Annotated in this window: 54 protein-coding genes, 2 tRNA genes and 3 pseudogenes; 32 read left to right on the forward strand and 27 right to left on the reverse strand. The window is 68.1% G+C overall.

The window, feature by feature from the left end:
* Positions 1-344 precede the first annotated feature (344 nt).
* Entirely contained in the window at positions 345-551 is a 207-nt protein-coding gene (locus ACIBX3_RS27485; protein WP_397121778.1) for a hypothetical protein, read from the forward strand.
* Positions 552-735: 184 nt separating this feature from the next.
* Here the strand turns inward: ACIBX3_RS27485 and pafA are convergent, their stop codons facing one another.
* The 4 genes from pafA to ACIBX3_RS27505 all read right to left on the reverse strand — a co-directional run bounded on the left by pafA (position 736) and on the right by ACIBX3_RS27505 (position 4,563).
* Positions 736-2,094: a Pup--protein ligase gene (gene pafA, locus ACIBX3_RS27490; RefSeq protein ID WP_397121780.1), complete on the reverse strand. Its 1,359-nt coding sequence runs from the start codon at positions 2,092-2,094 to the stop codon at positions 736-738.
* Between the two features lie 100 nt (positions 2,095-2,194).
* On the reverse strand, positions 2,195-2,536 hold the full coding sequence (locus ACIBX3_RS27495) for an ArsR/SmtB family transcription factor (protein ID WP_397121782.1): 342 nt from the start codon (positions 2,534-2,536) through the stop codon (positions 2,195-2,197).
* A 415-nt stretch (positions 2,537-2,951) separates the two neighbouring features.
* Positions 2,952-3,821 (reverse strand): GNAT family N-acetyltransferase, encoded by an 870-nt coding sequence (locus ACIBX3_RS27500; protein ID WP_397121784.1) that lies wholly within the window; start codon positions 3,819-3,821, stop codon positions 2,952-2,954.
* A gap of 424 nt (positions 3,822-4,245) precedes the next feature.
* On the reverse strand, positions 4,246-4,563 hold the full coding sequence (locus ACIBX3_RS27505) for a hypothetical protein (protein WP_397121786.1): 318 nt from the start codon (positions 4,561-4,563) through the stop codon (positions 4,246-4,248).
* Between the two features lie 109 nt (positions 4,564-4,672).
* On the opposite strand from ACIBX3_RS27505, the gene ACIBX3_RS27510 reads away from it, so the two are divergent.
* The 4 genes from ACIBX3_RS27510 to chrA are packed head-to-tail and all read left to right on the forward strand — an operon-like array spanning position 4,673 to position 8,128.
* Positions 4,673-5,164, forward strand: a complete 492-nt coding sequence (locus ACIBX3_RS27510; RefSeq protein ID WP_397121788.1) for a Chromate resistance protein ChrB — start codon at positions 4,673-4,675, stop codon at positions 5,162-5,164.
* A complete protein-coding gene (locus tag ACIBX3_RS27515) occupies positions 5,161-5,592 on the forward strand; it encodes a chromate resistance protein ChrB domain-containing protein (protein ID WP_397121790.1) in 432 nt (143 codons plus the stop codon). The genes ACIBX3_RS27510 and ACIBX3_RS27515 overlap by 4 nt, the downstream gene beginning before the upstream one ends.
* Positions 5,592-6,776: an MFS transporter gene (locus ACIBX3_RS27520; protein ID WP_397121792.1), complete on the forward strand. Its 1,185-nt coding sequence runs from the start codon at positions 5,592-5,594 to the stop codon at positions 6,774-6,776. The genes ACIBX3_RS27515 and ACIBX3_RS27520 overlap by 1 nt, the downstream gene beginning before the upstream one ends.
* Positions 6,773-8,128 carry a chromate efflux transporter gene (gene chrA, locus ACIBX3_RS27525; RefSeq protein WP_397121794.1) on the forward strand — a complete coding sequence of 452 codons (1,356 nt, stop codon included), beginning with the start codon at positions 6,773-6,775 and terminating at the stop codon, positions 8,126-8,128. The genes ACIBX3_RS27520 and chrA overlap by 4 nt, the downstream gene beginning before the upstream one ends.
* A gap of 329 nt (positions 8,129-8,457) precedes the next feature.
* Here chrA and ACIBX3_RS27530 read toward each other — a convergent pair whose 3' ends face one another.
* The 5 genes from ACIBX3_RS27530 to ACIBX3_RS27550 all read right to left on the reverse strand — a co-directional run bounded on the left by ACIBX3_RS27530 (position 8,458) and on the right by ACIBX3_RS27550 (position 11,593).
* Positions 8,458-9,012 (reverse strand): EF-hand domain-containing protein, encoded by a 555-nt coding sequence (locus ACIBX3_RS27530; protein WP_397121796.1) that lies wholly within the window; start codon positions 9,010-9,012, stop codon positions 8,458-8,460.
* A 685-nt stretch (positions 9,013-9,697) separates the two neighbouring features.
* On the reverse strand, positions 9,698-10,024 hold the full coding sequence (locus ACIBX3_RS27535) for a DUF1048 domain-containing protein (RefSeq protein ID WP_397121798.1): 327 nt from the start codon (positions 10,022-10,024) through the stop codon (positions 9,698-9,700).
* Position 10,025: 1 nt separating this feature from the next.
* Complete coding sequence (locus ACIBX3_RS27540; protein ID WP_397121800.1) at positions 10,026-10,382, reverse strand: DUF1048 domain-containing protein; 357 nt, start codon at positions 10,380-10,382, stop codon at positions 10,026-10,028.
* The gene (locus ACIBX3_RS27545) at positions 10,379-10,705 is read right to left on the reverse strand and encodes a PadR family transcriptional regulator (protein ID WP_397121802.1); all 327 of its coding nucleotides are present in this window, start codon (positions 10,703-10,705) and stop codon (positions 10,379-10,381) included. Before ACIBX3_RS27545 ends, ACIBX3_RS27540 begins: the two co-directional genes overlap by 4 nt.
* Positions 10,706-11,095: 390 nt before the next feature.
* The gene (locus tag ACIBX3_RS27550; RefSeq protein WP_397121804.1) at positions 11,096-11,593 is read right to left on the reverse strand and encodes an HXXEE domain-containing protein; all 498 of its coding nucleotides are present in this window, start codon (positions 11,591-11,593) and stop codon (positions 11,096-11,098) included.
* Between the two features lie 81 nt (positions 11,594-11,674).
* On the opposite strand from ACIBX3_RS27550, the gene ACIBX3_RS27555 reads away from it, so the two are divergent.
* Entirely contained in the window at positions 11,675-12,286 is a 612-nt protein-coding gene (locus ACIBX3_RS27555; protein WP_397121806.1) for a TetR/AcrR family transcriptional regulator, read from the forward strand.
* Here ACIBX3_RS27555 and ACIBX3_RS27560 read toward each other — a convergent pair.
* Together ACIBX3_RS27560 and ACIBX3_RS27565 are read right to left on the reverse strand one after the other, a co-directional pair.
* Positions 12,264-12,707, reverse strand: coding sequence for an aminotransferase class V-fold PLP-dependent enzyme (locus tag ACIBX3_RS27560; RefSeq protein ID WP_397121808.1), 444 nt, complete (start codon positions 12,705-12,707; stop codon positions 12,264-12,266). The genes ACIBX3_RS27555 and ACIBX3_RS27560 overlap by 23 nt on opposite strands.
* Before the next feature lie 176 nt (positions 12,708-12,883).
* On the reverse strand, positions 12,884-14,284 hold the full coding sequence (locus tag ACIBX3_RS27565; RefSeq protein ID WP_397121809.1) for an FKBP-type peptidyl-prolyl cis-trans isomerase: 1,401 nt from the start codon (positions 14,282-14,284) through the stop codon (positions 12,884-12,886).
* On the opposite strand from ACIBX3_RS27565, the gene ACIBX3_RS27570 reads away from it, so the two are divergent.
* Positions 14,276-14,437: a hypothetical protein gene (locus tag ACIBX3_RS27570; protein ID WP_397121811.1), complete on the forward strand. Its 162-nt coding sequence runs from the start codon at positions 14,276-14,278 to the stop codon at positions 14,435-14,437. The genes ACIBX3_RS27565 and ACIBX3_RS27570 overlap by 9 nt on opposite strands.
* A 328-nt stretch (positions 14,438-14,765) precedes the next feature.
* On the opposite strand, the gene ACIBX3_RS27575 is transcribed toward ACIBX3_RS27570, so the two are convergent.
* The 3 genes from ACIBX3_RS27575 to ACIBX3_RS27585 are packed head-to-tail and all read right to left on the reverse strand — an operon-like array spanning position 14,766 to position 16,636.
* Entirely contained in the window at positions 14,766-15,077 is a 312-nt protein-coding gene (locus tag ACIBX3_RS27575) for an EthD family reductase (protein WP_397121813.1), read from the reverse strand.
* The gene (locus ACIBX3_RS27580) at positions 15,074-15,631 is read right to left on the reverse strand and encodes a dihydrofolate reductase family protein (RefSeq protein WP_397121814.1); all 558 of its coding nucleotides are present in this window, start codon (positions 15,629-15,631) and stop codon (positions 15,074-15,076) included. Before ACIBX3_RS27580 ends, ACIBX3_RS27575 begins: the two co-directional genes overlap by 4 nt.
* Positions 15,632-15,688: 57 nt before the next feature.
* Complete coding sequence (locus ACIBX3_RS27585; RefSeq protein WP_397121816.1) at positions 15,689-16,636, reverse strand: sigma-70 family RNA polymerase sigma factor; 948 nt, start codon at positions 16,634-16,636, stop codon at positions 15,689-15,691.
* Between the two features lie 342 nt (positions 16,637-16,978).
* On the opposite strand from ACIBX3_RS27585, the gene ACIBX3_RS27590 reads away from it, so the two are divergent.
* Positions 16,979-17,131 (forward strand): hypothetical protein, encoded by a 153-nt coding sequence (locus ACIBX3_RS27590; protein WP_397121817.1) that lies wholly within the window; start codon positions 16,979-16,981, stop codon positions 17,129-17,131.
* A gap of 165 nt (positions 17,132-17,296) precedes the next feature.
* Positions 17,297-17,551 (forward strand): annotated as a pseudogene (locus tag ACIBX3_RS27595) (ester cyclase); the annotation flags it as partial.
* 143 nt (positions 17,552-17,694) lie between these two features.
* Here ACIBX3_RS27595 and ACIBX3_RS27600 read toward each other — a convergent pair.
* Entirely contained in the window at positions 17,695-18,144 is a 450-nt protein-coding gene (locus ACIBX3_RS27600; protein WP_397121818.1) for a DNA-binding protein, read from the reverse strand.
* Between the two features lie 80 nt (positions 18,145-18,224).
* Here ACIBX3_RS27600 and ACIBX3_RS27605 point away from each other — a divergent pair, with 80 nt between their 5' ends.
* Positions 18,225-18,584 (forward strand): hypothetical protein, encoded by a 360-nt coding sequence (locus ACIBX3_RS27605; RefSeq protein WP_397121820.1) that lies wholly within the window; start codon positions 18,225-18,227, stop codon positions 18,582-18,584.
* A gap of 94 nt (positions 18,585-18,678) precedes the next feature.
* On the opposite strand, the gene ACIBX3_RS27610 is transcribed toward ACIBX3_RS27605, so the two are convergent.
* Positions 18,679-19,386: an alpha/beta fold hydrolase gene (locus ACIBX3_RS27610; RefSeq protein ID WP_397121821.1), complete on the reverse strand. Its 708-nt coding sequence runs from the start codon at positions 19,384-19,386 to the stop codon at positions 18,679-18,681.
* A gap of 111 nt (positions 19,387-19,497) precedes the next feature.
* On the opposite strand from ACIBX3_RS27610, the gene ACIBX3_RS27615 reads away from it, so the two are divergent.
* The 7 genes and pseudogenes from ACIBX3_RS27615 to ACIBX3_RS27645 all read left to right on the forward strand — a co-directional run.
* Positions 19,498-20,415, forward strand: coding sequence for a helix-turn-helix transcriptional regulator (locus ACIBX3_RS27615; protein WP_397121823.1), 918 nt, complete (start codon positions 19,498-19,500; stop codon positions 20,413-20,415).
* Between the two features lie 341 nt (positions 20,416-20,756).
* Positions 20,757-21,215, forward strand: coding sequence for a VOC family protein (locus ACIBX3_RS27620; protein ID WP_397121825.1), 459 nt, complete (start codon positions 20,757-20,759; stop codon positions 21,213-21,215).
* A 259-nt stretch (positions 21,216-21,474) separates the two neighbouring features.
* On the forward strand, positions 21,475-22,005 hold the full coding sequence (locus ACIBX3_RS27625) for a PadR family transcriptional regulator (RefSeq protein ID WP_397121826.1): 531 nt from the start codon (positions 21,475-21,477) through the stop codon (positions 22,003-22,005).
* Between the two features lie 95 nt (positions 22,006-22,100).
* Positions 22,101-23,117: an alpha/beta hydrolase gene (locus tag ACIBX3_RS27630; protein WP_397121828.1), complete on the forward strand. Its 1,017-nt coding sequence runs from the start codon at positions 22,101-22,103 to the stop codon at positions 23,115-23,117.
* On the forward strand, positions 23,114-23,560 hold the full coding sequence (locus ACIBX3_RS27635; RefSeq protein ID WP_397121830.1) for a nitroreductase family deazaflavin-dependent oxidoreductase: 447 nt from the start codon (positions 23,114-23,116) through the stop codon (positions 23,558-23,560). Before ACIBX3_RS27630 ends, ACIBX3_RS27635 begins: the two co-directional genes overlap by 4 nt.
* A gap of 510 nt (positions 23,561-24,070) precedes the next feature.
* Positions 24,071-24,751, forward strand: a complete 681-nt coding sequence (locus tag ACIBX3_RS27640; protein ID WP_397121831.1) for a DUF2637 domain-containing protein — start codon at positions 24,071-24,073, stop codon at positions 24,749-24,751.
* A gap of 571 nt (positions 24,752-25,322) precedes the next feature.
* A pseudogene (locus tag ACIBX3_RS27645) lies at positions 25,323-26,231 on the forward strand (IS630 family transposase); the annotation flags it as partial.
* Between the two features lie 372 nt (positions 26,232-26,603).
* On the opposite strand, the gene ACIBX3_RS27650 reads toward ACIBX3_RS27645, so the two are convergent.
* From ACIBX3_RS27650 to ACIBX3_RS27680, 7 genes are all read right to left on the reverse strand, one after another.
* The gene (locus ACIBX3_RS27650) at positions 26,604-29,195 is read right to left on the reverse strand and encodes a DEAD/DEAH box helicase (protein ID WP_397121833.1); all 2,592 of its coding nucleotides are present in this window, start codon (positions 29,193-29,195) and stop codon (positions 26,604-26,606) included.
* Positions 29,196-29,394: 199 nt separating this feature from the next.
* The gene (locus ACIBX3_RS27655; RefSeq protein ID WP_397122545.1) at positions 29,395-29,976 is read right to left on the reverse strand and encodes a BTAD domain-containing putative transcriptional regulator; all 582 of its coding nucleotides are present in this window, start codon (positions 29,974-29,976) and stop codon (positions 29,395-29,397) included.
* Between the two features lie 724 nt (positions 29,977-30,700).
* The gene (locus tag ACIBX3_RS27660) at positions 30,701-31,936 is read right to left on the reverse strand and encodes a serine hydrolase domain-containing protein (RefSeq protein WP_397121835.1); all 1,236 of its coding nucleotides are present in this window, start codon (positions 31,934-31,936) and stop codon (positions 30,701-30,703) included.
* Between the two features lie 346 nt (positions 31,937-32,282).
* Positions 32,283-33,821 carry a serine hydrolase domain-containing protein gene (locus tag ACIBX3_RS27665; protein WP_397121837.1) on the reverse strand — a complete coding sequence of 513 codons (1,539 nt, stop codon included), beginning with the start codon at positions 33,819-33,821 and terminating at the stop codon, positions 32,283-32,285.
* Positions 33,822-34,115: 294 nt separating this feature from the next.
* A complete protein-coding gene (locus ACIBX3_RS27670) occupies positions 34,116-34,496 on the reverse strand; it encodes a VOC family protein (RefSeq protein WP_397121839.1) in 381 nt (126 codons plus the stop codon).
* A gap of 137 nt (positions 34,497-34,633) precedes the next feature.
* On the reverse strand, positions 34,634-35,521 hold the full coding sequence (locus ACIBX3_RS27675) for a LysR family transcriptional regulator (protein WP_397121841.1): 888 nt from the start codon (positions 35,519-35,521) through the stop codon (positions 34,634-34,636).
* A gap of 353 nt (positions 35,522-35,874) precedes the next feature.
* Positions 35,875-36,321: a nuclear transport factor 2 family protein gene (locus ACIBX3_RS27680; RefSeq protein WP_397121843.1), complete on the reverse strand. Its 447-nt coding sequence runs from the start codon at positions 36,319-36,321 to the stop codon at positions 35,875-35,877.
* A 414-nt stretch (positions 36,322-36,735) separates the two neighbouring features.
* Between ACIBX3_RS27680 and ACIBX3_RS27685 the strand changes: the two are divergent.
* A pseudogene (locus ACIBX3_RS27685) lies at positions 36,736-36,795 on the forward strand (hypothetical protein); the annotation flags it as partial.
* Positions 36,796-37,311: 516 nt separating this feature from the next.
* On the opposite strand, the gene ACIBX3_RS27690 reads toward ACIBX3_RS27685, so the two are convergent.
* Positions 37,312-37,397 (reverse strand) — tRNA-Leu (locus ACIBX3_RS27690).
* A gap of 340 nt (positions 37,398-37,737) precedes the next feature.
* Between ACIBX3_RS27690 and ACIBX3_RS27695 the strand changes: the two genes are divergently transcribed.
* Positions 37,738-38,394: a hypothetical protein gene (locus ACIBX3_RS27695; protein ID WP_397121845.1), complete on the forward strand. Its 657-nt coding sequence runs from the start codon at positions 37,738-37,740 to the stop codon at positions 38,392-38,394.
* Between the two features lie 225 nt (positions 38,395-38,619).
* Positions 38,620-40,569, forward strand: a complete 1,950-nt coding sequence (locus tag ACIBX3_RS27700; protein WP_397121847.1) for a chaplin family protein — start codon at positions 38,620-38,622, stop codon at positions 40,567-40,569.
* Between the two features lie 166 nt (positions 40,570-40,735).
* Here the strand turns inward: ACIBX3_RS27700 and ACIBX3_RS27705 are convergent, their stop codons facing one another.
* Positions 40,736-40,903, reverse strand: coding sequence for a DUF5703 family protein (locus tag ACIBX3_RS27705; protein WP_371248993.1), 168 nt, complete (start codon positions 40,901-40,903; stop codon positions 40,736-40,738).
* 209 nt (positions 40,904-41,112) lie between these two features.
* Between ACIBX3_RS27705 and topA the strand changes: the two genes are divergently transcribed.
* The 10 genes from topA to ACIBX3_RS27755 all read left to right on the forward strand — a co-directional run bounded on the left by topA (position 41,113) and on the right by ACIBX3_RS27755 (position 52,864).
* The gene (gene topA / locus ACIBX3_RS27710; RefSeq protein ID WP_397121849.1) at positions 41,113-43,797 is read left to right on the forward strand and encodes a type I DNA topoisomerase; all 2,685 of its coding nucleotides are present in this window, start codon (positions 41,113-41,115) and stop codon (positions 43,795-43,797) included.
* A 62-nt stretch (positions 43,798-43,859) separates the two neighbouring features.
* Positions 43,860-45,137 carry a metallophosphoesterase gene (locus tag ACIBX3_RS27715; RefSeq protein WP_397121851.1) on the forward strand — a complete coding sequence of 426 codons (1,278 nt, stop codon included), beginning with the start codon at positions 43,860-43,862 and terminating at the stop codon, positions 45,135-45,137.
* A 67-nt stretch (positions 45,138-45,204) separates the two neighbouring features.
* Positions 45,205-45,753 (forward strand): helix-turn-helix transcriptional regulator, encoded by a 549-nt coding sequence (locus tag ACIBX3_RS27720; protein ID WP_397121853.1) that lies wholly within the window; start codon positions 45,205-45,207, stop codon positions 45,751-45,753.
* A gap of 142 nt (positions 45,754-45,895) precedes the next feature.
* On the forward strand, positions 45,896-47,941 hold the full coding sequence (gene tmk / locus ACIBX3_RS27725; RefSeq protein WP_397121855.1) for a dTMP kinase: 2,046 nt from the start codon (positions 45,896-45,898) through the stop codon (positions 47,939-47,941).
* A 9-nt stretch (positions 47,942-47,950) separates the two neighbouring features.
* The gene (locus tag ACIBX3_RS27730) at positions 47,951-49,123 is read left to right on the forward strand and encodes a DNA polymerase III subunit delta' (protein ID WP_397121857.1); all 1,173 of its coding nucleotides are present in this window, start codon (positions 47,951-47,953) and stop codon (positions 49,121-49,123) included.
* A 46-nt stretch (positions 49,124-49,169) separates the two neighbouring features.
* Positions 49,170-50,144, forward strand: coding sequence for a permease-like cell division protein FtsX (locus ACIBX3_RS27735; protein ID WP_397121859.1), 975 nt, complete (start codon positions 49,170-49,172; stop codon positions 50,142-50,144).
* A 33-nt stretch (positions 50,145-50,177) separates the two neighbouring features.
* Positions 50,178-50,747, forward strand: a complete 570-nt coding sequence (locus ACIBX3_RS27740; protein ID WP_397121861.1) for a SigE family RNA polymerase sigma factor — start codon at positions 50,178-50,180, stop codon at positions 50,745-50,747.
* On the forward strand, positions 50,744-51,745 hold the full coding sequence (locus tag ACIBX3_RS27745) for a permease-like cell division protein FtsX (RefSeq protein WP_397121863.1): 1,002 nt from the start codon (positions 50,744-50,746) through the stop codon (positions 51,743-51,745). The genes ACIBX3_RS27740 and ACIBX3_RS27745 overlap by 4 nt, the downstream gene beginning before the upstream one ends.
* A gap of 111 nt (positions 51,746-51,856) precedes the next feature.
* Positions 51,857-52,702, forward strand: coding sequence for a stage 0 sporulation family protein (locus tag ACIBX3_RS27750; RefSeq protein ID WP_397121865.1), 846 nt, complete (start codon positions 51,857-51,859; stop codon positions 52,700-52,702).
* 88 nt (positions 52,703-52,790) lie between these two features.
* Positions 52,791-52,864: transfer RNA gene (locus ACIBX3_RS27755), tRNA-Thr, on the forward strand.
* Positions 52,865-53,091: 227 nt separating this feature from the next.
* On the opposite strand, the gene ACIBX3_RS27760 is transcribed toward ACIBX3_RS27755, so the two are convergent.
* The gene (locus ACIBX3_RS27760) at positions 53,092-53,496 is read right to left on the reverse strand and encodes a hypothetical protein (protein WP_397121867.1); all 405 of its coding nucleotides are present in this window, start codon (positions 53,494-53,496) and stop codon (positions 53,092-53,094) included.
* Between the two features lie 63 nt (positions 53,497-53,559).
* Here ACIBX3_RS27760 and ACIBX3_RS27765 point away from each other — a divergent pair, with 63 nt between their 5' ends.
* Both ACIBX3_RS27765 and ACIBX3_RS27770 read left to right on the forward strand, forming a co-directional pair.
* The gene (locus ACIBX3_RS27765) at positions 53,560-53,703 is read left to right on the forward strand and encodes a hypothetical protein (protein WP_397121869.1); all 144 of its coding nucleotides are present in this window, start codon (positions 53,560-53,562) and stop codon (positions 53,701-53,703) included.
* A 414-nt stretch (positions 53,704-54,117) separates the two neighbouring features.
* Entirely contained in the window at positions 54,118-54,450 is a 333-nt protein-coding gene (locus ACIBX3_RS27770) for a DUF4326 domain-containing protein (RefSeq protein ID WP_397121871.1), read from the forward strand.
* 13 nt (positions 54,451-54,463) lie between these two features.
* Here the strand turns inward: ACIBX3_RS27770 and ACIBX3_RS27775 are convergent, their stop codons facing one another.
* A complete protein-coding gene (locus tag ACIBX3_RS27775) occupies positions 54,464-55,366 on the reverse strand; it encodes an LLM class flavin-dependent oxidoreductase (RefSeq protein WP_397121873.1) in 903 nt (300 codons plus the stop codon).
* Positions 55,367-55,400: the final 34 nt, after the last annotated feature.

Genomic DNA, 55,400 nt, shown 5'->3' on the forward strand with positions numbered 1-55,400 from the left:
AGCCGGCCACCTGACAATCCCGGACACGATCACCACGGCGCAGAGCGCCGCGGTGATGCTGCCGCGCCCAAGTTAGGGTTCTGTTTTCGGGCCAGCCAACTCATTGATTTCGTCGGCCATCGGGGAGTGCCGCAGTACTCGCCGTCGTGTCCGGTAGACCATGTCCTGTCCCTTGCTTCGTTCCGCCACGGCCATGTCCTCAACGCCGGTAAAAGCCTTCCATCTTCGTCTCCGCCCTGCTGATCACAGGCTGGCGGGTGAACACCTCCGCCAACGCCCGAGCGGACACCGCTCGGGCGAACCTCGGGTAGGCGGTCCGATCGATCGACGCCACCGCGCCTAACATGCCTGAAGAGATCATCTCGCTTGGCCTGCGAGAGAGGCCAAGAACCCCAGATAACCCCTGCGCCTTCCGAGCGGCCGACGCCAGCCTCGACAAGATTCTTCAGAGGCACGACACCGACCCTGAGCGTTCGTTCCATGATCTCTGCGGTTTGTCGAGCCCGAACCGCAGTGCTGGCATGTATCCGCGTTATGAGGAAGCCCTCTGATTCGTCGGGTCGTTCGCCGCCGACCGCGGCGGTGTAGCGGCCGACGAGCAGGGGAGTGGCGGCCCGGTCGAGGTGATCGACGAGCCAGGTGAAAGCGTGACCGCCCCCGTGAACCCGCGCAATCTGGTGCCCGTACAGACGCAGAGTGGCGTGGCCATTGACGCGATGCCGGCCGGCCGCTCGGTCACATGCTGGCAATGAGCTTGTCCACCCGCTCGTCGACGCTGCGGAACGGGTCCTTGCACAGGACGGTGCGCTGGGCCTGGTCGTTCAGCTTGAGGTGCACCCAGTCGACGGTGAAGTCGCGGCGCTTCTCCTGCGCCTTGCGGATGAACTCACCGCGCAGCCGCGCCCGGGTGGTCTGCGGCGGCACCGACTTCGCCTCGAAGATCTTGATGTCGGACGCCACCCGCTCCACCATCCCGCGCTTCTGCAGCAGGTAGAACAGGCCCCGCTTGCGGTGCACGTCGTGGTAGGCGAGGTCGAGCTGCGCCACCCGCGGCGACGACAGCGGCAGGTCGTACTTCTTCCGGTAGCGCTCGATGAGCTGGTATTTCGTCACCCAGTCGATCTCCCGCGAGACCAGGTCGAGATCGCCGGTGTCGACCGCGCGCAGCGTGCGCTCCCACAGCTCCAGCACCCGGTGCGCGATGGCGTCGCCGCCGCGCCGGTCGACGAAGTCCTTCGCCTTCGACAGGTACTCCTGCTGGATCTCCAGGCTCGAGGCCTCGCGCCCGTTGGCCAGCCGGACCCGGCGGCGGCCGGTCATGTCGTGAGAGACCTCGCGGATGGCCCGGATCGGGTTCTCCAGCGACAGGTCGCGCATCACCGTGCCCGCCTCGAACATGCGCAGCACCAGATCGGTCGCGCCGACCTTGAGCAGCATCGTGGTCTCGCTCATGTTGGAGTCGCCGACGATCACGTGCAGGCGGCGGAACCGCTCGGCGTCACCGTGCGGCTCGTCCCGGGTGTTGATGATCGGCCGGGACCGGGTGGTGGCCGACGACACGCCCTCCCAGATGTGCTCGGCGCGCTGCGAGACGCAGTAGACCGCGCCGCGCGGCGTCTGCAGCACCTTGCCCGCCCCGCAGATGATCTGCCGGGTCACCAGGAACGGGATCAGCACGTCCGCCAGCCGCCCGAACTCACCGTGCCGGCCCACACAGTAGTTCTCGTGACAGCCGTAGGAGTTGCCGGCCGAGTCCGTGTTGTTCTTGAACAGGTAGATGTCGCCGGCGATGCCCTCCTCGCGCAGCCGCTTCTCGGCGTCGACGAGCAGGCCTTCCAGGATGCGCTCCCCCGCCTTGTCATGCGTGACCAGCTCGATCACGTTGTCGCACTCGGGCGTGGCGTACTCGGGATGGCTGCCCACGTCCAGGTACAGACGCGCGCCGTTGCGCATGAACACGTTGCTCGACCGGCCCCAGGACACGACCCGCCGGAACAGGTAGCGGGCCACCTCGTCGGGGGACAGCCTGCGCTGTCCCCGGAACGTGCACGTGACGCCGTACTCGTTCTCCAGGCCGAAGATGCGACGATCCATTGCCTCACGCTACTCCCCCATCACGGTCTCGCCCAGGTGGTCGGTGAGGACCTGGTGGTCGGCGTCGCGCCGGCGCGTCCCGTCCTGTTGCTGCCATTGGTCACTCCTCCTGCCTTGCCTGCTGGAGGTCCTGCACGTACGCGTCCAGCCGGTCGAAGCTCTCGTTCCAGAACCGCTCGAACCCGCCGGTCCACTCGTGGACCGGTCGCAGCCCGCGGGCGTCAAGGCCGTACAGGCGCTGCTTGCCTGCCTTGCGGTCCCGCACCAGCCCGACCTCCCGGAGCACCCGCAGATGTTTGGACGTCGCCGGCTGGGTCATCCCCAGCTCCTGGGCCAACTCGGTCACCGGCCGCTCACCCGCCCGCAGCAGCACCAGGATCTCCCGGCGCTGCGGTTCGGCGATCGCGTTGAAGACGTCCGACGTCGTCGCTGCTCGTGCCATGCGTGCCATCATATGCCTATATCGGCATGCGTAAAGCTGGAGGAATCAGGCGGGTCTTGTCAGATGACGATCGTGACCCTTGTCAGCGGCTGCCTGTCGGCTTCTTCGGCGAACCATTCCTGTGGGTTCCCTCCAGCCCATGGACCGCCGCCGTCATCGTCGCGGTCGTGGCCCGGCCGGCGGCATCATGTACCTCACCTCAGGCCTGGACGCGCTGGGTGTCCTCCTGGTTCTTGATCCACTTCTCCGTTCAGCGCGTGCAGGCAGAGCCGTGGCTCTGGGTGGCCTCGGGTGCTGGTCATATCCGGCCGAAATTCCGCTTCTGTCTGGCCGCTGTTCTCGGAAGCGCTGAGCTGGCCGTACACCGCGGAGGGAATCTCCGGCCGGATATGACCACGACCCCTCACCGAAAGCCTCAGGAAGCGTTGCGGTACAGGTCCCGTCTCTCGGGCAACTGCTCGAGGCCGGCCGACTGGTAGGTGGCGACGGCGCCGACGTTGGAGCTCGGCGTGCACACGTCCACGCTGGACGAACCCAGTTCCTGGAGTGCGCGCGCCGCGGCGACCGTGATCGCTTTGCCGTAACCGTGACGGCGGTGTGCCCGGTGCACCCCCATCGGCTCGATCAGCCCGGGCTTTCCTTCACCCGCCGACCACACCGTCGCGGCCGCCACCGCCTCGCCCTGCTCATTGCGAACGACCAGGCACCGTGCGTCGACATACGGCGCACCTGCCGCCATCGCGTGCCAGCGCTCGTCGGTGAACGTCGACCCGTCGAACGACGCCCGCAGGACCGCGGCCCACTCGTGCGCCTGTTCCGGCCCGATCACCTCGACGCGAACGCCGGGATCCGGCACAGGCGCGCCGAGGTCACGCCGAAGTGGCGTCCACGGCTGGCCAAGCTCCCAGCCGTCCTTGAACAACAGGTCATGGACCAGCGCACTCATCGGCGCCTCGACGTACACCTCGCCCTCGAGCAGCACACCACGCTCAGGCGCCGATACGTCCTCGACCACCTGCTGCGCCAACTCCTCGTCCCGCAAGGCCTGCGGCGCGAACGCCAACCGCAGCAACTCCGCACCATCCAGCAGCCCGACCGCCAGGACCTCCCCAGCCCGGCTCCAGGTCCGCGTAGCCTCCGCCGTCCGCTCCGCACCGAACCGCCAGAACCACCCCACATCCCCCGGATGCAACTGCACGGGCCCTCCGTCGTACTGCCACTCCCCCAGCACCCGCACCACGTCACCGAGCCGGCCAACCCCCGGCTTGCCCATCTTGATCGCCATCCCTCAATCACACACCACCCCGCCGACCCTCCGCACCCGAATTTCCCGCCGGCAGTCGGTAATCGGTGTCGGCGAAGACTCGCAGGTCAACCCGCGATCAGGAGCTGGCCAAGTTGATTCTCGGTTTGAACCGGATGCTGCGCGGGTGGGCGAACAATTCCGGCATGGGGGACACGGGCAGTCCCAGCGCTACTGATGCACGCCACCCCCGGGGCGGTCGTCACCGCGACCTCCCGCCGAGGAGCCACGTTCCACAGGTAGTGATCAGGTTGTACAGCTGCATGCTTTGGTCCCTCAATGTCGTGAGGGGAGAGGCAGATCATCACTGCCGACCTGGACATTTCTCCCCAACAAGGGGCGGGACAACCTCGTGGCCCCCGTCGCGGCGTGGGGCCGCCCACGTAAGCGTGCTGCCGTGAATAAATCAGGCCACGGCCGCTGCCGTCGGCCGGGCGCTCACCGACGCCGGGGCCGCGGTGAAGTCGTCGGCCTCGATCAGCCGCGGCCAGGCCGTCAGGGAGGGCCACATGGGGGGCCGTTGAGTCGTCGCCGAGGTGCTCTTCCTGGCCTTGACCAGTTGCGTGGCGCCGCCGTGCCGACGCTTGTGCTCGGTGCTCGGTGCCGGGCTGGGCAACCTGTTCATGAACGCGCCGTTGCCCTTGCGGATCTCCGTGCTCGCCGCCGGGATCTGGGTGGCGCTCGTCCTCCTCGGCGCGGTCCTCGCCACCGATGCGGCTGCCACGCGTGCGTCCCGTCCCACGGTGCGGGAGGCTCGCGTACCTTTGATGCTCCGCCTGGACTCGTCGCTGCAACCATGGTTACAGTAACGATGGTTGCGTGAGGAGGTTCGCATGGATCCGATGGCGGGGACGGCAGGGCAGTGGGTACTGCTGGCGTACCGCGTCCCGCGCCAGCCGTCGACGTTGCGGATCACGATCTGGCGCAAGTTGGACCGGCTCGGCGTGGCGCGGCTGGGCGACGGGCTGGTGGCGCTGCCCGCCGACGCGCGTACGCGCGAGCAGTTGGAGTGGATCGCCGAGGAGATCGGTGAGGTGGGCGGCAGCTCGACCATCTGGCTGGCCGCGGCCGGCAACGTGGCGCAGGAGAAGGTCATCGCGGCGGAGATGCGGCGGGCTCGGGCGGCCGAGTACCGGACCGTCATCGAGCAGGCCGAGGCGGCGACGCAGGCGCGACCCGGCGAGCGCGGCCGGGCGGTCAAGCGGCTGCAGGCCGAGCTGCGCAGAATCGGGCGTCGCGACTATTTCCCGCCCGCCGAGCGGGAGGCCGCGCAGCGGGCCGTACGTGCTTTGGCTCAGGCGATCGTGGGGGAGGGGGCCGGATGAAGTGGGTCACGCGTGCTGGGGTGCACATCGATCGGGCGGCGTGCGCCTGGCTGATCCGCCGCCACATCGACCCTGAGCCCGAATTCGTGTTCGTCGACGACCCGGCTCTGGTGCCTGCCGATGCGACAGCGTTCGACATGCGTGGGGTGGAGCTGTCCCACCACGGTGATGACTGCAGCTTCGAGACGATCCTGCGCCGGTACGAGCTCCACGATCCGGTGTTGTGGAAGCTGGCCGAGATCGTGCACGAGGCCGACATCGATGACGAGCGGTTCGACGCACCCGAGGCGCGTGGGCTGGACGTGGTTCTGCGAGGGCTGTCGATGACCTGTGACGACGCCCGGGTGCTGGAGATCACCGGGCCGGTGTTCGACGGGTTGTACGAATTCCACCGGCGTGCGCTGTTGCTGGGGCGAGAGCCGGCGTGATGCGGGATGCCGCAAGCGCTGTGCCCGTCCTGCTGGCTGCGCAGGCGCTCCGCGGGCTGGGGTATGGCGTCGCGGCGGTCCAGTTGGGTGCGATCTTGCGGATGGAGGGACTGTCGTCGGCCGACGTGGGGCTTGTGCTGGCGGCCGTCCTGGTCGGCACGCTCGCCTCAAGCCTGGTCTTGGCGCGGTGGAGTGATCGTGTTGGCCGTCGCCGGGCGTATGCGGCTCTGTACGGTGCGCTGGCCTGCTGCGGGATGGCCATCGCGTTCGGGGCGCCGTTGTGGCTGCTGGCGGTGGTGGCCATGACGGGGGCGTTGTCGGTCGAGGTGATCGAGTCGGGGCCGTTCACCACGCTGGAGCAGGTCATGCTGGCCAGTACGGGCCGTCCGCAGCGCCAGGTGGTGCGGGGATTCGGGGTGTACAACGCCGTCGCGGCGGTCGCCGGGACAGTCGGTGCGCTGCTTGGTGCTCTCCCGGCGGACCGGCGGCTGCTCGGTGGCGTCCTCATCGTGGCTGGGACGGTCGGCGCGGTGCTGGCCGCCCGCCTGCCTGATGCTGTCGAGGCGCCGGCGGCGCCGGGCCTGCCGCGTCCTCGGATGCTCGCCCGTTCGCGTGGTCCGGTGGCCCGGCTGGCCGCGTTGTTCGCGGTGGACAGCCTCGCCGGGGGATTCGTGATGCAGGCCTACATCGGCTACTGGCTGAGCATCCGCTACGGCGCCACCACGCAGACGATCGGGATCGCCTTTGCCGCACTGGGGGTGCTTCAGACCGCCTCCCTGCTGGCGGCGCCGGTGGTGGCGGGGAGGATCGGGCTGCTGCGGACGATGGTGTTCACGCACCTGCCGTCGAACCTGCTGCTGGCCGCCGTCCCGTTCGCGCCTGCTCTGCCTTGGGCCATCGTGTTGCTGCTGGCGCGGGCTTGCCTGTCGCAGATGGACGTGCCGACCCGGCAGGCGTACGTGATGGCCCTGGTCCCGGCGGAGGAACGGACCGCGGCGGCCGCTGTCACCAACATCGCCCGTTATCTCACGCGTCCTGCCGGACCAGCGCTGGCTGGGCTGCTGCTTCCGCTCGGGCCGGCGCTCCCGTTCTTGATCGCCGGGATTGTCAAGACCGGTTACGACCTGACCTTGTGGCGAATCTTCCGGTCCGTCCGACTGCCTGCTGAACAGAGGTCTGTATGAGCATCGATGTACGTCAAGATGTGATCCCGTTTCGGGAGGCCGTGCGCGCCTGGTTCCTCATCTCGTTGCAGACGTTCGGCGGGCCGGCCGGGCAGATCGCGGTCATGCAGCGCACCCTCGTGGAGGAGAAGCGGTGGATCGGCCAGCAGCGCTTCAACCACGCGTTGAACTATTGCATGCTCCTGCCTGGGCCCGAGGCGCAGCAGTTGGCGATCTATGTCGGCTGGCTGCTGAACGGCACTCGGGGCGGGTTGGTGGCGGGCGCGCTGTTCGTCCTGCCGGGCATGCTGGCGCTCCTGGTCCTGTCGGCGGTCTACATCCTGTGGCAGGACACCACGGTGGTGACCGCGCTGTTCGCCGGGATCGCCCCGGCGGTGCTGGCCATCGTCGCCCAGGCCGTCATGCGGGTTGCCAAGCGGTCCTTGACCCATCCGGTGTTCGTCGCCTTCGCGGTGGCCGCCTTCGCGGCGCTCGCGCTGTTCGGCGTGCCGTTCCCGGTGGTCATCGTCGTTGCCGCGCTCGTCGGCTGGACCGTGCACAGGCTGGCTCCGCACATGCTCAAGAGCGGAAACGGGCATGGTGGCGACGGCGGGCCCGCTCCGCTGATCTCTGATGACGCGCTCCACCACGCCCAGCCGAGTTGGCGGTCCGCGGGGAAGATCCTCGGGGTCGGGCTGGCCGCGTGGTGGCTGCCGGTGGCCGCCGTCGCCTTGTTCTTGGGCACCGACAGCGTCTTCACCACCCAGGGCCTGTTCTTCTCCGGCACAGCGCTCGTCACCTTCGGCGGCGCCTATGCCGTGCTGGCGTTCGTCGCCCAGCGGGCGGTCGAGACGTATGCCTGGCTGACGCCGGGAGAGATGGTCCGCGGCCTGGCCCTGGCCGAGACCACCCCCGGCCCGCTCATCATGGTCGTGCAGTTCGTCGCGTTCCTGGGCGCCTACCGCGATCCCGGGGTTCTCACTCCGTGGGCCGGCGCGCTGCTGGGAGCGCTGCTGACGACGTGGGTGACCTTCGTGCCGTGCTTCCTTTTCATCTTCCTCGGTGCCCCGTACGTGGAGCGGCTGCGCCACAACTCGGCGCTCAGCGCCGCGCTCACCGGCATCACCGCCTCCGTGGTCGGGGTCATCGCCAACCTGGCGCTCTACTTCGCGGAGCACACGCTCTTCGCCAGGACCTTCACCTGGGCCTGGGGGCCGTTCGAGGTCCAGCTTCCCGAAGTGGGCACGGTGAGCCCGAGCGCCCTGGTGATCACCGTTCTTGCGCTGGTCATGACGTTCATCCTGAAATGGCCGATGCTGCGCATTCTGGGCATCTGTGCCCTGCTGGGCATGGGCACGGTACTGCTTCCGTGACGGATTCAGTGTCTGGGCGGCCGTCGGGATTGACTCTTGCTGCCACTTGCCCATGAACACCGGCGCAGGCTACCTGGGCACACCGACAGGAAATCAGGAGATGAGGCGGCTTCGGCGTGAGCCGGCAACGCACGATCCCTGGAGTCGATGGAAGCAGCCGACCTGTCAGGAAGACGACCACACCCGCGACGAGCACCAGCGCGGCCAGGAGCAGGTCGATAAAGCTCGTCGCGCCGCCACCGCCGATGGAGTCGACCGCTGCGGGGTGCCGCGCAGATGGCCGGCCTGCCGCGCGGCAGGCCGGCTCAGCTCAGTCGCATGGGCGACATTCAGCGGACGCTGGTCTCGCCCACCATCCAGGTGCCGGGCTGGCTCAGGTCCGCGCTGGTCAGCAGGGCACGTGCGCCCGCCACGAACTCCTCACGGGAAATCACACCATCCCCGTCGGTGTCCAGATGGTCGAAGGCTACTCGCGTGACGTCGGCCTGCATGTTCACCGCCCCGTAGATACGCTCGAACTCCTCCCGCGAGATGCGGCCGTCGCCGTCGCTGTCGGAGCTGTCGAAGACGGCGTGGCACACCCCGTCGACGGTCCGGAGATATCCCGGGTCGGCAGCCGTGCCCGAACGGATCGCCGCGACGAACTCCGCTTGGCTCACCCTTCCGTCTCCGTCGCTGTCCGCGCCCTGGCGGATCTGCTCCCACCAGGCGGCGTAGGCCCGCTGCATCGCGGTGTGGTGTGCGGACTGCGCTTCGAGCGAGTAGGCGGCGCACAGTTGATCGGCTTTCGCGGTGAAGTCGGTGACGGTGATGTGGCCATCGCCGTCGGTGTCGAGCACGGTGAACACGCCGATGAGGTTCGCCTCGAGCAATTCCTGGGACATGCGTAAGCCTCCGCGAGCTACGGTCAGGGGGATCCGTGCACGGCGTGTCCACGCCCAGGAGGAGCGGGACAGCTGTCCCACGTCGATCTTTGCCCCGACCCACCTTATGGTGATTGACTAACTGCATAGCGTAGTATTAGCAGGTCAGTGCAGTACTAACGGCAGCGATACAGCCGTATGACCCTGAGCTGCCGCGCAGGCGACCGATGTCATCCAGCTTCATGAACGGGGCGGATCCCCGAGCGGCACCGCTCCCTGATCCTGCTCGTCGCCATGGTCACTGAAGCCGCGCCAGCCGCCTCGGCCGGACATCTTCCGTGGCCTGATCTTCTGTGGTGTCTGTGAACGACCTCCGGGTAGCTCCGAACAGACTCCTCGGCGAGCTCCACAGGGTCCCCCCGGACGACTTCGCGGATCGGCTCCCGTTCACCGCGCTCCGCTGTGGCGGGCGCGGCGGTCGCCGACCCGCAGCGCCGGCGCGAGCTCGTCCCAGGTGATGCCGGCGTCGTGGCAGGTCGCCTCGGGGATGCGGGCTGGGCCGGCAGGGTCGAGATGCCATTCCAGATGGTTGCGTTCGATGACGATCGCGCCCGGGATCTCACCGTCGGTCTGTCGACGGTCAGGGGCCCGATGTTCTCCTTCGGCTCACCCACCGAAGAACTCCGCCAGCACCGATCGACGGGTGTTACTTCCCGGCCGTGCCGGGTTTCCCGCTGATGGACTCCTGATAGATGTCCGCGTAGGTGCGCGAGTCCTTGATCAGGTCGTCGCAGAAGGCCGCGACGTCGTTGCCGACGAGTTCCAGGACTCCCTTGCCGGCCGCGACGCCCTCCTCGAAGAAATCGAGGATCCCTGAGAGCAGAGACCCGTCAAGCAAGTCGATCGGTCCGACCTTGAAGAGATATTTCTGAATCTCCTTGTAGACGATCCGGTAGTCCGGCGGGAGCGCCTTGACCCGGGCCATGTGCGCCCGCCACTGCTTCTTGCCCTCGATGATGTCCTGGATGCCCACGTCAGCCTCCTAGCCGGCCCAATTTCCTTGCGACGTTCCTGTTCAACTGATCGCGCCACCGGTCGCGATAGCTCCGGGCCCCTTCTCCGCCGGCCAGCGCCGCGCAGAAGCCCGCGATGTCGTCACCCAGCACCTCGTGAATGCTCTGCCCATCGGCCGCTGTCTCTTCGAGCAGCCCCAGAGCACCGTCGAGAATCGGCATCAGGTTTCGACCTGTGAAGTCCCCGTAGGGAAAAAGATGACCTATGATCTCTCCCCACGCCGCCCGGTAGTCGGCCGGCAATGCCTCGGCCCGGGCTTCGAACGCCTTCCATTCCCTGGTGAGATCGCTGCCTGTGATGGTCTCCCAGAAGTTCATCTCCCGCCCTCCTTGAGCTTGTCGATCCGTGATGTGATGTACTCCCATTTCGCCCAGAACGTTGCGAGTTCCTCGCGCCCCGCGTCGTTGAGCGCATAGAACTTGCGCGGTGGGCCCAGCCCGGACGGTCGTTTCGTCACCTGGACGAGCCTCTTCTTCTCCAGCCGCAGCAGGATGGTGTAAACGGTCCCCTCGACGACGTCGGCGAAGCCGAGTTCGTTCAGCCGACGGGTGATGGCGTACCCGTAGGTCTCCTCGCTGCCGATGATTTCGAGCACGCAGCCCTCAAGCGTGCCCTTCAGCATCTCCGTCAGGTCGTCCATCGTGGGTCCTCTTCGGTTCTCCTGGTACTTTGTAGTACCGAGTACCACTACACGGTACCACAGAGTAGTGAACCAATGCCTGGAGGAGCAGTTCACCGGGTCCCTGATCCAGACCGGCTTGTCACGTATGACCGCTCGGGGGCTCACCTGCCTGTACACCGGGCCTGCACGGGGGTGGGACAAAGGGGAAGACGACGACCGTGTGGCTGCCGGGACGAGTGGCTGGTAGGCGGAGTCCTCGCCGCAGAACGAGTAAATCACCGTGCTGTCGAGCTCTGTTGGGATGGGCAGGAGACGGAGCCCTTTGATGATGTCGAGGCTCCGTCTACCGGCGACTGTTCAGATCCGCCAGATAATCGCTGCCGGGCGGCTCGCTTCAATCCTGAATGCTCACAGGAACAGAAACCCTATGGCCAGCGCGGCGACGACCGTTCCGATGACTCCGCCGAGGAAGACCTCTTTCATGGTGGCTCGATCCTCTCGCCGCACCCATGAGAAGAAGTAGACGGAGCTCGGCAGTGCCACTACCGAGGCGATCACCACTCCCGGGGCATATTCGCCGAAGGCCACCCAGGTGCTCAAATGGAACACCGCGTTGACGCAGAACTGCCATTGGAACGCGATGGCCATCACCACCCATCCTCCGTGCCGTTCGGCGACCATCGCCCGCCATGAGCACAACAGGACCAGCAGCATCAGCGGGATGTGGTAGGCGACGAACTCGTTGGTCGTCTCAGGGCCGAAGTGCCGCGTCGCCCAAGCGGCGAAGCCGGGCAGTTCCTCCAGCGTATGCAGGACGAACACGACGAACGGCAGCAGGAACAGCACGCTCCGCTTGAGGGGCGCGCCCGGGTCGCTCGGTGCGGGCTTCACGACAGGAGTCGTCATCTCATACCTCCTAGGGGTGTACGAACACCGGCTAGAATATGAGGAATTCCTCGGTTTTTGTACTCGCCTTTGGAGCCCGTGATGCCACGTCGGAGATCGGCCCTTCAGCCCAGGAAAACACCTCAGCAGCAACGGGCGTGGCGTACTCGCGAACGGATCCTCCAAGCGGCGGCTCACGTTTTCGCCGAGCACGGCTACGCGTCGGGCACCACCGATCGCATCGCCGAGGAGGCGGGACTGTCGATCGGCTCGCTGTATCAGTACTTTCCGAACAAGGACGCGATCCTCCTCACGCTGGCGCTGGCCCACGTGGATGACGCGGCCCGGGTCGTCCAGGAGCAACTGGAAAACGCGCGGCACCTGGAGGAGTGGTTGCCGCGGCTCACCCATGCCCTGGCCGCGCTCCACGCGAGTAACCCGCGGGTCCATCGGGTGCTCTTCGAGGAGGCACCCCGGTCGCCGGAGCTGCTGCGGCGCTTCCACGAGACCGAGGAACAGGCGGTCGCCGCGGTCGCGGCGCTGCTGCTCGCCGACGAGACCGTCACCGTGAGCCAACCGGAGGGCGCGGCGCGTTTCGTCGTCGCGACGATCGAGTCCCTCATCCACCGGTTCGCCGGCCGCAACCCGCCGATGAAGCCGGCGGAACTGGCCGACGAGATCGTTCTGATCGTTACCCGATACCTTCGCGGGTGATGCCGCTCAGTTCGTCGCGGAGGAGTATGAGTTCTTCCTCGGAGTTGTGGTGGCGGACCGACGCGCGGACGAGTTCGGGGAGGTCGCGGTATTCCCCGTTCTCGAATCTGCGGGCGCCGGGTTGGATCTCGAAGCGGTCGGGTGCGGTCGATTGGGCGGAGCGCAGGTCGAGCAAGGGCGGATCAAGCTGGCCGAGTACGGCCCGCCGGACGTACAGGAGTCCTGTTCCGCGGGGGCCGGAGAACTTTGCGTCCCGTCGTGGACAGCACGTCGCAGCGGATCTGCTGGACGTCGACGGAATCCGGTCCACTGACTGGCAGGCGTCGAGCAGGAACAGCACGCCCGCCTCGGCCGCGATCTTGCCGACTTCGGCGGCCGGATTGACGAGGCCGTCGTTGGTGGGGATGTGCGTGATGGACAAGGGCTGAAGGCCTCGACGACAGGCATGCCAGCCTGCAGCCGGGGCCACCGTACGCAGGCGCGGAAGGACGGCCCGAGCTGCTCGGTGAACAGGTGACGTAGCCGGCTGGGGGACAGCCCGCCCACCGCGGCGACCTCCGCCAGGGCGATGGGTCCTTGCTCGGCAAGGGGGGTGTTTCAGTACGCCCCGAGGATGTCGACGACGAAGACGACGGTGTCGTCCTCCTTGATCTCCGCCTTCGGGGGGTTCTTGCCGTACCCGTCCTTGGGCGGGATGACCAGCAGCACCCGGCTGCCGACCTTCTTGCCGGTCAGCCCCTTGACGAAGCCGGGAATCGCGCCGGTCAGTGACGACATCGGTGCCACTTCCCCTCTGCTCCAGGAGGAGTCGAAGGCCTTTCCGTTCCGCCAGACCTGCCCCTGATAATGGGTGATCAGCATCTGGTCGGCGCGGATGGGCGGGCCGTCGCCTTCGATCAGGGCCTGCGCCCGCAGGTTGCCAGGCGGGTCCGACTTCGGGATCGTCACTACCGGGGGCGCACCCGTGCTGCCTGCCGTGACCTGGGGGAGTGCCGGGTCGGCCGGGCGTGCCTGTCCTCGCGCCGAAGCGGTCTTCGGATAGGTGGCGAGCAGGTCGACGACGTAGACGAGCGTGTCGGTGCCTGTCACCCCGGTCTCCGAATCGCCGCTCGCGCCGTAGCCGTCCTTGGGGGGAATCGACAGCAGCACCCGGCTGCCGGTCTTCTTGCCGATGAGTCCCTTGTTCAGGCCGGGGATGAGTTCGCCGATCTGCATCACCGCCCGCTTGCCCCCGTCATGGCTGTTGTCGAGTTGCCGGTGGGAGTCTCCCGTCCAGGCGTAGCTGGCGAACTGGACGACGGCCAGGTCGCCGTGGGCCGCCGCCGCGCCGTTGCCCGCGATCACGGTCTTGATCATGAGCTTCTCGTCTGGCTGCCCGCCTTTGGCGAAGGTGACCTGCGGCTGCTCGCCGAAGGCCCCGGCGACCGTCAGAGTGTCCTGCCAGGGGCGCAGGTAGAGCACGATCCCGGTGGCGATCAGCAGCAGGGTCGCGACCGCACCCGCCAACACGATCAGGCGTATCGAGCGAGTGTAAGCCGTGTCGGTGGTCGGCCGCCCGGGCTTGCCTTGCAGGCGAGGGGAGGACACGACATCGGCGAGATGCCCCATCAGGCATGCTCCCTTCCGGCACATGGCTGGATCGGGCTTTCCCTGTCTTCGGGAGGTACGCACCTCCGGCGGCGGGGGTTCATCCGGCGAGGTGGACGGATGGAGCAGGAACCCGTAGCCAACCCGCGGCCGGTCCCCGTCGTCCTCCTGCACCCCGACCAGGCCGGACAGCAGGTCGTCCGCCGGAGCGGCCCGCTTGGCGGCGATCAGGTCGGTCATGTAGCCGACCAGTTCCCTGGTCCCCGACGCCACCCGGCCCAGGTCGCCGGCGCCCATGTACACGGCCACCTCGGCTCGCGCCCGCCGCACGACGACCCGCGTGCTACGAGACGACGCGCCGCCCGAGACGGACGAGCGCGAGCCCACCCAGGCCTGGGTCGGATGGACCAACTCGCCGCCATGGCGCGGGACGCCGGCATCATGGTCGCCATCGACATCGTCGGGTCGCCCCCGGACCTGTCCACGCCCGTGGACCACACCGCGTACCGGATCCTCCAGGAATCGATCACCAACGTGATCCGCCGCGCCACGGCCACCAGGTGACCATCCGCATCGCCGACCGGGGCGACCACCTACACGTGCAGGTCACCGACGACGGCCGCGGGCGGCACGGCTCGCCCGCCGGACGGACCGGTGGGCGAGGAATCGTAGGCATGCGCGCACGCGCCACCCTGTTCGGCGGCCGGCCGCCGAACCCGGGTGGGCCGCCCTGCTCACCCCGGTCGACCGGCGCGGCTTGACCCCGCTGTTCTGGCTGCACGTCCGTCCCTACGGTGAGGTGCGTCTCGACCTGAGCGCCCTCTTGAGCATTGGCACTCTTGGCTCGCTCGGCGGTGAGTGACGGACGAGCCGAACCGCTGATGTGCCTACCTCATGCTTCGCCCACGGTGAAGATCATGCTGCGTACCGGGGCGAGTTCCTGAAGGTATGTCGCGTCGGCTGCGGTGGCGTGGCCTTCGGGTGAGGCGAACGCGGCGTGCGACTCCTCCAAGGTGTCCCATTCCAGCTCGGCGATCAGATAGCAGGGCGCACCGCCGCGTACGGCCGCCGGGTCACGGCCGATCACGTATCGGCGCAGTCCCGGTAGCCGGCGCGCGAGCGGGACGTGGACCTCGCGGTAGTGCCGATCGAACGCCGCGGGGTCGGCTGGGGTCTCGTACAGGGCCAGGAAACGAACGGTCATCGTGCCTCCCGCCTGTACCGGGTCAGGACGGCGGCGCCGGCCGGTTCGGCCGACACGCACTCCAGGTAAGCGGGTGGCCCACCGGCGGGGAAAAGCCGATCGCCGGTGCCGAGGATGGTGGGGAAGGTCAGCAGCCGGTATTCGTCGATCAGGTCCTCGGCCATCAGCGCATGGACGACGCTCAGGCTTCCGGTGATGATCACATCCCGCTGCTCGCGCTTGACGGCGTCGATGAGGTCGCCGTCGATGACCTGCGAGTTGGCCCAGGCTGAGGTGTCGATCAGCGTGCGGGAGGCGACCAGTTTCGGCACGGCGTTCATCCGCGAGGAGAACGGATCGTCGCGTCCCGGCCAGAGCCGCGAGAACAGCTGCCAAGTGCTGCGTCCCAGCAGCATGACGCCGTCGTCGAGGACGCTGCCGAGCCGGAACTTGTCCCCGGCGACCGTTTCGGGCCCGTGCCGGAACGCCCAGCCCCCGGCCGGTGTGCCGGCGGAGCCGTCCGGGTCGGACACGATTCCGTCCAGGGTGATGAACTCGATGACTATGACGCTCACGATGGGTGTCCCTTTCGTTCGATGCTCACCCGTACCTACCGGTGGCATCAGCCGGACTCATCGCAACCCGTCGAACGTGTTGAAAAGAATTTCCTGGGACAGGCCGAACGCCTCGAACACGCCGGGATCGGCGAAGACCACATTGCGCGCGATCCGGCCACCGGTGACCGTGAAGACCTGGAGCGTGTGCAGGCGATGCCCGCCACCGGGCTCAGGGGCGTACGCGGCCAGCGCGGGCTGGCCGTTGGCGGTGAGGCGCCTGAGGCCCCAGCCGGTCCCGCGCATGTCGAACACGCGACGCATGAACAGGCCGTAGTCGTGGCTGCCCCGGTACCACAGCGGCACGGGCGGCATCTCCAGGACGGCGTCGTCGGTGAGGAGCCGCACGAGTGCGGGAACGTCGGCCGTCTCGAACGCCCGCATGTACCGCTCGATCACCTCGCGTACCTTCGGGTCGTCCGGCTCGCTGACCTCGCTGACGTCCGTGGCCTCGCCCGCTTCGGCGAGGGCGGCGCGGGCCCGCTGCAGGGCGCTGTTGACGGCCGGGACCGTGGTGCCGAGCTGGACGGCCACCTCGGCGGCGCTGAATTCCAGTACCTCGCGCAGCACGAGCACGGCCCGCTGTCGCGGCGGCAACGTCTGCATCGCCGCCACCAGCGCGAGCCGCATGTCGGCCCGTACCCCCACCTCGGCCCGGGCGTCGGGAAACGGCTGAAGCCAGGGAATGTCGAAGGCCGGTGCGAGCGGCGCCTCGGGATCATCGCTGGGCGCGCCCAGCCCGGACGGCAACGGCCGCCGCGCGCGGCCCTCCAGAGCGGTCAGGCAGACGTTGGTCGCGATCCGATACAGCCAGGTCCGCAACGACGCGCGGGTGGTGTCGTACCGATTCCGGGCCTTCCACGCCCGCAGCATCGTCTCCTGTACATGGTCCTCAGCCTCGTGGAATGAGCCCGCCATCCGATAGCAGTACGCCACCAACTCGGCTCGATACGACTCAAAATCCACCGCCCCATCATGGCGCACGCGACATCGCAACACGTCTGCGGGAGTTGAGAATCGTTCGATTCTCAACTCTTCCGAAGTGGTCCGGCCGACCGCCGACGACCGTCTTGGCGCCGAACCCGCCGTCCTCACCGGAGAGCTCACCAAGGCCCTGGACTACCTGCGGCCCCGACACCCTGGTCGTCTCCTCGCTCGACCGGCTCGCTCCTTGCAGGACCTCATTACGATCGTCGCCGATCTGCGCAGCCCTCGCCGAGTTCATCCGTGAGCTGATCTTGGAGGGTTGCCCACGAGGGCCTGGCCGTTGCCCGCGCCCGCGGTCAGCGCCTGGGCCGTCCACCCGCGATGACCCCCGAACAGGTCCGGCACGCTCACGCGTTGCTCACCCAGCCCGACGCCACCGTGTCCTCGATCGACGGGTTCGCCAAGGCTCACCAAAGCGGCATGGAGGTGGGGAAGAGCCCGCGCGGACAGATCTCGCTGGTGACGGCGCACTGAAATGACCTTCATCGTGCTGGACACGGAGCGGACCGATCAGCTGGTCAGCACGGGCGAGCGGGTGGCAGGTGGAGAAGGTCGAGGCACCTCCGGCCCGTACAGCGTGATCCAGGCGGTGACCTGGCCGCCGAGAACGCCCATGACCTGGCGGCCACCCTCGCGACGCTGTCACCCGCGTGCGTCTTCCACGACACCGCGCTGGGCCGCGTCCATCACGGACATGACGGCGCCGCGGAGTACTACCGCATGTGGTGGAGCGCCTTCGACGTCACAGTCAGCCGGGAAGAGCTGCACTGGACCACCGATGGCGCGGCCGTGGCGGAGACCAGGTTCCGCGGCAGGCACGTCGGGGACTTCCTCGGCATCACGGCCACCGGTCGGCAGATCGACGTCCCCATTGCGATCTTCGTCGGTTTCCAGGACGACCTGATGAGCGGCGAACGCTTCTACTGGGATCGGCCCACCGTGCTCAGCCAACTCGACGCCGACTCTCACCATGTCGGCCTTGCCAACCCAGACAACCATCGCCGCAGGTCTGTCGCCCGTCCGCGGTTGAAGACGTCCTACTCCGGGCCTTCCAAACCGGTATCAGTGCGGTCGGCGAGGCGTTCGCAGCGCTGCCTGGCGGCCTGCGCGGTGCCCAGTCCAAGCCCGAAGGCGATCTCCTGCCAGGTCATGCCTCGACCTCGCGCCATCTGCAGGAGGCCGGCTTCCAGCGCGTCCAGTTCGCCGCGGACCAGGGGGACGAGGCTCAACGCCGCGGTGATGTCAGCATGATCCACCTCCGGCTCGCCGTCATCCAGCTTTGCGGCACCGCTGAGCAGGAACGACACGAGCCTGACGGCCTCGTGCGGTCCGACGGCCGATGGATGAGCTTGCCGGCGGCGCTGTTCATCGGTGGCCGCATGCCGCTCGGCGATCCGGAACAAGGACGCGTGGACGCGTTGCATGCGCGCTTGTTCTGGATCCGGCCGCGTGAAGGGGTCGGGGTGGTGATCGGAACGCGGGGACATGCGAGCCACGATGCCGTAAGAAGCAAATCGATGTCAACTATATGTTTTAAACAATCTGTTTACACGCGGACGCTTGTGTGGTGGCGCCGTCGGTGACGTCATCGGCGCCCGTGACGGTGACGAGCACGGACTTCACCACCGCAACGGCGCCGTTCGAGACATTCGAGACCGTCCCCAGGTCCGATGTGTGCAACTGCTCGGGTGCCGCGACCGCCACCACGGGCAACGGGATGTTCACCCCGGGGCAGACGGGTTGCGCCGCGCCACCTCTGGCGACCGGGCAGCCGCTCGGGATCGCGCGTACTGCGTTCACTCACACGGGCGGCACCGGCACCAACTCCGCGACCTGGAATCCCTTGACCGCGGTGAATACCGGGCTGGAAGGCATCGCCACTGAAATGCCGGGGCACGATCACCCACACGGTGACGTGATCGCCTAGGACCGCGTGACGGTGATCACCGTCGGGTGCTGGTGTGATGACCAGGCAGGCCCCGTTCTCCGTCGGCAGGAGCACCAGGCCCAGCCATAAATCGTCAGAGCAACGCGGCTAGATCCGCTGGTCGCGAGAACATCGGCCAGTGGCCAGTCGGCAGCTCGACAAAGGTCCATTCGGGTGTACCGAGCGGGGCGAACGCCGGGTTCCCCGAAGCGATCAGCTCGCGGATCACCGCCACCGGCATCGTCGAGGCGACCATGGTCTTCGGCGTCGCCGGGATCTGCTGCGGCCGCCGAACCGACTGGGCGACCGCGCCCCACGGCTGCGGCGTCGCCTTCGCGCGGATCTGCGCCCAATGCTCCTTGGTCAGTCCCGCGAACTTCCCCTCCCCCTGCTCGAAGGAGGGCGCCTCGAGCGCATGACCGTCCCCCACCTGAGCGCGCCAGGCCTTCTGAGTGTCCTCGTCATTGAAGTCGATCACCGCCATGCCGGACGGCAGCGGCGCGGTGTCGACGTAGACGACCCGGCTGAGCCGCTTGGGATGCCGGTCGGCGACCGCGGTCACCGGGACACTCGCCCCGCTGTGCCCGACCAGGACAACCTCCTCCAATCCGTCCATCGCCGCGAGGATGTCGACGACATGGGTCTCCACGCCGACCTCCGGCGACAGCTCCCCAGCCCTCTCCGCCAGCCCCGTCAGAGTGACCGCCCGCACCTGGTGTCCGGCGGCGCGCAGCTTCTGCGCCACCTGGTCCCAAGCCCAGGCGCCGAGCCAGAAGCCGGGAACCAGCACGTAGTTCGCCATCTCATCGTCCTTCCAGTGAGCCGATGTCGCTACGCTAAAGCCGATAGCGGACAGAATCCGCCCGGATTAAGTGGGTGACCTGTGTCATATCCGGCGACTCGGATGCTGGCGATGCTCGAACTGCTCCAGGCGCACCACGGGCTGGGCGGCCGGGACCTGGCGCAGCGGCTCGGTGTGGACGAGAGGACCGTCCGGCGCTACGCCGCCCGACTCGCCGAACTGGGCATCCCGGTCGCCGCCGAGCGCGGCCGCTACGGCGGCTATCAGCTGATGCCCGGCTACAAGCTGCCACCGCTGATGCTCACCGACGACGAGGCCACCGCCGTGGTTCTCGGCCTGCTCGCCGGACGCCGCCTAGGCCTTGCCGCCGAGGCCACCGAAGCCGCCTTGGCCAAGATCCGGCGGGTGCTGCCAACCATGCTGCGAGAACAGGTCGGCGCACTGGAGGAGACCTTGGACTTCACCCTCGCCGAACGGGCGGCGCCAACGCCCGCGAGCCGGGCCGTGCTGACCCTGGCCGCCGCGATCCGTGACCGCCGCCGGGTCACACTGCGCTACTGCTCCTGGAAAGGCGCCCAGACCGAACGCGAACTGGACGGCCACGGCCTGGTCTTCCATTCCGGCCGCTGGTACGTGACCGGCCACGACCACCGTTCCGGCGAGATCCGCACCTTCCGCGTCGACCGGATCTCCTCCGTCGTCCCGGGGACGGCTTCCTATGAGATCCCCGCGGAGTCCGACCCGGTGCGGCAGGTCACCGCGTCGCTGGCCCAGGTACCGTATGCGCACATTGTCGAGGTTATTCTGCACGTTCCCCTCGCCGAGGCGTCCCGCCGCATTCCGCCGTCGATGGCCACGCTCACCGAAACATCGGACGGAGTCCTGCTGCGGACGCGTGCCGAGTCCCTGGACGGCATGGCCACCATGCTCGCCGGGCTCGGCTTCCCGTTCACGATCTTGTCGCCGCAGGAACTGCGCACTGCCGTCCGGCGCCTGGCCGAGTGCCTGCTGGAACAGACGTTGGAATGAACGCTCCCTGCGACCGGCCGCCGGGAGCCCACCGTGCAGATGATGGTGATGATCCGCCTCGGCGCAGAAACGCTCTTCGCGCACTCCGCAACCGTGCGAACATCGCTGCGGTCGACGCTGACCAGCAACTACCTCAGCCCGCGGCCCGTTTCTGTCAGTGTGGCACCCCCAGTGAACCCAAATACTCCTCGGCCCGCGCGCCTGCCTGCAAGGCGCAGGTGCGTGCGCGGCTGCGGCCAGGTGATCGAGGTGCTGGTGCCAACCGACTGACCGGCTCAGGAGCGTCCGGGTCGTGACTCGTCCGGACCGTGAGCCAACAACTGTCGGATGGGTCCGGCAGGATGGCTGCCGTGGTTTCTTATCAACTGGTCATTGACTGTGCGGCACCCGAGCGGATGGCCCGGTTCTGGGCGGGCGCGCTGCGGTACACGGTGGAGCCTCCGCCGGGTGGATTCGACACGTGGCGGGATTACTGGCGCAGTCTCGGAGTGCCGGAGGACGAGCTGGGCGAGGGTGACTGCAGCGACAGCATCGTCGATCCCGAGGGGTACGGGCCGAGGATCTGGTTTCAGCAAGTGCCTGAGGGCAAGGTGGTCAAGAACCGGTTCCACCTGGATGTGAAGGTGGGCGGCAAGCGGGAGGACGTACCGCTGGAGACCCGGAAAGCGCGGGTGGATGCCGAGGTGGAGCGGCTTGTCCAGGCGGGGGCGTCCGTTGTGCGGGTGCTGTCGCAGCCCGGGGTTGATCACTATGCGGTGGCGATGGTGGATCCCGAGGGAAACGAGTTCGACGTGGTCTAGCGCCGTTTCCGCACGTCATCATGGCTATCCCGGGTCTCCGCATCCGCCGCCACTTCGGCTTAGGTCCTTTTTGGAAGGCCCAGAGCTCCCATGGCTCCGGCGAACCGCCCCTTAAGTGAGGCCGGCTGTGGTGATGACGCGGGCGACAAGTAGCGGTATGGGCTGCCTCGCCCGTCGCCTTCTCGCCTCCACGGGCACGACAGCTAGCCTGTGCGGCAGGGCTTTGGCGGGTGCCGGGCCCCGGTGAGTGAGGGAGACGATGTCGGCGACGCGACTGCTGGTCCTTGGCGTGGTGCGGCTGCACGGTCAGGCACACGGCTATCTGGTGAACGCCGAACTGGAGTCGTGGGAGGCCGGGCAATGGGCAGGGCTCAGGTCGGGCTCGATCTACCACGCGCTGCGTCAGCTGGCCAAGGAAGGGCTGCTGGACACCAGCGAGGTGCACGAATGGCCGGGCCGCGTCGATTACGCCATCAATGAGAAGGGTGAGGCGGAGTTCCTCGGGCTACTCAGAAGCGCCCTGCGCGTTCCCGATCGGCGTCCGGAACTGCTCAACGCAGCCCTCGTGCTCCTGCCCGCGCTGCCCGAGGAGGAGGTGATCGCGTTGCTCAAGGAACGGGTGCGCGCTCTGGAGGACGAGCGGGCGCAGATCATGGACACGGCACAGGCGGGGAAGCGCTCGGGAAACGTGACAGAGCTGGTCGCCCTGCGTGCGGCGCGGGCCGCGAGCGAGGCGGCGTGGATCGGCGACCTGATCCTGCGGCTGGAGCGCGGCGAGGAACCGGCCTAAGCGACCGGAGACCGGTTTGACGGTACGAGGGTGGATGAGCCATAGTTCGATACCCAAATTTGGTTAACCAAATTTGGGTATCTCGAAGGAGTCTCATGCGCATCACGACAGCCGCCCTTCTCGCGCTCGTCTCGATCCCCGCAACCTCGATCCCGGTGGCGGCGAGCGCCGCCTCCGCCTGCCGGACAGTCAGCGCCAAGGTGGCGATGACCTCCAGCGGACCCGCCGACCAGCGCGTCGCCGGCACTCTGTGCCTGCCGCGCGGTCATGCCGCCACCGTTCAGCTGCTCATTCCCGGCGGCTTCTATGGCCAGGCCTACTGGCGGATGCGCGGCGATCGGCAGCGCCCCTCCTACGTGGAGACGATGACCGCCGCCGGGTACGCCACGCTGGCCATTGACCGTCTCGGTACCGGGGCGAGCTCCTACCCGCCGAGCGCCCGCTTCGGGCAGGACACCCACCAGATCGTCATCCGCCGGCTCATCCGGCAGTTGCGCGAGGGCCGTCTAGGCGGGGGCCGGTTCGCCAAGGTCGTGCTGGTCGGCCACTCGCTGGGCTCGACCCTCGCCCGCACTGTGGCCGCCGCGCATCCAGCGGAGGTGGGCGGCGTCATCCTGACAGGCGAGTCGAGCGTGCCGAACGAGGCCGCTTTCGAGCAGGTGAGCGCGGGCATCCACCGTGCCGCCGACGACCCCCTCTTCGCCGGGCACGGGCTCGACGACGGCTACCTCACCACCCGGCCCGGCCTGCGAGCCACCTGGTTCTACCACGGGCCCGCCGCCGACTCCAAGGTCATCGCCGCCGACGAGGCCACCAAGACGACGGACGTCTTCCCGCCCGGCGATTCCTACACCCCGCCCTCGATCAACAAGCGCATCCAGGCCCCCGTACTGATCGTCAACGGCGAGCACGACAAGCTGCTGGCCGGAGCCCGCTCCTCCTCCGCCGCGCTGCACGCCCAGGAGGCCCCCTTCTACAGTCCCCGCGCCAAGCTGGAGACCGTCGTGGTCCCCGGCACCGGGCACGTGCTCAACGGCCACCGCACCGCGCCCCGCTGGTTCGCCCAGGCACGCGAGTGGGCCGACCGCCACGTGGGCGGAGCGGCCCGATGAGCCAAGAGCCGATCGACAGCCCGACCGGGTGGGTGGCCAGGCACGTCAAGAGCTACGCCGAGTCCGGCGGCACTCGCGGCCACCTCTTTCACGGCGCCCCCACGCTGCTGATCACGACGATCGGCCGCCGCTCAGGACTCCCCCGGCGCACCGCCCTCATCTACGGCCGCGACGGCGACCGCTACCTCATCGTCGCCTCCAACGGCGGCGCCGCCGACCATCCGCTCTGGTTCCACAACCTGCTCGCTCAGCCACAGGTCAAGGTACAGGTCGGGGCCGAGGTCTTCGATGCGGTGGCCCGCCTGGCGGCCGAGCACGAGCGGCTCCGCCTGTGGGAGACGATGACCGGCATATGGCCGCGCTACACCGGCTACCAGCGAGCGACGTCAAGACAGATCCCGATCGTGATCATCGAGCGGGCGGCGATGCCAGACCTCGGCTGACGATGATCTGTAGCTACGCTCCATGCACAGCTCGCTGACCGTACGCACGAGGTTAGACATGGCCTTGGCCAGTCTGGAGATCGCTGGCTATGTCTCGAATGAAACGATCTCGGGTCGTACCGGGCACGGGTGGACGCGGGAAGCGATACCGCGGTCGTGGCCGGGTGGATCGCCGAGACAGAGGTCAAGCGAAAGGTCGAGACAGATGCGCTTGGACCAGGTGATCGGCAGCATGCCAAGACGACTCACAGAGAAGGCGATCGCCACCATGATCCGGATGCTCGGCGACACGAGGAAGGTGCTTCGTAGCGCAGATCCTCAAGACAAGGCTGAGGCGTATGGCCGACTGGGCCTTCGCCTGACCTACGATCCTGGCGACAAAACAGTGATCGCCCAAGCAGAGCTTGGACGATCATGCACCAAAATGTGTCCGAGGGGGACACACTCGATACGTACATGCCGTTCACGGCCTCCGCCCGACTCGTTCTTCCTGGTGGGGAGGGCTGAGCGGTGGATTCCGATATTCGTGTGGTGCGTAGCATCCAGCGTACGACCATCGCGGGCGTCACGCTATTGGCCGTGATCGCGGCGGTCGTCTCCTTCCGCCACATGCATGAACTCTGCCTGCGTCATGGAGAAGACCACTTGGCGGCGGTACTGATCCCGCTCGCCGTCGACGGCACGATCGTCGTCGCCTCGATGTCCATCCTGCTGGCCAACCGGTACGGCTCCCGCGGCGGCCTGCTGGCCTGGACCCTGCTCGTGGTCGGCAGCCTTGCCAGCCTCGGAGCCAACATCGCCGTCGCCGAGCCCAGCCTGATCGGGCGCATCATCGCGGCGTGGCCGAGTGCCGCCTTGATCGGCAGCTACGAGCTCTTGATGTCTCAAATTCGCCGAGCTTCTGCCGAGGGACCTGCTGCTGAGCAGGTCGATACGACGGAGACGAACGAACCGGTTCATGACGATGACCACGATTCCTCAGGGTCGCCGGATCATGATGGCTGCGGAGCGGAAGACCTACTTCGAACGGCCTGGCAGTGGGCCTTGGCGCATCGCCTGCCCGATGGGGCTCTTCCATCGGGCAGGGTCATCGCTGAGCAGTTCGCGCGGAGTGCTCGATGGGGTCGCTGGATCAAGCGGATAGGTCTCGAGGGAAGGCTCGCGGAGCATGATCATTCCGCTGTCGTATGACTCGGTGAGTCACCAAGAGGTACGTCTCTCGATCATGCCATGACGGCGGCTGTTGCTACGGTGCAGGAAGCAGAGCGTCGTGAACTCCTTCGCGATTGAGGGATCGATCAATCTCCTGACGTGCGCTTCTGCACGACTGGTGGACTGCTGCAAAATGGCGTTATCTGTAGGTTGTGCACAGTGCCTGACCTGTGGCTTTACCTTGGGGGGTCACTCATCACCCCTGGAGGGATCGCAACTAAGCCAGCAAGCAGCCCTCGCCGGCGGCGTCCAGCGTGGGTCACTCATCACCCTGGAGGGATCGCAGACGCTCAACCAGCCCACGGGGTACCAGGCGGTCACCCGGTGGATCACCAGCCACCCCGACCGGCTCACCTCTGACGACCAGGCCAGACTCACCGACTTACGAGCTCGCAGTTCCCGCCTGGGGTGAGCAGGTCGGAGCGTCCGGTCGCCTTGGTCAGCAGATCCAGCAGACTGCCGCCGTTGGTTCTGACCGAAGACGAACAGGTGACCTTGCAGGGATGGGCAGCTCGGCGGACAACGGCACAGGGCTTGGGCCTTACGGGCGCGGATCATTCTGGAGTGTGCACGGGGCGACTCCAACCTCGCCGTCGCCGAGCGCATGGGGATTGCCCGCGGCACGGTCACCAAATGGCGGGCCAGGTTCCTGGCCGCACGACTGGACGGGCTGGGTGATGAGCCCCGGCCCGGTGTCCCGCGAACCATCACCGATGCTCGGGTCGAGGCCGTGGTCGTCACAACGCTGGAGACCATCCCAGAGGGAGAGACCCACTGGTCCAAGCGGCAACTCGCCTCCCAGGTGGGGATCTCCGCCACGAGCGTCGGCCGGATCTGGAAGGCGTTTGGCCTACAACCCTGGAAGACCGAGACGTTCAAGATCTCCCCCGATCCCTTCCTGATCGACAAGATCCGCGACGTTGTCGGCCTCTACTTGGCACCACCCGTCAACGCGGTGGTGTTCAGCGTGGATGAGAAACCCCAGATCCAGGCGTTGGAGCGAACCGCACCCGTCCTGCCGATGCTGCCCGGAACCCCCGAGCGGCGTAGCTTCGACTACGTCCGGCACGGCACCGTCGACCTCTTCGCCGCGCTTAACATCGCCACAGGCGAAGTGCTCGGCAAGGTCACCGCCCAGCACACCGCCACCGACTTCCGCGACTTCCTCGCCGACATCGACGCCGCCGTCCTGGACGTCCACGTCATCTGCGACAACCTGGCAGCCCACAAGGCCCCGATCGTCCAGCGGTGGATCGTGGCCCATCCCCGGTTCACCCTGCACTTCACCCCGACCTACTCATCCTGGATCAACCAAGTCGGGCGCGAATCCTTCGGCTTGCCACAGGTTGTTGATCTGACGTACCGGAATGTTCGTGACCAGTTCGCGCAGGGCGATGCGCGTTGCTGGGCTGAGCAGTTCGCGTCGGGAGCTCATGTGGTGCCTTACTTTCGGCGTTGAAGAGGGTCGCGGCCGGCGACGTGGGCGGCCACGGCGTCGACGCTGGGCCGGGCGTAGCGCTCCAGGGAGCGTACGGAGGCGTGCCGGGACCGAGCGAGCAGGGTGGGGGTGTTGGTGCCATCCTCGGCTTCGTGAGTCAGTGCCGAGTGGCGCAGCTGATGCAGCGTCCACCCACCGCGCGCTTCGAGCTCGGCCGGGTCGATGATGCCGCGGTGGGCCAGCGGCCGGGTGAGGGTCTCGAACAGTTCGGCGGCTCGCCGGTAGACAGGCGGGCGCGGCCCTGAGCAGCCGGGGCAGCAGCCGGGCGGTGGCCGTCGCCCAGGGCACGTACTCGATGGCGCCCGCCCTTGGAGCGGACGCGGGCGCGGCGCATCAGGCGGGTGTCCCCAAATTGGTGACGGGGTGTTCGGTGAGGCGGTCGCGGATTTGGCTGGGGAGGATGCCGTGCTGGGCGAAGACGGTGGCGACGAGCTGCGGGAATCGGGTCGCGTCCTGGCCGGTTCGTTTGCCGATGAGGTCGGTCCAGGCGTGGTCGACCTCGCGGGCGAGGGCGAGGATGGTGTCGGGGTGGACGAGGTGGGAGTGCTCGGCAGCGCCGATTGCGCCGGTCGGGTCGACGGCCAGTCTCGGTGAGATGATCGCGGTGATGCTGCCGGCCGGGATGCCGTTGTGGTCGCGGTCGGCAGCCAGCAGCTTGAGCTGGTCGTTGACCTGGCGGATGTCGTTGTGCGGCACCATGCCTTCGGGCTTTTTGTGCTCGCTCTTGGCCTCGAGCGCGAACCACATGTGGTTGCCCCAGCACCAGTTGGAGTCCGAGCGGCCGCTGCCCTGGGGCTTGCTGGCCTCGGCGCCGAGGAAGAACCCGAGCTCGGTCAGCGCGGGCTCGTACCGCTCGTGGGAGACCTCGGCGAGGCCGGCGACCATGGTGTTGAGCCGCTTGCCGAGCTTTCCGGGCGGTTGGTTGAGGATCTGGCCGGCTGCGGCGGCGACGGCGACGTCGTCCTGGGGCGGCATGTCGGTCGGGGGCGCGTCGGGCAGAGACGGCAGGGCCCGAACCCAGGCGCCCGGTGCGGTGCGGTCAGCGTTGAACACCAACTGGTGGCCGGTGGCCAGCAGTGACTGGTTACCTTCGGCCGCAGCCCGGTAGGCCCACATCCCGGCGAGCAGGATCCAGAACGCCCGGTAGCCGACGGTGGCGTCGCCGCCCTGGGACAGCAGGTTCGCGACCCGGTTGGCCTGCGAGCTGGCCTCGGACCATTTGCTGTGCCCAGCCAGGGCGCACGCCTCGATCTCGGCGGCCGCTGAGGCGGCCAGGGCCTCGCTCCCGGCCGGGGGCGTGCGCTGGAAGGAGGCACGGAGTGTATTGAGGGTCGGGACGGCCTGCTCGCGCCAGACGGGAGAGGTCTCCTGGTCGAGGAACGCCTGGACGTTCTCCAGGACGTCGCCGGTAGTGGTCTGTCTGCTGTTTTCCATCCCGAACCGGATCTCGGCCTGCAGGTCGGGTGACAGGGCCGACTGGATCTCCGGGCGGAGCAGGTAGCGGGTCAGCTCCTGGCCGCGGACGATGACGAGCGCCCAGTCGTTCGCGGCGCGGGTGCAGCGGCCCAGCCCCTGAACCACGCGGGTGCGGACACGCTCGTTGAGGGCGGCGCCGGCGCGGACCTGGACGGATAGGAACCGCTCCTGGAGGTTGTCGCGGTCGGGGACACTCTCGATGACGACGAGCCTGCACGCCTCGTGCGGCAGGTCGAGGCCGTCGTAGCGGCTGGCCAGCGCGCACACCCCGCGGGGGAGCGCGGAGAACGCCTCCATGCCGTTCTTCACATCATCCTTGGTGAGCACGGGCCAGCCGGGCTGGGCAATGGCATCTGCGGTGGCCAGCGCAGTCGCCGCGTCCGGAGCCAGGACCAGGGCTTTGCCCGCCCGCCGGGTGATCTCCTCGGTCAGGGCGTCGGCATCGTCTTGGGAGACGAGATCGGGAAACACCAGGAACCGCTGGCCGGAGCGGGGCTCGGGCAGCGCGATGCGCACGATTCCGGAACGGCCGAAGGACCGCTCCAGGTCACCGGCGTCGCCGAGCGTCGCCGACAGGTAGATGCGCTGGCGGGCGTCGGTGAAGGCCCGGTTTTCCTGCGTGGGAGGGACAAGCGGCCGGATCTGGATGCTGGAGTGAGTGAGGTAGACGAGGCAGGACGCCAGCACCTTGCTGATCATCGCGTAGCGGAACATCCAGGGCCGGCTCAAGCCGGACAGAACGGCGGCGAGCCGCTCGGCCATCCCATCGTGCTGGGCCGGGATCACCAGTTCGACGCTCTCGCGGGTACCAGCCTCGGCGTCGGCCTTCCGCAGCCGCCGCAGCGACAGCTCGTTCAGTCCGGGCGCCAGGATGTCGAGGAGTTCGTCGAACAGCTCGGTGTCAGAGAACTCGTCACCGGTCCGGCTGACCTTCACACAGTACTGCTCGGCCACGTACTGCTCGCCGTTGTGGGCGTCGTCGAAGACCAGCAGGTCCGGGTGCGGGTCAAGCTTGGGCGAGCTGTTGAAGATGGTGCTGTAGGTGGTGATGGCGATGGCCTCGCCGGCGTCATAGCGGATCCGATCGGCCAGCAGCCACTTCCTGTGGTCGCCAGTGAGGACCACCGCCGGGACTCCTTCCCGGGCTGCGGTCGCGGCGACTTGGCGGGCAAGTTGGTCGGTCGGGCAGGCGTAGGCGACACGTACGCCCTTCGTCTGCCGCCACCACTCACTGATCACCAGCGCTGGGATGGTCTTGCCCGTTCCGGTCGGCAGCTCTAAGGCGATGTCCCGCGCGCCGAGATGCTTGGGATCGGCATACCAGCGCAGCAGGTCGCCTTGGTGAGTCAGTAGGCCTGGGACGGCTTCCGGGGTCCGCGGAAGATCACGGTAGAGCGCCTCCGGTGTCTCATAAGACGCCTTCTCCACCCCGACTCGCTTGAACGCCACCACAACCGCCCTCAGGAGTGCACCGTGAACCACGCAGATCCTAGCGTTCGCACGGCCGGTCGAGCAGCTCAGTTGTCGGCCATTTTGGACGTCTGTCCAAGGTGGCGAAGTAGGCCATCCCGGGCGGCCGAATCGCCTCGATGCCGTCGGCGTCGGCCCGCATAGGATCTTAGACCGGGCAGGTGTCCGCCCCGGGGGCTCAGGTATCGATATCGGCGTTGTAGATGTGCATGTCACGCTCGGCGTGGTGGTAGGTGACCTTCGGACTTTCGCCGTGAAAGATCCATTGCGTGCCGATCTGTTGCGGGTCCGGCCCGGCTGGGGATGGCCGGGCGGCGCCATCGGGGACCTGCTCGGTATCGGTATCAGGGTGGGATGGGGTGACCTGGGGGAAAGCGCACACATTGTCCGCTGCCGGAGATCCGGGGCTGGTGCCGGCGGTCGGCTCGTCCGGGGCGGTGGAGTGCGAGGTCATGAGGGCTCCAGTGGGTGGGGGCGGGGGGATGTCGAGGGCGAGGTCGCGGTCGCGGATCTGCCGGTATAGGCGGGTCAGTTCGTTGCCGGGGTGGACGCCGATTTCCTCGGCGAGCCGATCGTAGGCGGCCACTGCCTCGTGTGGCTGGCCGGCGCGGCCGCAGGCGCGCATCAGCACAGCGGTGGCACCTTCGTTGCAGGGCTGGGCGCGGGTCAGGGCCCGTGCCTGGGGAATGAGAGCGGCGTGTTGGCCCAGGGCCAGTTCGGTCTCCAGGTACGTCTGACCAGCTGATACGGAGGTGCGGATTTCGACAGCGGAACGCGGATCCTACACCGGCGCCGGGCACGTCAGAGCCGGTCAGCGGAGTGCGATGGTTATCTTGGGTTGTTGACCTCTTTCCGCAGGTCAAGACGGGATAATTTTGTCCGGCACGTCAGGCACGTTGACCGGCTTTCACAGCTGCGCACCAGGCGGCGCGGACACTCACGGCGTCTGGGTCCGGTCCGCCCTCGCGGCTCTGCAGATGAACGAGACCCTGGCCGCCACATCGCAGCGCGCGGCGGAGGTCCTCGGGCCGCGACCCCGGCCGGCGCCCGCTTCGGCGTCGCCGCCGAGTTCCTGCTCCTCGTGAACGCGAGCCTCGGACAGGTCATGGAGCAATGGCAGCAGAACCAGGCGACTGCCAACGCCGGGCACCGGTCATCTCTCGCGGCTTTCGGCGGGGGCCCAGGAAGGGATCCCCTACGAGGACGCCCTCCGCCATCGTTCTCTCCTGCGCGACATGCCATGTACGTGATAAGGGCCTGTTATCACGTACATGAGCGATCATGGCGGCTCGGCGACCAGGAGAACCCTTCGCCGGGCAGGTGCGCGACTCCGGCACGTTATCCGGTACATCACTCGGACCGGTACAGCGCTCGCCGCCGGGCGGCCGGTATGAGCGCGGCGCCGAACCTTACCGACAAGCCAAGGCGTCCGGGTCCAAGGTGTCCGGCCCGTCGACTGAGCCGGCGGAGTCGGCTTGGCCTCGTCAATCCGCGGTCTGCCCGCCGCAGAACACCTCCTGGACGAGACTGTCCACCAGCTTCTTGTAGTCCTTTGCCGGGCCCCTTGTGGCCTCGTCCACCCAGGTCACCGAGGCGGTCAGGGTCTTGCTGCCGTCGGGTGAGCTGTACATGAACGCCCCGTAGCCGTGCGGGGGGCTGCCGTTGTGCTGGAAGACGGTGCCGCAGTCCGGGCCCAGGTCCTGCACGAACAGCCCGAGGCCGTAGCCCATCTTCGGGTGCGGCTCGCGCATCTCGGCCAGCAGCTTGGCCGGCAGGAGCTTGCCGCCGTTCAGCGCGGAGATGAACGTGTGCAGATCCTGGGTGGTCGAGATCAGGTCACCGGCGCCGGCCAGCAGGGACAGGTTCTGGCGCGAGATGTCGACCACCTTCTGCCGGCCGGCGTCCTCATACCGGTAGTAGCCGTGGGCGTGCGGCCCGGGCAGCTGTGTCCGGTTGCCCGCCACCATGGTGCCCCGCATCTTGAGCGGCCGCAGGATCCGCCGCTGCATCTCCTCGGCGTACGAGCGGCCGGTGACCTTCTCGATCAGCAGCAGAGCCAGCGTGTAGTTGGTGTTGGTGTAATTCTGGTCCATCCCCGGCGCGAACCGCGCCGGCTTGGACAACGCCAGCCGTACCAGCTCTTCGGGCCGGTAGCTGCGGAACCGGTTGTCCAGCCAATCCCTGCCCGCGGCGGAGATCCCCGGCTCCCACTTCCCGTTGGAGTCGAAGTCACCGGTGTAGTTGAACAACCCGCTGGTGTGCTGCAGCAGCATCCGCACCGTGATCCGCCGGTCCAGCCCGAACTCGGGCAGGTAGCCGGCCACCGGCGCGTCCAGCCCGATCTTGCCCTCGGCCGCCAGCTGCAGCACCACGGTCGCGGTGACGGTCTTGCTGATGCTGCCCGCCCAGAACGACCCGTTCGTCGGCGGCTTCGCGCTCTGGCCCAGCTTGCGCACCCCGGCGCTGCCGACCCACTCGCCCTGCTCATCGTGCACGCGCACCTGCACCCCGGCGAAACCGGCATCGACGAACGCCTGCGTGGCCTTCTGCAGCTCCGGACGGTCCTGCCGGGCAGCGGCCTTCAGCACGGTCACGCTGCGGTCCACGGTGCCCATGGCGGGGGTGGCCGTCCCGGCCAGCAGCGCGGCCGCCAGCGCCGTGACCGCCACGCGCCGCAAGACCTTGGTCTGCCTGATCTCTGGTGGGGATTGGGTTTTCATGATTCCTGTCTTTCGGTGTCGCGCTCAGGCGAACAGCTCGCCGAGCAATTCGGGATCGATGAGGATGGGGCCCGGATGGAGGGCGGGCGAATGCGTGCCCATCAGCTCGCCTATCAGGAAGTCCAGGCGCGCTTGCGGACGTCATGCGGACAGTCGATGAGTTGGTGCCCGGCCGGCTACGACGATCAGCTCGACATCCTTGTCAGCGGCGATGAGTCGGTCGACCAGCCGCAGCGTGTAGTCCGGGCGAACCTGGTCGCCCGCGCCGGCGGGCGTCGGCCAGGGCGAGCGAGCCGGCTTGGCCCGTACAGGTCCACGGTGCTCAGCCCTGACTACTGGGCCGGATCTACAGAGCCGACCCGGCCTGCCCGCCGCCGAACACCTCCTCGACGAGGCTCTGCGTCGCCTTCTGGAACGCCTCTCCCATGGACAGTGCGGCGTCGTCCACGTAGTTCAGCGAGGCGGTCAGGGTCTTGCCGCCGTCGGGCGTGCTGTACATCAGCCCCGCGTGGCCGGTGATGCCGCCGTTGTGGGTGATGACGGTGCCGCCGGCCTGCGTGTCCTGCACGAACACCCCCAGGCCGTAGCCGGCCTTCGGCTCCGGCGTGCACATCTCGGCCAGCAGCTCGGCCGGCAGCAGCCTGCCGCGCACCAGCGCGGAGATGAACGTGTGCAGGTCCTGGGTGGTGGAGATCATGTCGCCGCCGGTGGAGATCCAGGACGGGTTCTGGCGGGTGACGTCGACCACCTTCTCCTGGCCGTCCTCCTCATACCGGTAGTAGGCGTGGGCGTGCGGCGCGGGAACGTCCGTCGAGGTGTCAGGCGCCACCGTGCCCGACAGCCCGAGCGGCCCCAGGATCAGCCGCTGCATCTCCTCGCCGAGCGAGCGGCCGGTGATCTTCTCGACCAGCAGCCGGGCCAGCACGTAGTTGGTGTTGGAGTAGCTCCAGTCGGTCCCCGGCTCAAACCGCGCCGGCTTGGACAGCGCCAGCCGGACCAGCTCTTCGGGACGGTACGTCTTGAACCGGTCCTCCACCCACTCCCGGCCCTGGTAGACGATCCCCGGCACGTACTCGGGGTAGTAATCGCCGGTGAAGTTGAACACCCCGCTGGTGTGCTGCAGCAGCATCCGCACGGTGATCCGCCGGTCCAGCCCGAACTCGGGCAGGTAGTCATCCACCGGAGTGTCCAGTCCGATCTTGCCCTCGGCCACCAGCTGCAGCACCACGGTCGCGGTGAAGGTCTTGGTGTTGCTGCCGATCCGGAAGTGCCCGTTCGCCGGCGGCTTGGCGGTGTCGCCCAGCTCGCGCACCCCGGCGGTGCCGACCCACTCGCCTTGCTCATCGTGCACGCGCAGCGTCACCCCGACGAAACCGGAATCGACCATCTCCTGGATGAGCTTCTGCAACTCTGGGCGATCCGGCCCGGGAGCGGCTGGCGGCACGGCCACGCTGCTGTCCGGGGTGGCCACCCCTGGCTTGGTCGAAGCGACGTGGAGGGCCTTGGTGATCTTGCGGGCCATCTCGGCCATGGTGGGGCTGGGCTCGCCCTTCTGCGGCCGGGTGGCTGCTTCGACGGCGACGATGATGGTGCGGCGGAAGTTGTCGGCCTCTGCCGGAACCTGCTCGTTGAGCAGGCTCATGGCCGCGGTCAGGGCCGGGAGCACCTGGTCGGCGAGTGCGGCGGTGGACTTGCCGTTCAGGCCCTTGGGGGCCTTGGCGAGCACGTGCCCGACCAGGCCGGTCGCGGAGGTCAGGGCGATGGAGCCTTCGGTGGCGACCTTGTGGGCCGAGCCGGCGGCACCGGCGGCGGACATCAGCGAGACGGCGCCCCACGCGGCGGTGCGCAGGGTGAGCTTGTCCTGCTCATTAAGGGTGACGGACATGATTGCATGCTCCTTTTAACCAATGAAATATTCACTTCAACGAACCGATGGTGGATGCGGTCCTGCTGATGCCCGAGGCACCTGGATTGCTCAGGTCGGCTCGCCCGAGAAGCTCGCACCCAGCTTCGAGGCCGTGATCGCTGAACCGTTCATGGCATCCACCATCGCTGGCTGCCCTGATACCGGACCGTCGCCGTCCTGACGCGGCCGCTGACACAGTCCCTGACACGACACGCATAGTCGGTGATGATGCCGGTGACGGTGAACGACATGACCAGGTCGGCCGGTCCGGGGTCAGCCCGTAATCGGGGAGATCCACTCGGTGAGCTGGATCTCCACGCCGTTGGGGTCGGTGAGCTGCATCAGCAGCTCACCCCATGGCTCCCGCCGGAGCGGGATGGTGATGGTGGCGCCTTCACTGCGTAGCCGTTCGTACTCGGCGGCGAGGCCGGTGACCGCGAACACCACGATCACCTCTGCCAGTTCCTGTCCCGGTTGCCACCGCTCAAGGTCGCGCTCCACCAGGACCAGATCGAAGGCCCCATCGTCACGGCCCAGCGCGATGAACTCCTCGCCGACCAGGATTTCGCGGAAGCCGAGATGGCTGGTGAAGAACCGGCTGGAAGCGGCCGGGTCGGCGACGGTCAGGGATACTGCGGAAGAGACGATGTTCACGTCCCAGCACCAGCAAAGGACATATCCCCATTCACCTCCCGACGGGCGTGCTCTTTGGATGGATCAAGCATCACGCCGGGCAGTGCTGCGGATCAACGGCGACTATCGCAACGGTCGTTAACCCATGGTTGACGGTCTCAGCCGGTCAGCGGTCCCAGGTCGCGCACCACGCGGGCGAAGGCGCGGATGAGGTCGTTCTCCGCGTCGCTGCGCCACACCATCCCGTACGGCAGCGCCTCCATGTCCGTGACAGGCAGATAGACGATGGAGGGGCGGGGGAAGTACCAGGTCACGTGGACCGGGAAGAGGGAGACCGCATTCCCCATGGCCGTATGCAGGAAGATGTCCTCGATGGTGCCCACGAGCTCCGTCCGGTCGATCGACCGGCCCTTCGGAGTGAGCTCCGGAATGTAGCCGTCGAACCAGTAACCAGGCACCGGCTCGATAACGACATGCTGATAGTCGCTGACCGCCTCCAGGGAGGCCGTGGACCGCTTGGCAAGAGCGTTGTCTGCAGCCAAGGCCAGCACCCTCGGCTCGGCGAAGAGCAGGGGACCCACGGTCAGGTCGGGCTCCTCCACGGGTAGCCAGGTGACCAGGATGTCGGCCTCCCCATTACGCAGCTGGGCGAACGGATCCGCATAACCCGACATCCGCAGGCGCAGCTCCCACTGTGGGTGGCGGGAGCGGAAGGTCTCCCAGTACCGGCGCAGCTCCTGGACGTTGACGGGAAACAGGCTGACCCGGAGCGTGCCGGTCTTGCCCCTGGCCGCCAGCCGGGCCCGCTCCAGGCTCTGCGTCAACCCCTGATGCAGCTGGCGCAGGTCGTCGCGGAGCTGCTCACCCACCGGTGTGAGCCGTACATTGCGGCTGTCCCGGGCGAAGAGCTCGACGCCGATGACCCGTTCCTGCTTCTTGAGCGCCTTGCTGACCGCCGCCACGGAGACGTGCAGCCGCTCCGCCGCGCGGCCGAAGTGCAGCTCCTCGGCAAGGGTCAGAAAGATCTCAATGTCGCGCAGCTCCACACGACCCCTCTCCGTCGATCCCACCATCGAGACCGTTCATTCGGGGCGCAAGTATGACATGTCGGCCCTATTAGAGCGGTTGCCGCGAGTATGACGCGAATCGGCCGCCTCGCACACGTTGCGTCTGCTGCGCGCGCACCGGATCGTCGCCGTCCGCCGTTCCGGCCGGATGGCCTACTAACGCCTGGAGGACCCGCACGTGCGGATGCTGCTCGATGTGGCGCTCGCCCATACCCAGCACACCGAAGTCCTGTCCCCGAACGCGCCGGGACCGTCTGATGGGCGCCGGACACAGACACGGGCATGGATAGGCGAGCGCCCATGCCGAGGCCGCTACTCTGGATGAACAAGGCTTACTGATCGTCGGTTCTCTTGCAGCACGCGTCCCCGAACACCATGTGATGCCCCTTGGCGGTGTCCATGTACTCGCGCACCCGGTGGATCAATCCGTCCCGCAGTTGGAAGATGAAGCAGTAGTCGTTGCGGTAGGCGTTGCCGCCTGCCAGCGTGGCCTGCATGGTTTCCTCCACCACGACCACATCGCCGTCGGCGTGAAACCCGCGGAAATCTACCACCACATCGGCGACGAACATGCGCGGGAAGTCGATGGTGAGAAAGTGGACGATGGCGTCCCTGCCCACCATATGGTGCGTCGCGCCGAGCGCTACGGCGGTCGCGTTGCCGGGCGGGGCCAGCCATTCCGCGTCCTGAGTGAAGAAGCTTGCGATCAAGTCCTTGTCCCGGGTCGAGAATGATCGCCATGCCCGCTTCACCAGCTCGCGGTTCCGTTCAGAGGCCATGTCGGGCAGCGTAGGCCACCTCCCAGCAAGGGACCGGCCATATTCGGACATGGTCATCGGACTTAGGGCCAACCCAGGGCAATGATCATTAGGGCCAGCATGGCGGCCCGCCGATACGACAGCCGGGCACGGCCGGTGACCGGACAGACGTCACGGGTGGGAGTACGGGCCGACGCACGCCGATCGGTGAGGAACATCGGCCGGCGCGTTCCGCCCTTGAGCAGGCGCGGCAGCAACCAGTGGGTGTGGTCGGACACGGTCGTTCACGAGCCGATCATCGACACGGAGATTTTCGAGAAGGCACAGGCATTGCTGTCCGCCAACGGTCGGCCAGCGGCCCAGCGCAAGCCGCGCAGCACTCGACGCTCGTATGTCCTTCGTGGCCTGCTGCACTGCGGTGTGTGCACCCGCCGGATGGAAGGCACCTGGAACAACGACCGCACCCACTACCGATGCAAGTTCCCCACCGAATACGCGCTCGCCAACAAGATCGAGCATCCCCGCACCGTCTACGTCCGCGAGGACCACATCCTCGCCGAGCTGGACCCGTGGATCGGCCAGATCTTCGCTCCGGCCGCGCTGGAACAGACCATCCAAGCTCTGCTGGATGCTCAGAACAACGAGATGGATCTCGCCGCCGTCGAGAGTGCCCGGAAGACGATCGACGACTGCGACAAGCGGATGACCCGCTACCGGGCGACCCTGGACGCGGGTGGCGATCCTCAAGAGGTCGGCAGATGGATGGCGGAGACCCGAGCCGAACGGATGCAGGCCGAGGGTCGGCTACGGGCGATCAACAGGAAGCGTGAGATCACAGAGAAGGAGATCAGGGAGATGATCCCGAAGATGGCGGAGCTGCCCAAGATCCTTGGAAGCGCCGACCCGGCCGACAGGAACGACCTCTACACGCAGATGGGCCTCAACCTCGTCTATGACCCCTCGGAGAGGGTTGTCACAGTCGAAGCGAGGCCCAGCATGTACCAGAGTGCGTGTCCGAGGGGGGACTTGAACCCCCATGCCCATCACTGGGCACTAGCACCTCAAGCTAGCGCGTCTGCCTATTCCGCCACCCGGACTTGGTGCCTGCACGCGAGACCGTCATCCCGCGTCGGCTCAGTAAGGTTAGCAAACTCTGCGGAGTGCGTCATACCAAGAATCCGGTCCTTCTTCGAAGACGGCTCCGCACGCCCGGATTGGGGTGGGTGAGGGCGCTTAACGGGCGTCCCGTGGTGCGGCCTCCGGAAGGTTGGGGCGGTTGGGGTGGGTTTGGGAATGGGGGGCTTGGCGAATTCGTGGGTCTCTCGTGAAAAGGCCTTGCGGCAACCTTGGGTGCTGCTACGGTTACGGACCGTTGAGGGGTGAGTCCACGGACCGGTCCCACGATGTGGGGCCGGTTCTGGAGTTTCGGGAGGTCACGTGGCACGCGCGGCGGTACGGCAGTCGAGGGCGAAGTCCCTCGCCGCGTGCCGTCTGCCCGTGACCGTCCCGGGACAGAACGAGACCACCGATCGGGTTGACCGGATGGCGCGGTTCGCGGCCGGTGCCCGTCGGTTCGTCGTGCGAGCAGTCGCCATCGGTGGCCTGGTGGCCGCCGGGTGGCTGCTCGCTGTTCTGTTCGGCATGCTCACCGCTGCTCCGGCGGCCGCGGACGCCACCGCGGCGACAGGAGCCTCCGCGGGCGCCGTCGCGGCGGCGGCCGACTCCACTCAGGCCCAGGCACTGGGCGACTCCGTTCAGGCGTTCGCGAACCACGCGGACGCGCCCCATGCCCTTGTGGGCACCGGTCACGTCTCGGCGTCGGACAATGCCGAGGCCATGGCCGGGCGCACGGTCGACGGGCTCAACAGCCAGCGGGATCCTGGCCTGCCATCACCGTCCACCGCCGGAAAGATCCTGGACACCAATGGCTTGGTGCCCAACGGCGGCGGCAGCGGCCCGTTCGGGCCGGCTGCGGGGGACATCGCGAGGTCCGTCTTCGACCCGCGACTGCAGGTGCTGCGCGCTCCCATCGCGTACGTGCTTCCCCCCGTCGTCCGCACAGCGGCGGACGATCCCTCTTTCTCTCCTGACTGATCCCCGCCCGGAGTCCGGTCGGTCCATCACCTCCCCTTCTCGGGGGACGACCGGTCATTCCCAGAAACAGCGGCGGAGCGTGGCCTGATCCCCTCCGCCGGCGGGTGACACGTCAGTTCAACCGGTTCGCGAATCCGAGGTCTCCGCTGTGCGTGAACCTCACCTGGCCTCGGGCTGCCCGCGATCCGTTCAGGTATCCCCCCAGAACCACTAGGAGCATTCATCATGCGTACGTGGGCCAAGGCATCGACTCCTGCCGCCCTTCTCGCAGTGGCGGTCATGTCGTTCGCCGGCAGCGGCACCGCCCTCGCCGACACCTCGGGCAACGCGTCCTCCGGCGGCGGCAACCAGGTCGACCTGCCGATCTCCCTGCCCATCGACATCAGCGGCAACTCCGTCGCGACGGCCGGCTCGGCGGAGGCCTCCTCGCAGGGCGGCGCCGAGGTTGTGACCAACGGCAGGACCGGCATCTCCGACAGGACCTCGGGCAACGCCTCCGTAGGGGGCGGCAACCAGATCAACGCGCCGATCAGCGCCCCGGTCAACTCCTGTGGCAGCGCGGTCGCGGTGTTCGGCAAGTCTGACGCCGGCTGCAAGGGCGGCGCCACGGTTCGCAACCAGGGCAAGGGCGGCAACCGCACTTCCGGCGACGCGAGCGTGCTCGGCGGCAACCAGCACACCGCGCCCATCTCCGCCCCGCTGAACACCTGTGGCAACGCGGTGGCGATCTTCGGCGACGCCACGGCCGGCTGCAAGGGCGGCGCGAACGTCTTCAACACCGGCGCGGGCGCCGGCGGCAACCGCACCTCGGGCGCCGGGAGCGTCCTGGGCGGCAACCAGTCCGTCCGGCCGGTCAGCGCGCCGGTCAACATCTGCGGGAACGCGGTGGCCGTGTTCGGGCGGGCGTTCTCCGGCTGCAAGGGTGGCTCGTCCGTCGACAACGGCCGCAAGCGGGCCTACCAGAGCCGCCACGTGCACGCGGGCTCGACGGGCAACGACACCGACGGACGCTTCGGGGCGGGCAGCGGCAACCAGGTGGTGGCCCCGGTCAGCCTGCCGGTCAACGTCTGCGGCAACGCGACCGGCAACGCCTCCGCGGGATGCGACGGCGGCGCCACGGTACGCAACTCCGGCGCCGGCGGCAACCGCACTTCCGGCCAGGCGGGTGTCGGGTCGGGCAATCAGGCGGTCGCGCCGATCGCCGCGCCGGTCAATGTCTGCGGGAACGCGACGGCCTCGCTGGGGCACGCGTTCGCGGGCTGCAAGGGCGGCGCGTCGGTCAAGAACGGCGGCTCGCGCGGGGGCGGCAACCACACCTCCGGCCAGGCGGGCGTCGGGTCGGGCAATCAGGCGGTCGCGCCGATCGCCGCGCCGGTCAACGTCTGCGGCAACGCCGCGGCCGCCCTGGGCGACGCCGCGGCCGGGTGCCTCGGAGGGGCGCACGTCGGCAAGCCTGGTTACGACCGTCCGCACGGCTACCACCGATTCGCCCACGCCAGGGAGAAGGTCGCGGCCGCCAAGGGCGGACTGCTGCCCATGCTGCCCGCGGCACCGGCCCTGGCGGGCCTGCAGGGCGTCCCGGCCCTGGGTGCCCTCCAGAACGCTCCGGCCGTCGGAGCGCTGCAGGAGGCCGCCGGCGGCCGGCTGGAGAGCATGTCCGGCGTCACCAAGCAGGTGCAGGACGTCTCCGGCGTGACCAAGCAGGTCCAGGACCTCACCGGCGTCACCCAGCTCGAAGCCGTGTCCGGCCTCACCGAGAAGGCCCAGGGCGCGGGCGCGACCGCGCTGCCGCTGGTCGAGGACGCAGCCAAGACGTTCGGCCTGCCGGAGCTGCCCGAGCTGCCCGGCCTGCCCACCCAGGCGCAGGCCCCGGCCAAGCCGGCCAAGACCGCCATGTCCGGCCGCGCCGACCGCGGTGGCCGCACCGCCGGCCGCCCGTCCTCCCCGCTCAGCCCCGCGACCGACCTGATCGGCTCCGCACCGGCCGGCGGCGCCGTGACCTCGGTCACCCGCGGCCTGCCCGTCGGTGGTGTCGGCCTGATGAGCGCCGAGCAGCCGGCCGGTGTCACCGGGATGAACTCGAGCTCGCTGCTCGCGCTGGTGCTCGGCGCCATGTTCGCCGCCTCGGCGACGCTGTTCGCGTCGGCCCGCCGGATCCGGTTCGGCCGTAAGTAAGGAATCCGCTGAGTTCTGGTTCGGCCGTAACACGGGAATCGGAGCGCACGAACACAGACACGGCAACTGCTCACAGCCCGTGAGCAGTCGGCGATAGATGCTTTGCCCGTTCCGGGGGCGCGGCCCGGGACGGGCAAAGCCATGTCCGCGTTCGGAGCGTGTCGGCTCAGAGCGTGCTGCGTACCCGAATGATCTTGCGGCGTAGCCGTACGTGACGGCTGCCGTCGGGGTGGACGCGGACGCGCGCGAGCTCCCACTGGCCGTACTCTGCGTGTTCGGTCAGCAGCTGACGTGCTGCTTCGCGAGTGAGGTCGCGCGGAATGAAGATATCCATGTAGGAGTAGTCGAGCACAACGATTAGTCTCCAGGGTGAGTCAGGGCGCCATGCCGCTCGATGGGCCTTATTCTGCGTGCTCGTGGGTGGACCCGGAAGGTTGTGGGTAGCCCGGGGGGAAGGAAATTTCCGCGAGTCGGGTTACCTTTCAGTCTGTGCCGACTCCCGGCAGGGGGATTTTGCAAGCGAACAGCGAGGTAGGAAGCAGCGTGCCAGCCAAGAACGGCAGCGCCGGCGGAACACGCCTGGTGATCGTCGAATCGCCGGCCAAGGCGAAGACGATCGCCGGGTACCTCGGGCGCGGCTACATCGTCGAATCGAGCATCGGCCATATCCGGGACTTGCCGGAGAGGGCCGATGACATCCCCGAGAAGTACAAGGGCGCCCCATGGGCGCGTCTCGGTGTGAATGTCGAGCACGACTTCGAGCCGCTGTACGTCGTCAACCCCGACAAGCGGTCGCAGGTCGCCAAGTTGCGGCAGCTGCTGAAGGACGCTGACGAGCTCTACCTGGCCACCGACGAGGACCGCGAGGGGGAGGCCATCGCCTGGCACCTGCGCGAGGTCCTCAAGCCCAAGGTGCCCGTGCACCGCATGGTGTTCCACGAGATCACCCCGCAGGCCATCCAGGACGCCGTGGCCAACCCGCGCGACCTCAACCTCCGCCTCGTGGACGCCCAGGAGACCCGGCGCATCCTCGACCGGCTCTACGGCTACGAGGTCAGCCCCGTGCTGTGGAAGAAGGTCAAGCCCCGCCTGTCGGCCGGCCGGGTCCAGTCGGTCGCGACGCGGCTGGTGGTGGAGCGCGAGCGGGAGCGCATGGCGTTCACGTCGGCCCACTACTGGGACCTGCAGGCGCTGTTCGACACCGGCAGGTCCGAGGAGCGGCCGCGCGACTTCACGGCCACGCTGACGGTGGTCGACGGCAAGCGGGTGGCTCAGGGCCGCGACTTCGCCAGCACCGGTCAGCTCAAGACCGCAGGCGTGCTGCACCTGTCCGAGGAGGCCGCGGGAGCGCTGGCGGGCCGGCTCCGGGGGTCGTCGTTCGCGGTCAAGTCGGTCGAGCGCAAACCGTACACGCGCAAGCCGTACGCGCCGTTCCGGACGACCACATTGCAGCAGGAGGCCAGCCGGAAGCTGGGGTTCTCCGCGAAGTACACGATGCAGGTGGCCCAGCGGCTCTACGAGAACGGCTTCATCACCTACATGCGTACCGACAGCATCACGTTGTCGGAGACGGCGGTTGCGGCCGCGCGGTCGCAGGCGATCAGGCTGTACGGCCGCGAATACGTCCCGGACAAGCCCCGCGTCTACAGCAGCAAGGTCAAGAGCGCCCAGGAGGCGCACGAGGCGATCCGGCCCTCGGGCGAGGAGTTCCGCACGCCGGGCGAGACCGGGCTGACGGGTGACCAGTTCCGGCTGTACGAGCTGATCTGGCAGCGCACCGTGGCCTCGCAGATGAAGGACGCGGTCGGCGAGTCGGTCACCGTGAAGGTGGGCGGCAGGTCGTCGTCCGGCGAGGACGTCGAGTTCAGCGCGTCCGGGCGGACGATCACGTTCTACGGGTTCCTCAAGGCGTACGTGGAAGGGGCCGACGACCCGTCGACCGACCGCGACGACTCCGAGAAGCGCCTGCCGAACCTGGCCGAGGGCGACGGGCTCAGCGTGACCAGGCTCGACGTGGCCGGGCACTCGACCAAGCCGCCCGCGCGCTACACCGAGGCGTCGCTGGTCAAGGAGCTGGAGGACCGGGAGATCGGGCGGCCGTCGACGTACGCCTCGATCATCGGGACCATCCTGGACCGCGGCTACGTGTTCAAGAAGGGGACGGCGCTGGTGCCGTCGTTCCTGGCGTTCGCGGTGGTCAACCTGCTGGAGCAGCATTTCGGCAACCTGGTCGACTACGACTTCACGGCCGAGATGGAGAAGGTGCTCGACGACATCGCCAACGACCGGGCGGAGCGCGTGCCGGAGTTGCAGCGTTTCTACTACGGTTCCGACGGCGACGAGGGCCTGAAGGAGATGGTCACCGACCTCGGTGACATCGACGCCAAGGAGATCAGCTCGTTCCCGATCAAGGGGACGGACATCGTCCTGCGGGTCGGACGGTACGGCCCTTACCTGGACCGGGACGGCGCGCGGGTCAACGTGCCCGAGGACATGACGCCCGACGAGCTGACGGCGGACAAGGCCGAGGAGCTGTTCTCGCGGCCCACGGGCGACCGGCAGCTGGGACACGATCCGGTGACCGGGCACATGATCGTGGCCAAGGACGGCCGTTATGGCCCGTACGTGACGGAGATCCTGCCCGAGCCGGCCGAGGACGAGGCGCCGAAGCGGCGGACGAGAAAGGCCGATGCGCCGAAGCCCCGTACGAGCTCGCTGTTCAAGACCATGTCGCTGGACACCATCACGCTGGAGGACGCGCTCAGGCTGCTGTCGATCCCCAGGGTCGTGGGTGAGCTGGAGGGCGAGGAGGTCGTCGCGCTCAACGGGAAGTTCGGCCCGTACCTGAAGAAGGGGACGGACTCGCGTTCGCTGGCCTCCGAGGATCAGCTGTTCACGGTCACGATCGAGCAGGCCAAGGAGCTGTTCGCGCAGCCCAAGCAGCGCGGGCGGCGGGCCACGGCGGCGGCGCCTCTGCGCGAGCTGGGCGATGACCCCACCTCCAAGAAGCCCGTTGTGGTGAAGGAGGGGCGGTTCGGGCCGTACGTGACCGACGGTGAGACGAACGCCTCACTGCGCAAGGGCGACACGGTCGAGGACATCACGATCGAGCGGGCCGCCGAGTTGCTGGCCGAGCGGCGGGAGCGGGCGCCCGCGCCGAAGAAGACCACCGCCAGGAAGGCCCCGGCGAAGAAGGCTCCCGCGAAGAAGCCGGCGTCCAAGTCATAGGGCGCACCCCTGTTGGTGCTCCGGTGGCCGCTGCACGCGGCCGCCGGACGTAGCATCGATACGTGGTGGTCCTGATCTTCGTCGGCTTGATCCTGCTGGCGCACTATTACCTGTGGTACCGGCTGGTGCGCTCGACCACCGGTCCCGGCCGCCTGCGCAAGGCGCTGACCTGGAGCTTGGTGGGTCTGGTCGTGCTGGTCGTGGCCACGTTCGTCAGCACGCGGGCGGAGCTCGGGCACTGGCTGGCCTGGCCGGGTTACCTCTGGCTGGCGTTGATGTTCTACCTGCTCGTGTTCCTCGCCGTGCTGGAGATCCCGCGCGCCGTGGCCGCCGTGTTCCTGCGCCGGGTGGAGCGGAGGCGGTCGCCGGAGGCCGAGCCTGAGCCCGAGCCGGTCGCGGTTCTGGCGGGCGCGTCGGTGCAGGCCGAGGAGGGGGCCGGCGTCGGGGACGCCGAGGAAGGGCAAGCCGGCGTCGAGCGCGCCGGGCCGGTGAAGACCGAGGTCGCACCCATGAGCAGGCGGCTTTTTCTCGGGCGGACCACCGCGGCCGTCGCCGGGGTGAGCGCGATGGGCGCGGTCGGTTTCGGCGTGACGACCGCCCTGGGCGATCCCGTGATCGAGCGGGTCGACGTCAGGCTGCCGAAGCTGGACCAGCGGCTCGCCGGGCTGCGGTTCGCCGTGGTGAGCGACATCCACCTGGGACCGCTCACGGGCAAGGCCCACACCGAGCGCATCGTCCGCATGATCAACGGGCTCGAGGCCGACGTGGTGGCGATCGTGGGCGACCTGGTGGACGGATCGGTCGCACAGCTGGGCCCGCTGGCGGAGCCGCTCAAGAACCTCGAGTCCCGTTACGGGGCATATTTCGTGACCGGCAACCACGAGTATTTCGCTCCTGGCGGGTTCGCCGAGTGGATTGAGGAGCTCGGGCAGCTCGGCGTACGCTCCCTGCGCAACGAGCGTGTGGAGATCAAGCACCAGGGGGCCGTGCTCGACCTGGCCGGCGTGAACGACCTCAACGGCGCGTCCGCCGGCGACGGTCCCGATTTCGACAAGGCGCTCGGCGGCCGCGACACCAGCCGGTCCACGGTGCTGCTCGCACACCAGCCGGTCTTGGTGGACCAGGCGGCGCGCCATGGCGTCGATCTGCAGCTTTCCGGGCACACGCACGGCGGGCAGATGATGCCGTTCAACCTCGTCGTGGGGCTGCAGCAGCCGGTGGTGTCCGGGCTCGCCACTGTCGGCGGTGTGCAGGTCTATGTCACCAGAGGCGCCGGCTTCTGGGGTCCGCCGGTGCGTGTCGGGGCGCCGCCCGAGATCACGATGCTGGAGCTGACTTAATGTGATCCAGTGGTCACGAGCCGCCATCCTGGCTTAGTATCCATACGGATACTTCTCGGAGGTGGGCATGGTGTCTTCACCGATGGAGGCGGCGCTGGAGTCCGACGTCGCCGTCTGGGCCAAGCGCGGCGGGCTGCTGTTCAAGCAGGCCAGGCGCGCGGCGAGCATGAACCAGAAGGCGCTGGCCGGCATGAGCGGCACATCCAGGACCACGCTGTCGGCCTACGAGCACGGCAGGAAGTCGCCGACGCTTGAGACCGCGGGCCGCATCCTGGACGCGGCGGGGTTCCGGCTCGTGCTGGAGCCGAAAGTGGAGTTCACCGCTAGGGGCGACCGGCCCTTTCACGTGCCGAGCCGGCTGTGGCGGCTGCCGGTCGCCGCGGCGCTGGGAGTGGCGCGGCTGCGCGATCGAGCCTACGACCTGGGCGTACGGGAGGAACGGCGGGCGGCGTACGCGCTGCTGCTGCGCGAGGGCGGCCCTCCTGAGCTGCTCGACCACGTGGACGGCGTGCTCCTCGCAGAGCTCTGGGACGATCTGGACCTGCCACCCGATATCCGTGCCGAGTGGTCGTCATTGGTGGAAGAGGCTCGACATGGGGCCGGAGTTATCAATTGATGATGTTTTCGGGGACCTATTCGAGGTGTGTAACCTGCGCATGGGACCGCGAGCGTAATACTCTCGGCCACGAGCCGCCGGGAATATCCGGCTCGTCTCTTGCCCGACCGCTTCTGGCCGACACCCTGGATACGCTGAGATTATGACTGCCCCTGGCCGACGCCGCCCTACACATGTGCTGGCCAATGCGCCGTTTCGACGGCTCTGGACGGCCATGTCGGTGTGCAGCCTCGGTGACTGGCTCAACATCCTCGCCCTGACCGCTCTGGCCGCCAACCTCACCCGGCACGACGACTACCGTCTGCAATCGCTGGCCGTCGGCGGTGTCTTCATCGCCAAGATGCTCCCGGCCGTGCTGCTCGGGCCGCTCGCGGGCGTCTTCGCCGACCGGTTCGACCGGCGGTTGACGATGTTCGCGGCGGACCTGGCCAGGTTCGCCGTGGTGCTGTCGATCCCGGTGGTCAACAGCTACCAGTGGGTCATCGTCGCCACCATCCTGGTCGAGTGCGTCAACCTGTTCTGGGTCCCGGCCAAGGACGCCACGGTGCCCAACCTGGTGCCGAAGGAGCAGCTGGAGTCGGCCAACCAGCTCAACCTGCTGGTCACGTACGGCAGCGCGCCGGTCGCGGCCATGCTGTTCGCGGCGCTGTCCGTGGCGGGCGACCTGATCAGGAACCTCGTGCCGTTCCTGGCGGACCGGGACGGCACCGGTCTCGCGCTGGTCGTCAACGCCTGCGCCTACCTCGTGTCGGCGTTCCTGATCTTCACGTTGCGCGACATCCCCAAGCGGGACGGCGCGATCTCCACGCCTTCCGTGCTCAAGCAGATCGTCGAGGGCTGGCGGTTCGTCGGCGGCAACCGGCTGGTGCGGGGCTTGATCATCGGCATGCTGGGGGCGTTCGCCGCCGGCGGGGCCGTGGTGGGCGTGGCACGGATCTACGTGAGCACGCTCGGGGGCGGCGACGCCGCTTACGGTGTCGTGTTCGCGTCGGTCTTCGTCGGCATGGCGCTGGGCATGTTCTTCGGGCTCCGGCTGCTGCGCGAGCTGTCGCGGCGGCGGTTGTTCGGGCTGGCCATCACGGTCGCCGGGCTGGTGCTGGTGTCGATCGCGCTGGTGCACAACCTGGTGATCGTGGTCATGCTGACCGTGCTGCTCGGGGCGTGTGCGGGGATCGCCTGGATCATCGGCTACACGCTGATCGGGCTGGAGGTCGAGGACGCGCTGCGGGGCCGTACGTTCTCGTTCCTGCAGTCGACGGCGCGCGTGACGCTGCTGCTGGTGGTGTCCGCGGCCAGCCCGCTGGCGGCGCTGTACGGCGAGCACGATCTGGTGCTGGGCGAGTTCGGCTACGACTTCGACGGGGCCAACCTGGTGCTGGTGGTCGGCGGGGCGCTCGCGATGACCGTCGGCCTCCTGGGGCTGCGCCACATGGACGACAGGAAGGGCGTCCCGCTGGCGGCGGACCTCATCGCTGCGGTGCGCGGCGAGCGGTTCACCACCGAGGCGGCCGAGCACGTGCCCGGGCTGTTCGTGGCGTTCGAGGGCGGAGAGGGGTCGGGCAAGACGACCCAGTCCCGGCTGATCGCGATCTGGCTGCGCGATCAGGGATACGACGTCGTGCAGACGCGCGAGCCGGGCTCGACCAAGGTCGGCATGCGGCTGCGGGCCATCCTGCTCGACGCGGCCGAGCGCGGGCTGTCGGCGCGCTCCGAGGCGCTGCTGTACGCCGCCGACCGGGCCGAGCACGTCGAGAAGGTGATCCGGCCGGCGCTCTACCGGGGCTCGCTGGTGATCACCGACCGTTACGTGGACTCGTCGCTGGCCTACCAGGGCGCCGGGCGGGCGCTCGACCCCGAGGACGTGTCCAAGATCAACGCTTGGGCGACAGGCGGGCTGGTGCCGCACCTGACCGTGCTCATCGACACGCCGCCCGAGGTGGGGCTGACCCGGCTGGGCGGGGCGGTGGACCGGATCGAGGCCGAGCCGCTGGAGTTCCACGAGCGGGTGCGCAGGGAGTTCCGCGCGCTGGCCGCCGCCGCGCCCGACCGCTACCTCGTGGTCGACGGTATGCAACCGCCCGAGGTGATCACCCGCCAGATCCAGGACCGCATCCACGACATCCTGCCCGATCCGGTGCCGCACGAGTCAGAGGACGTCACGGGCACGATGCCCGCCATCCGCGACTAGCCTTAGCCCGTGACGGTTTTCGATGACCTCGTCGGGCAGGACAAGGCGACAGCCGTGCTGTCGCGGGCCGCGACGGCGGCCGGAGAGGTCGTCGGCGGCGGGCGCGGCGCCGGCATGACGCACGCCTGGCTGTTCACCGGCCCGCCCGGCTCCGGACGGGAGGACGCCGCCCGCGCCTTCGCCGCGGCGCTGCTGTGCCCGGACGGCGGCTGCGGCCACTGCGACCAGTGCCATCAGGTGCTCATCGGCTCCCACCCCGACCTGGAGGCCGTACGCCCGGAGGGCCTGTCCTACAGCGTCAAGCAGACCCGCGAGCTCATCCTGCGTGCGGCCGGGGCGCCGACGCAGGGCCGGTGGCGGGTGATCCTTTTCGAGGACGCCGACCGGGCCACGGAGTCGGCCGCGAACGCCCTGCTCAAGGCCATTGAAGAGCCACCGCCCCGTACGGTGTGGCTGCTGTGCTCGCCCGCCGCAGACGATCTGATGATCACCATCAGGTCGCGGTGCCGGCTGGTCACCCTCACGACCCCCAGCACGGAGTCGGTCGCCCACGTGCTCGCCACACGCGACAGTGTGCCGTGGGAGACGGCCACGTTCGCCGCGCGGGCGGCTCAGGGGCACATCGGCAGGGCGCGGGCGCTGGCGTTGGACGAGGGGGCCAGGCAGCGCCGCGAGGCCGTGCTGAGCATTCCTCGTTCGCTCACGGGGGTGGGGGAGTGCGTGTTCGCCGCCGAGCGCCTGGTGAAGACCGCTGAGGAGGAGGCGGCCGCGGCCACGGCGCTGCTCAACGAGAGCGAGACCTCCGAGCTGCGCAAAATCTACGGCGAGGGGTCCACGGGCAAGGGGCTCAACCGGGGGCTGGTGCGGGGCGGGGCCGGGGCGCTGAAGGAGCTGGAGGACCGGCAGAAGTCGCGGGCCACGCGGATCAAGCGCGACTCGCTGGACTCGGCGCTGCTGGAGCTGGTGTCGTTCTATCGAGATGTCCTGGCGCTGCAGCTCGGGGCCGCTGTGGAGCTGGCCAACGACGACATCCGGTTCGATCTGGATCAACTGGCCAAGCGGTCGACGCCTGAGGAAACGCTGCGCCGGATTGATGCGATCATGCAGTGTCGGGAAAGGCTCGCGGCGAACGTCAATCCGCAGATCGCGGTGGAGGCGATGATGCTGTCGCTGCGTGGCTGACTCTCACTGGGCACAAGGACTCCTGTAAGGCGGCGCAGTGGTGGACGTGAGGGCGGGGTCTCGGGGGTCGTGGCTGCGGCCGTGGTTATTGAGCGGGGCGGCCGCGTCCGTCGCGGCGCTGGTGGCGGCGGTGGCGGTCGTCGCCGGACCGGGAGAGGAACGCCGTGCGGCGGCCGCGGCGCTCAGCCCGACGGCCTCGCCGGAAGCAGTCGCCGACGATCAGCAGGAGATCGTGGTCTTCCTATGCACGCCGTCCACGTACGGCTGCGACAAGCGTGAAACCACCCAGAAACAGAAGCGGGCGCTCAAGGCGTTCCTGGATGCCATGCCGGAGTTGACCGAGGTCACGTTCCTCGATCGGGCCGGCACGTATGAGGCCTTCAAGCGTGACTTCCCCGCCAACCGGCCGTTGCTGAAGAAGGTCAAGGCCGAGGACCTTCCGGAGTCGTTTCGCCTGAGGGTGAAGCACGGGGTCGACAGGCGGCGGGTGAGAGTGGCGGTCGGCAGGCGGCCAGGGGTGAGCGGCCTTGAGGATCCGCTGGAGATCCGTGGTGGATCAGCGTCCACGCCGGCGAGATCGGACGCGACCGTCTTCATGTGCACCAAGACCTCGGCCATGCCGGCCTGCACGTCCGGCCGGGGCAAGGCGAGCGACAAGGCGGTGACGCCGGACGAGAAGAAGGCGATTATCGCGGCACTCGACACGATGCCCGGGATCGAGTCGTATGTCTTCGAAGACCAGAGGACGGCGTATCAGCACTTTTCCCGCACGTTCGCCGACAACAAGGCGCTCATCAGCGCTACCAAGGTCTCGGACATGCCGGAGTCGTATCGGCTGATGTTGTACCCCGACGCCGACTGGAACTCCATCACCGGCAGGCTGGCGCGGATGCCAGGAGTGAGCCAGGCGTCCAACCAGCGATGCTTGGAGACCCGGGTAAAACTGTATGTGGAATACGGGTTCTTCGGGCCCGAGACCGACGACCTCGAGAGCGTGGCGTGCGCGCCAGGAGCAGGGTAGGCGAGGCGAAGGCGGGCGCCGGAAGATGACGGCGTGACGGAAGCAGCAGATGAGGCCGCCGGGCGTCTCTGTTACGTGGAAGTCGAACTACTCACTCAGGAAGAGGCTCTGGCGCGGCAGCGGGTCGACGTGGCGTCGATCTTCGCCGACCATCACGTGGGTCTCGTACGGCTGGCCCTGATCATGGTCGGTGATCGGGCGACCGCCGAGGACGTGGTGCAGGAGGCGTTCGCCCGCACCCACGCCGGCCGGGGGCGGCTCCGTGACGTCGACAAAGCCCTGGCCTATGTGCGTTCCGCGGTGCTCAACGGGTGCCGGTCGGTGTTGCGCAGACGGGCGACGGTGTTCCGGCGGGCGGTGCCGTACGAGCCGCACGTCTGGTCGGCGGAGAGCGCCGCGCTCGTGGGCGAGGAGCGGCGCGAGGTGCTGCTCGCCCTGCGGAAGCTGCCGCGCAGGCAGCGCGAGGCGCTGACCCTTCGCTACTACCTCGAACTGTCCGACCAGGAGATCGCCGACACCATGGGGATCGGCGCCAGCACGGCCAGGTCCACGATCACACGAGGGCTGGCCGCCCTCGGCCGAGCTCTAGGGGAGGGTTCATGAACAGCCCGGTGGAAGACAGACTGCGCGAAGCCCTCATCGAGGCGGGGGCGACGATCGACTCCGGCGCGCTCAGACCGCTCCGGGCGCCTGAGAGGCGGCGGTTCAGGGTGGATTTCCGGCTGGTGGCCGTGGCTGTGGTCGTGGTGTTCGCGGGGGCGGCGACGGCCGTGGGGCTCGGTGGCACTGAGGGCGTGGATCGGGTGGTGGCCACGGATCCCGAGCCGACCCGGAGCGGCGAGGTGGAGATGAGCGTTTTCCTCTGCACGAAGTCGTCGCAGAGCCGGGACTGCCAGGGGAAGGCGGTCACCCGTGATCAGGTGATGGCGATCGAGCAAAAGCTGAGGGGGCTCTCGCAGCTCAGAGAGATGTCCTTCGTGACTCAGCCGGAGGCCTACGCCGAGTTCAGGATCGAGTACGCGGACAACAAGACGTTGCTGGACTCGGTCAAGATCACCGACATGCCGCAGGCGTTCAGGCTGAGGCTCGAGGAAGGGACTGATTCGCGCAAGGTGGCCGAGGCGCTGCACGGGATGTCCGGGATCCTGAACGTTTCGGAGAAGACCCGCACCGAGGCCACCCCGCCGCCGCGGAAGGCCCAGATCAGCGCCTTCCTCTGCAGCAAGGGATCGGCGGTGCCGACCTGCCGCGGCAAGGGGGTGACGAATGCCCAGAGGAAGGCCATCAGGGAAGTGATCAAGGGCATGCCGGAGGTCCGGTCGTACTTCTTCGAGGACCAGAAGGCGGCGTACGAGAACTTCCGGCGTGCGTACAGCGACAACAAGGCGCTTCTCCAGGCGACCAAGGTGGAGGACATGCCGGAATCGTTCCGATTGGTGCTCAAGCGAGAGTCCAAGTGGGCTGAGGTGGTCGGCGAACTGAAGCGGCAACCAGGCGTGAGTCAGGTCAACTACCACGGGTGTCTTGACCTCAAGGGCAAGCTGATCGAGGGTTACGGATTGTTGCTGCCGGACAAGGAGGCCTGCCCGGCAGGCACATGATCCCGGCCAATATCCACACCACCACCCCTGACGCCCATCGCGTGGACCCACGTAATGTGGCAACGAAGGCCGTAAATACCCCCTAGGCCGTCAGGAGGCGAGCTCGAGCCCATGGGAATGATCATGGCCGTGAGCTTCACCCGCTACGGGAGGCTCTACTACCTCGATCCCGGCGAGCACAGCCCGAAGGTGGGCGACAAGGTGCTCGTGCCGACGGACTCCGGTCCGGAGGTGGCGGAGTGCGTGTGGGCGCCGCAATACACGAGTGAGGACGTCGACGGGCTGCCGGTGTGCGCGGGGTTCGCGGGCGAGGAGCAACTCGCCCGCGACGAGTCCAACAAGCGCCGCAGGGCCGAGGCCCGCAGTGTGTCCAAGCGCCTGATCAAACGGCACACGCTGCCGATGAAGGTGGTGGGGGTCGACTACCTGGACGAGGACAACGTCTACACGGTCTACTTCTCGGCCCCGAACCGCGTGGACTTCCGCGCTCTCGTCCGCGACCTGGCCCGCAACCTCCGGGCCCGTGTCGAGCTGCGGCAGATCGGCCCCAGGGACGAGGCCAGGCTCCAGGGCGGCATCGGCCCCTGCGGCCGCGACCTGTGCTGTGCCACGTTCCTGAAGGACTTCGAGCCGGTGTCGGTGCGGATGGCCAAGGACCAGGATCTGCCGGTCAACCCGCTGCGGATCGCGGGGGCGTGCGGGCGGCTCATGTGCTGCCTGAAGTACGAGCATCCGCTGTACCAGGAGTTCCGGGCGTCGGCCCCTCGGGTGGGGGCCAGCGTGGAGACTCCCCAAGGGGCTGGGACCGTGGTGGGGCACAACGTGCCGTCCGACTCCGTGGTGGTGCGGCTGAACGACGGCGGGCGGCGGTGTGCGTGCTCCGTCGCCAGCGTGTGCGCGCCGCGGAAGGCGCACGACTCGACGTATGGTGGCGACTCGGATGGGGAGCCCGTATAGCGCGGGCATACGGTCTGCCGTGTATGGGGTGATCAATGGGAGCGAGAACCCCTTGGGCTCCTGTAGACTCTTTCACGCTGCACGGCGCGCCGCCTTAGCTCAGTCGGCCAGAGCACTTCACTCGTAATGAAGGGGTCTGGGGTTCGAATCCCCAAGGCGGCTCCCAGTTCAAAGGCCCTCTCGGATGATCCGGGAGGGCCTTTTGCGTGGGCGTACAGCAGCGAGGTACAGCACAGCGGGCACTGTGTCCGGTACGCCCACCAGGTCAACAGAGCACCCGTAGTTACTCGGTGCGTCCCCGGTGAGCAGGGCCAGGACGCCGTGGAGGCCCACACGGGGCAAGGTCAAGCGTGCTTCGGCCGTGGCCCGCGCAGGCGGATTGCCGGAATTCAATGCTGGGAGCCGGGTGGCAGGGCGAAGGGGTCCTCGGGGAGGAAGCAGCCGTAGTCCTGCAACGGCATCGGCTCCTCGAGCACGATCTGCTCGAGTTCGCCCGCAGGGGAGAGGCCGTCTGGGCGGTCCAGCACACGTTTGCCCGGTCGTAGTCCACAGCGGCCGATCAACGTCTCTGGTGTGTCGGCCACGAGCCGACCGAACCGGTCCAGCAGAATGTGTACCGCGTCGTAAACATCGCGGATGTTTTCGGCTGCGCTTTCCTCACTGGTCCCGGGATGGAGATCACAATACGCCGCGCGGGCTGACGCCAGGAATCGCTCTGGATCCACGACCACGACGTCCCGGCGGGTGCGGACACTGATCGTCATACCAGCCGTTGGGGCTGTCTGTTCATCCACCCTCTGAAGGTAGCCCCGCCCGAGTAAGCGAGCCGGCCGCTCGGCGAAAGCAGGAGGCGATACGTGGGGCAGCGCAGGAGCCCTCAGGAGAAGAAAGCGCCGGCCTATGCCAAGGATCATCGCAACGACTATGGCGAGAACGACAAGAGTTCACGCAAGAAACATCAGGCGGAACAAGAGATTCCCGCACCGAGCCAACCGGCGTAGGGCGAGCCTGGTGCTTGAGGCGGCCAAAGGCGCCGTCAATGAGGTGGTGGTGGAGGCGGCTGCGGAGGAGCGTCTCCTGATGCGACGGCCGAAGTCCTGGAGGAAATGGCGAGACGCCCCTTTGGGGGAACCCGTCCAGGTCACGACCAGGACGAGGCCGGCCAGGCACTTGACGTGATCGGCGAGGGGCCGGTCCTAGGGTGGCCGCCTCGGCTCGGAGATCACTCGTAGCACTGGCTCGCCGCGGGGGACACTCGTCGTGCACCCCGGGAATCTCCGTTTCTCGCGTCACCACCGCGGCCACGACGACGGCGAACCTCACGCCGGCGGTGGTTCGGGATTCGGCCGGGTCCGCGGTACGTGGCCCTCATCTGGGAACTCATCTGGATTGAGGCTGAGAGAAGGAGGCGCCGCATGCCACGTCGTGTCAAGGTCGAGGGCGACATGTACCACGGGCGGGTGCCCAAGGGGGCGATCTACGTCGGCAGGGCCGCGCCGGGGCTGAAGGCGAGTCCGTACAACAGCCCGCACAGCCTCAGGCGGCAGGGATGTCGGGTCTGCGGCGGACGGGTCCATGAGCGGGCCCAGGTGATCGAGCTGTACCGGATTCACCTGCGGGAGCATCCCGAACTGGTCGAGCAGGCCCGACGGGAGCTCGCCGGCAAGGATCTCGCGTGCTGGTGCAGGCCCGATCAGGAGTGCCACGCTGATGTGTTGCTCGCTGTGGCAGGTGGTCAAGAGCCTTGAGCGGCGAGGTCATCTACTGGCGCAGCAGGCTTCGGGCCTCCGCCAGCAGGTCGACTTGAGACCGCCAGTCGCCGCCCGCGATTCCGATGATCGCGTGGCCGGCTCCGGCGTCGCGGTAGGCGGCCAGTTTCTCGGCGGCCTCCTTCGGGTGGCCGGTGAGGGGGATGTCGATGACCTCGTCCAGGGGGCGGCCGTAGGCGGCTCTGATCCCCGAGGCGATCTCCTCGCGGGAGGGTACGCCGGACCCTAGTGCGGCGGTGCCGCCGATGGCGATGACGGGAGTGGGACGGGAGTGTTCGGCCGCCGCCTCGACGAGTTTCTCCCTGCCCTCAGCGACCTCCTGGGGTGAGATCAGGGACGGGAACCAGCCGTCGCCGAGGCGGGCGGCTCGGCGGATGGCCGCGGCCGAGGCGTTGCCCACCCAGACCTGTGGCATAGGCACGGGTGGGGCCAGTTCGACGGTCGGCTCGCCGGGTTCGTCGCGCAACTGGGTTCGCTCGCCGGCCAGGAGACGGGGGAGCAGGGCCAGGGCGATGTCGGTGCGGCGGCCGCGTTCGGGGTACGGGACTCCGGCGGCGGCCCACTGGCCGGGGCCGCCGCCGGAGCCGACGCCGAGGACGAGGCGGTTGCCGGACACGTACTGGAGTGTCGCGATCTGCTTGGCCGCCCAGGCGATGGGACGGATCGCGGGGATGAACACGCTGGCGCCGATCCTGACCCGGGTGGTGGCGACGGCGGCGATGGCCAGCGCGATCGGCGCGTCCAAGGTCGGGGCGCCGATGGCCAGGTGGTCGCCGTGCCATACGCCGTCCAACCCGGCGTTCTCAGCGTGCTTGGCGGCCGCTCGCAGGTCGAGGCCGTCCCGGTGCTGTACGGGGATGCCGGGGAGTATGACGCCGATCTCGAAGGTTCCCATGGGATATAAGGTGCAACCTCAAGTAAAGTTCATG

Origin of the sequence: Nonomuraea sp. NPDC049480 (assembly GCF_044465905.1) — a bacterium.
Lineage (GTDB): Bacteria > Actinomycetota > Actinomycetes > Streptosporangiales > Streptosporangiaceae > Nonomuraea.

Excerpts from the sequence above, each read along its gene's own strand:
- ACIBX3_RS27705 (WP_371248993.1), bottom strand. The coding sequence starts at position 40,903 with ATGGATATCTTCATTCCGCGCGACCTCACTCGCGAAGCAGCACGTCAG.
- ACIBX3_RS27575 (WP_397121813.1), bottom strand. The coding sequence starts at position 15,077 with ATGACCGTTCGTTTCCTGGCCCTGTACGAGACCCCAGCCGACCCCGCG.
- ACIBX3_RS27495 (WP_397121782.1), bottom strand. The coding sequence starts at position 2,536 with ATGGCACGAGCAGCGACGACGTCGGACGTCTTCAACGCGATCGCCGAA.
- ACIBX3_RS27665 (WP_397121837.1), bottom strand. The coding sequence starts at position 33,821 with ATGTCCGTCACCCTTAATGAGCAGGACAAGCTCACCCTGCGCACCGCC.
- ACIBX3_RS27570 (WP_397121811.1), top strand. The coding sequence starts at position 14,276 with ATGGACCAACTCGCCGCCATGGCGCGGGACGCCGGCATCATGGTCGCC.
- ACIBX3_RS27610 (WP_397121821.1), bottom strand. The coding sequence starts at position 19,386 with ATGGCGAACTACGTGCTGGTTCCCGGCTTCTGGCTCGGCGCCTGGGCT.
- ACIBX3_RS27720 (WP_397121853.1), top strand. The coding sequence starts at position 45,205 with ATGGTGTCTTCACCGATGGAGGCGGCGCTGGAGTCCGACGTCGCCGTC.
- ACIBX3_RS27515 (WP_397121790.1), top strand. The coding sequence starts at position 5,161 with ATGAAGTGGGTCACGCGTGCTGGGGTGCACATCGATCGGGCGGCGTGC.
- ACIBX3_RS27615 (WP_397121823.1), top strand. The coding sequence starts at position 19,498 with ATGCTCGAACTGCTCCAGGCGCACCACGGGCTGGGCGGCCGGGACCTG.
- ACIBX3_RS27635 (WP_397121830.1), top strand. The coding sequence starts at position 23,114 with ATGAGCCAAGAGCCGATCGACAGCCCGACCGGGTGGGTGGCCAGGCAC.
- ACIBX3_RS27540 (WP_397121800.1), bottom strand. The coding sequence starts at position 10,382 with ATGAACTTCTGGGAGACCATCACAGGCAGCGATCTCACCAGGGAATGG.
- ACIBX3_RS27770 (WP_397121871.1), top strand. The coding sequence starts at position 54,118 with ATGCCACGTCGTGTCAAGGTCGAGGGCGACATGTACCACGGGCGGGTG.
- ACIBX3_RS27680 (WP_397121843.1), bottom strand. The coding sequence starts at position 36,321 with ATGGCCTCTGAACGGAACCGCGAGCTGGTGAAGCGGGCATGGCGATCA.
- ACIBX3_RS27485 (WP_397121778.1), top strand. The coding sequence starts at position 345 with ATGCCTGAAGAGATCATCTCGCTTGGCCTGCGAGAGAGGCCAAGAACC.
- tmk (WP_397121855.1), top strand. The coding sequence starts at position 45,896 with ATGACTGCCCCTGGCCGACGCCGCCCTACACATGTGCTGGCCAATGCG.
- ACIBX3_RS27775 (WP_397121873.1), bottom strand. The coding sequence starts at position 55,366 with ATGGGAACCTTCGAGATCGGCGTCATACTCCCCGGCATCCCCGTACAG.
- ACIBX3_RS27750 (WP_397121865.1), top strand. The coding sequence starts at position 51,857 with ATGGGAATGATCATGGCCGTGAGCTTCACCCGCTACGGGAGGCTCTAC.
- ACIBX3_RS27545 (WP_397121802.1), bottom strand. The coding sequence starts at position 10,705 with ATGGACGACCTGACGGAGATGCTGAAGGGCACGCTTGAGGGCTGCGTG.
- ACIBX3_RS27620 (WP_397121825.1), top strand. The coding sequence starts at position 20,757 with ATGGCTGCCGTGGTTTCTTATCAACTGGTCATTGACTGTGCGGCACCC.
- ACIBX3_RS27660 (WP_397121835.1), bottom strand. The coding sequence starts at position 31,936 with ATGAAAACCCAATCCCCACCAGAGATCAGGCAGACCAAGGTCTTGCGG.
- ACIBX3_RS27510 (WP_397121788.1), top strand. The coding sequence starts at position 4,673 with ATGGATCCGATGGCGGGGACGGCAGGGCAGTGGGTACTGCTGGCGTAC.
- ACIBX3_RS27630 (WP_397121828.1), top strand. The coding sequence starts at position 22,101 with ATGCGCATCACGACAGCCGCCCTTCTCGCGCTCGTCTCGATCCCCGCA.
- pafA (WP_397121780.1), bottom strand. The coding sequence starts at position 2,094 with ATGGATCGTCGCATCTTCGGCCTGGAGAACGAGTACGGCGTCACGTGC.
- ACIBX3_RS27590 (WP_397121817.1), top strand. The coding sequence starts at position 16,979 with ATGACCCCCGAACAGGTCCGGCACGCTCACGCGTTGCTCACCCAGCCC.
- ACIBX3_RS27600 (WP_397121818.1), bottom strand. The coding sequence starts at position 18,144 with ATGTCCCCGCGTTCCGATCACCACCCCGACCCCTTCACGCGGCCGGAT.
- ACIBX3_RS27500 (WP_397121784.1), bottom strand. The coding sequence starts at position 3,821 with ATGGCGATCAAGATGGGCAAGCCGGGGGTTGGCCGGCTCGGTGACGTG.
- ACIBX3_RS27530 (WP_397121796.1), bottom strand. The coding sequence starts at position 9,012 with ATGTCCCAGGAATTGCTCGAGGCGAACCTCATCGGCGTGTTCACCGTG.
- chrA (WP_397121794.1), top strand. The coding sequence starts at position 6,773 with ATGAGCATCGATGTACGTCAAGATGTGATCCCGTTTCGGGAGGCCGTG.
- ACIBX3_RS27555 (WP_397121806.1), top strand. The coding sequence starts at position 11,675 with ATGCCACGTCGGAGATCGGCCCTTCAGCCCAGGAAAACACCTCAGCAG.
- ACIBX3_RS27745 (WP_397121863.1), top strand. The coding sequence starts at position 50,744 with ATGAACAGCCCGGTGGAAGACAGACTGCGCGAAGCCCTCATCGAGGCG.
- ACIBX3_RS27700 (WP_397121847.1), top strand. The coding sequence starts at position 38,620 with ATGCGTACGTGGGCCAAGGCATCGACTCCTGCCGCCCTTCTCGCAGTG.
- ACIBX3_RS27520 (WP_397121792.1), top strand. The coding sequence starts at position 5,592 with ATGCGGGATGCCGCAAGCGCTGTGCCCGTCCTGCTGGCTGCGCAGGCG.
- ACIBX3_RS27550 (WP_397121804.1), bottom strand. The coding sequence starts at position 11,593 with ATGACGACTCCTGTCGTGAAGCCCGCACCGAGCGACCCGGGCGCGCCC.
- ACIBX3_RS27625 (WP_397121826.1), top strand. The coding sequence starts at position 21,475 with ATGTCGGCGACGCGACTGCTGGTCCTTGGCGTGGTGCGGCTGCACGGT.